58 protein-coding genes and 2 pseudogenes (1 of these 60 only partly in view) are annotated in these 52,984 nt (G+C 74.6%); 32 read left to right on the plus strand and 28 right to left on the minus strand.

Annotated elements, in window-relative coordinates; translation table 11 throughout:
- Positions 1-140: 140 nt before the first annotated feature.
- Both ACZ5NJ_RS28980 and ACZ5NJ_RS28985 read right to left on the minus strand, forming a co-directional pair.
- Positions 141-953 carry a class I SAM-dependent methyltransferase gene (locus ACZ5NJ_RS28980; RefSeq protein ID WP_468768546.1) on the minus strand — a complete coding sequence of 271 codons (813 nt, stop codon included), beginning with the start codon at positions 951-953 and terminating at the stop codon, positions 141-143.
- 190 nt (positions 954-1,143) lie between these two features.
- On the minus strand, positions 1,144-1,962 hold the full coding sequence (locus ACZ5NJ_RS28985; protein WP_468768548.1) for a DUF4190 domain-containing protein: 819 nt from the start codon (positions 1,960-1,962) through the stop codon (positions 1,144-1,146).
- A gap of 169 nt (positions 1,963-2,131) precedes the next feature.
- Between ACZ5NJ_RS28985 and ACZ5NJ_RS28990 the strand changes: the two genes are divergently transcribed.
- Positions 2,132-2,800, plus strand: coding sequence for a hypothetical protein (locus ACZ5NJ_RS28990; RefSeq protein ID WP_468768549.1), 669 nt, complete (start codon positions 2,132-2,134; stop codon positions 2,798-2,800).
- Positions 2,801-2,810: 10 nt separating this feature from the next.
- Here the strand turns inward: ACZ5NJ_RS28990 and ACZ5NJ_RS28995 are convergent, their stop codons facing one another.
- The 3 genes from ACZ5NJ_RS28995 to ACZ5NJ_RS29005 form a co-directional block, all read right to left on the minus strand.
- Positions 2,811-3,587: a polysaccharide deacetylase family protein gene (locus ACZ5NJ_RS28995; protein WP_468768551.1), complete on the minus strand. Its 777-nt coding sequence runs from the start codon at positions 3,585-3,587 to the stop codon at positions 2,811-2,813.
- 161 nt (positions 3,588-3,748) lie between these two features.
- The gene (locus tag ACZ5NJ_RS29000) at positions 3,749-5,017 is read right to left on the minus strand and encodes a sensor histidine kinase (protein ID WP_468768553.1); all 1,269 of its coding nucleotides are present in this window, start codon (positions 5,015-5,017) and stop codon (positions 3,749-3,751) included.
- 5 nt (positions 5,018-5,022) lie between these two features.
- Positions 5,023-5,688: a response regulator transcription factor gene (locus tag ACZ5NJ_RS29005; protein WP_468768555.1), complete on the minus strand. Its 666-nt coding sequence runs from the start codon at positions 5,686-5,688 to the stop codon at positions 5,023-5,025.
- Between the two features lie 89 nt (positions 5,689-5,777).
- On the opposite strand from ACZ5NJ_RS29005, the gene ACZ5NJ_RS29010 reads away from it, so the two are divergent.
- The 4 genes from ACZ5NJ_RS29010 to ACZ5NJ_RS29025 are packed head-to-tail and all read left to right on the plus strand — an operon-like array spanning position 5,778 to position 9,419.
- Positions 5,778-6,305 carry a hypothetical protein gene (locus ACZ5NJ_RS29010; RefSeq protein ID WP_468768556.1) on the plus strand — a complete coding sequence of 176 codons (528 nt, stop codon included), beginning with the start codon at positions 5,778-5,780 and terminating at the stop codon, positions 6,303-6,305.
- Positions 6,290-7,423, plus strand: coding sequence for a peptidoglycan-binding protein (locus ACZ5NJ_RS29015; protein ID WP_468768557.1), 1,134 nt, complete (start codon positions 6,290-6,292; stop codon positions 7,421-7,423). The genes ACZ5NJ_RS29010 and ACZ5NJ_RS29015 overlap by 16 nt, the downstream gene beginning before the upstream one ends.
- Positions 7,420-8,190 carry an ABC transporter ATP-binding protein gene (locus tag ACZ5NJ_RS29020; protein WP_468768559.1) on the plus strand — a complete coding sequence of 257 codons (771 nt, stop codon included), beginning with the start codon at positions 7,420-7,422 and terminating at the stop codon, positions 8,188-8,190. The genes ACZ5NJ_RS29015 and ACZ5NJ_RS29020 overlap by 4 nt, the downstream gene beginning before the upstream one ends.
- On the plus strand, positions 8,187-9,419 hold the full coding sequence (locus ACZ5NJ_RS29025; protein ID WP_468768561.1) for an ABC transporter permease: 1,233 nt from the start codon (positions 8,187-8,189) through the stop codon (positions 9,417-9,419). The genes ACZ5NJ_RS29020 and ACZ5NJ_RS29025 overlap by 4 nt, the downstream gene beginning before the upstream one ends.
- An 85-nt stretch (positions 9,420-9,504) precedes the next feature.
- On the opposite strand, the gene ACZ5NJ_RS29030 is transcribed toward ACZ5NJ_RS29025, so the two are convergent.
- Positions 9,505-10,545, minus strand: coding sequence for a vWA domain-containing protein (locus ACZ5NJ_RS29030; RefSeq protein ID WP_468768562.1), 1,041 nt, complete (start codon positions 10,543-10,545; stop codon positions 9,505-9,507).
- 199 nt (positions 10,546-10,744) lie between these two features.
- Here ACZ5NJ_RS29030 and ACZ5NJ_RS29035 point away from each other — a divergent pair, with 199 nt between their 5' ends.
- Together ACZ5NJ_RS29035 and ACZ5NJ_RS29040 are read left to right on the plus strand one after the other, a co-directional pair.
- Entirely contained in the window at positions 10,745-10,999 is a 255-nt protein-coding gene (locus ACZ5NJ_RS29035; protein WP_468768564.1) for a hypothetical protein, read from the plus strand.
- Positions 11,000-11,183: 184 nt separating this feature from the next.
- Positions 11,184-12,857 (plus strand): DUF4153 domain-containing protein, encoded by a 1,674-nt coding sequence (locus tag ACZ5NJ_RS29040; RefSeq protein WP_468768566.1) that lies wholly within the window; start codon positions 11,184-11,186, stop codon positions 12,855-12,857.
- A gap of 174 nt (positions 12,858-13,031) precedes the next feature.
- On the opposite strand, the gene ACZ5NJ_RS29045 is transcribed toward ACZ5NJ_RS29040, so the two are convergent.
- Together ACZ5NJ_RS29045 and ACZ5NJ_RS29050 are read right to left on the minus strand one after the other, a co-directional pair.
- Positions 13,032-13,715, minus strand: a complete 684-nt coding sequence (locus ACZ5NJ_RS29045) for a maleylpyruvate isomerase family mycothiol-dependent enzyme (protein WP_468768568.1) — start codon at positions 13,713-13,715, stop codon at positions 13,032-13,034.
- Between the two features lie 4 nt (positions 13,716-13,719).
- Positions 13,720-14,985, minus strand: coding sequence for a helix-turn-helix domain-containing protein (locus ACZ5NJ_RS29050; RefSeq protein WP_468768569.1), 1,266 nt, complete (start codon positions 14,983-14,985; stop codon positions 13,720-13,722).
- Positions 14,986-15,254: 269 nt separating this feature from the next.
- On the opposite strand from ACZ5NJ_RS29050, the gene ACZ5NJ_RS29055 reads away from it, so the two are divergent.
- Positions 15,255-15,632, plus strand: coding sequence for a hypothetical protein (locus ACZ5NJ_RS29055; protein ID WP_468768571.1), 378 nt, complete (start codon positions 15,255-15,257; stop codon positions 15,630-15,632).
- A 79-nt stretch (positions 15,633-15,711) separates the two neighbouring features.
- Here ACZ5NJ_RS29055 and ACZ5NJ_RS29060 read toward each other — a convergent pair whose 3' ends face one another.
- Positions 15,712-16,602 carry a DUF4436 family protein gene (locus ACZ5NJ_RS29060; RefSeq protein WP_468768573.1) on the minus strand — a complete coding sequence of 297 codons (891 nt, stop codon included), beginning with the start codon at positions 16,600-16,602 and terminating at the stop codon, positions 15,712-15,714.
- 397 nt (positions 16,603-16,999) lie between these two features.
- Between ACZ5NJ_RS29060 and ACZ5NJ_RS29065 the strand changes: the two genes are divergently transcribed.
- Positions 17,000-17,509, plus strand: a complete 510-nt coding sequence (locus ACZ5NJ_RS29065; RefSeq protein ID WP_468768575.1) for a hypothetical protein — start codon at positions 17,000-17,002, stop codon at positions 17,507-17,509.
- Between the two features lie 82 nt (positions 17,510-17,591).
- On the opposite strand, the gene ACZ5NJ_RS29070 is transcribed toward ACZ5NJ_RS29065, so the two are convergent.
- Positions 17,592-18,530, minus strand: coding sequence for a LysR family transcriptional regulator (locus tag ACZ5NJ_RS29070; RefSeq protein ID WP_468768577.1), 939 nt, complete (start codon positions 18,528-18,530; stop codon positions 17,592-17,594).
- 205 nt (positions 18,531-18,735) lie between these two features.
- Here ACZ5NJ_RS29070 and ACZ5NJ_RS29075 point away from each other — a divergent pair.
- A pseudogene (locus ACZ5NJ_RS29075) lies at positions 18,736-19,914 on the plus strand (MFS transporter); the annotation flags it as partial.
- A gap of 16 nt (positions 19,915-19,930) precedes the next feature.
- Here the strand turns inward: ACZ5NJ_RS29075 and ACZ5NJ_RS29080 are convergent.
- A complete protein-coding gene (locus tag ACZ5NJ_RS29080) occupies positions 19,931-21,499 on the minus strand; it encodes an SDR family oxidoreductase (RefSeq protein ID WP_468768578.1) in 1,569 nt (522 codons plus the stop codon).
- Positions 21,500-21,795: 296 nt separating this feature from the next.
- Between ACZ5NJ_RS29080 and ACZ5NJ_RS29085 the strand changes: the two genes are divergently transcribed.
- On the plus strand, positions 21,796-22,767 hold the full coding sequence (locus ACZ5NJ_RS29085) for an oxidoreductase (protein WP_468768580.1): 972 nt from the start codon (positions 21,796-21,798) through the stop codon (positions 22,765-22,767).
- A 48-nt stretch (positions 22,768-22,815) separates the two neighbouring features.
- Here ACZ5NJ_RS29085 and ACZ5NJ_RS29090 read toward each other — a convergent pair whose 3' ends face one another.
- Complete coding sequence (locus tag ACZ5NJ_RS29090; RefSeq protein ID WP_468768582.1) at positions 22,816-23,283, minus strand: MarR family transcriptional regulator; 468 nt, start codon at positions 23,281-23,283, stop codon at positions 22,816-22,818.
- 248 nt (positions 23,284-23,531) lie between these two features.
- Between ACZ5NJ_RS29090 and ACZ5NJ_RS29095 the strand changes: the two genes are divergently transcribed.
- Complete coding sequence (locus tag ACZ5NJ_RS29095) at positions 23,532-24,215, plus strand: hypothetical protein (RefSeq protein WP_468768584.1); 684 nt, start codon at positions 23,532-23,534, stop codon at positions 24,213-24,215.
- A 61-nt stretch (positions 24,216-24,276) separates the two neighbouring features.
- On the plus strand, positions 24,277-24,702 hold the full coding sequence (locus ACZ5NJ_RS29100) for an ATP-binding protein (protein WP_468768585.1): 426 nt from the start codon (positions 24,277-24,279) through the stop codon (positions 24,700-24,702).
- Positions 24,703-24,739: 37 nt separating this feature from the next.
- Here the strand turns inward: ACZ5NJ_RS29100 and ACZ5NJ_RS29105 are convergent, their stop codons facing one another.
- Positions 24,740-25,657, minus strand: a complete 918-nt coding sequence (locus ACZ5NJ_RS29105) for a SigB/SigF/SigG family RNA polymerase sigma factor (RefSeq protein ID WP_468768587.1) — start codon at positions 25,655-25,657, stop codon at positions 24,740-24,742.
- A gap of 175 nt (positions 25,658-25,832) precedes the next feature.
- On the opposite strand from ACZ5NJ_RS29105, the gene ACZ5NJ_RS29110 reads away from it, so the two are divergent.
- Positions 25,833-26,210 carry a helix-turn-helix transcriptional regulator gene (locus ACZ5NJ_RS29110; RefSeq protein ID WP_468768588.1) on the plus strand — a complete coding sequence of 126 codons (378 nt, stop codon included), beginning with the start codon at positions 25,833-25,835 and terminating at the stop codon, positions 26,208-26,210.
- A gap of 378 nt (positions 26,211-26,588) precedes the next feature.
- Entirely contained in the window at positions 26,589-26,951 is a 363-nt protein-coding gene (locus ACZ5NJ_RS29115) for a PRC-barrel domain-containing protein (protein WP_468768589.1), read from the plus strand.
- Positions 26,952-27,017: 66 nt separating this feature from the next.
- Here the strand turns inward: ACZ5NJ_RS29115 and ACZ5NJ_RS29120 are convergent, their stop codons facing one another.
- Positions 27,018-27,260, minus strand: a complete 243-nt coding sequence (locus tag ACZ5NJ_RS29120) for a protealysin inhibitor emfourin (protein WP_468768590.1) — start codon at positions 27,258-27,260, stop codon at positions 27,018-27,020.
- 329 nt (positions 27,261-27,589) lie between these two features.
- On the opposite strand from ACZ5NJ_RS29120, the gene ACZ5NJ_RS29125 reads away from it, so the two are divergent.
- From ACZ5NJ_RS29125 to ACZ5NJ_RS29135, 3 genes are all read left to right on the plus strand, one after another.
- Positions 27,590-28,699: a mechanosensitive ion channel family protein gene (locus ACZ5NJ_RS29125; RefSeq protein ID WP_468768592.1), complete on the plus strand. Its 1,110-nt coding sequence runs from the start codon at positions 27,590-27,592 to the stop codon at positions 28,697-28,699.
- 74 nt (positions 28,700-28,773) lie between these two features.
- On the plus strand, positions 28,774-29,055 hold the full coding sequence (locus tag ACZ5NJ_RS29130) for a WhiB family transcriptional regulator (protein ID WP_468768594.1): 282 nt from the start codon (positions 28,774-28,776) through the stop codon (positions 29,053-29,055).
- A gap of 90 nt (positions 29,056-29,145) precedes the next feature.
- Entirely contained in the window at positions 29,146-30,366 is a 1,221-nt protein-coding gene (locus ACZ5NJ_RS29135; protein WP_468768596.1) for an FUSC family protein, read from the plus strand.
- Positions 30,367-30,441: 75 nt separating this feature from the next.
- Here the strand turns inward: ACZ5NJ_RS29135 and ACZ5NJ_RS29140 are convergent, their stop codons facing one another.
- The 4 genes from ACZ5NJ_RS29140 to ACZ5NJ_RS29155 all read right to left on the minus strand — a co-directional run bounded on the left by ACZ5NJ_RS29140 (position 30,442) and on the right by ACZ5NJ_RS29155 (position 33,350).
- The gene (locus ACZ5NJ_RS29140; RefSeq protein ID WP_468768597.1) at positions 30,442-30,960 is read right to left on the minus strand and encodes a DUF3887 domain-containing protein; all 519 of its coding nucleotides are present in this window, start codon (positions 30,958-30,960) and stop codon (positions 30,442-30,444) included.
- 107 nt (positions 30,961-31,067) lie between these two features.
- Positions 31,068-32,072, minus strand: a complete 1,005-nt coding sequence (locus ACZ5NJ_RS29145) for a HEAT repeat domain-containing protein (protein WP_468768598.1) — start codon at positions 32,070-32,072, stop codon at positions 31,068-31,070.
- A 33-nt stretch (positions 32,073-32,105) separates the two neighbouring features.
- On the minus strand, positions 32,106-32,792 hold the full coding sequence (locus tag ACZ5NJ_RS29150; protein WP_468768600.1) for a HEAT repeat domain-containing protein: 687 nt from the start codon (positions 32,790-32,792) through the stop codon (positions 32,106-32,108).
- Positions 32,793-32,840: 48 nt separating this feature from the next.
- Positions 32,841-33,350: a hypothetical protein gene (locus tag ACZ5NJ_RS29155; RefSeq protein ID WP_468768602.1), complete on the minus strand. Its 510-nt coding sequence runs from the start codon at positions 33,348-33,350 to the stop codon at positions 32,841-32,843.
- Positions 33,351-33,573: 223 nt separating this feature from the next.
- Between ACZ5NJ_RS29155 and ACZ5NJ_RS29160 the strand changes: the two genes are divergently transcribed.
- Positions 33,574-34,272: a scabin-related ADP-ribosyltransferase gene (locus ACZ5NJ_RS29160; protein WP_468768603.1), complete on the plus strand. Its 699-nt coding sequence runs from the start codon at positions 33,574-33,576 to the stop codon at positions 34,270-34,272.
- Positions 34,273-34,315: 43 nt separating this feature from the next.
- On the opposite strand, the gene ACZ5NJ_RS29165 is transcribed toward ACZ5NJ_RS29160, so the two are convergent.
- Positions 34,316-35,563 carry an SUKH-4 family immunity protein gene (locus tag ACZ5NJ_RS29165; RefSeq protein WP_468768605.1) on the minus strand — a complete coding sequence of 416 codons (1,248 nt, stop codon included), beginning with the start codon at positions 35,561-35,563 and terminating at the stop codon, positions 34,316-34,318.
- Positions 35,564-35,622: 59 nt separating this feature from the next.
- Entirely contained in the window at positions 35,623-36,606 is a 984-nt protein-coding gene (locus ACZ5NJ_RS29170; protein ID WP_468768607.1) for an aldo/keto reductase, read from the minus strand.
- 107 nt (positions 36,607-36,713) lie between these two features.
- Between ACZ5NJ_RS29170 and ACZ5NJ_RS29175 the strand changes: the two are divergent.
- The 4 genes and pseudogenes from ACZ5NJ_RS29175 to ACZ5NJ_RS29190 form a co-directional block, all read left to right on the plus strand.
- A pseudogene (locus ACZ5NJ_RS29175) lies at positions 36,714-37,238 on the plus strand (TetR family transcriptional regulator); the annotation flags it as partial.
- A gap of 105 nt (positions 37,239-37,343) precedes the next feature.
- On the plus strand, positions 37,344-37,820 hold the full coding sequence (locus ACZ5NJ_RS29180; protein ID WP_468768656.1) for a GNAT family N-acetyltransferase: 477 nt from the start codon (positions 37,344-37,346) through the stop codon (positions 37,818-37,820).
- 493 nt (positions 37,821-38,313) lie between these two features.
- Positions 38,314-39,102, plus strand: a complete 789-nt coding sequence (locus ACZ5NJ_RS29185; protein ID WP_468768609.1) for an alpha/beta fold hydrolase — start codon at positions 38,314-38,316, stop codon at positions 39,100-39,102.
- Positions 39,103-39,169: 67 nt separating this feature from the next.
- A complete protein-coding gene (locus ACZ5NJ_RS29190) occupies positions 39,170-39,712 on the plus strand; it encodes a GNAT family N-acetyltransferase (protein ID WP_468768611.1) in 543 nt (180 codons plus the stop codon).
- Here ACZ5NJ_RS29190 and katG read toward each other — a convergent pair.
- A complete protein-coding gene (gene katG / locus ACZ5NJ_RS29195) occupies positions 39,709-41,922 on the minus strand; it encodes a catalase/peroxidase HPI (RefSeq protein ID WP_468768612.1) in 2,214 nt (737 codons plus the stop codon). The two genes, ACZ5NJ_RS29190 and katG, sit on opposite strands and share 4 nt — an antisense overlap.
- A 204-nt stretch (positions 41,923-42,126) precedes the next feature.
- Positions 42,127-42,948, minus strand: coding sequence for a DUF1206 domain-containing protein (locus ACZ5NJ_RS29200; protein ID WP_468768614.1), 822 nt, complete (start codon positions 42,946-42,948; stop codon positions 42,127-42,129).
- Between the two features lie 223 nt (positions 42,949-43,171).
- Between ACZ5NJ_RS29200 and ACZ5NJ_RS29205 the strand changes: the two genes are divergently transcribed.
- From ACZ5NJ_RS29205 to ACZ5NJ_RS29220, 4 genes are all read left to right on the plus strand, one after another.
- Entirely contained in the window at positions 43,172-43,384 is a 213-nt protein-coding gene (locus ACZ5NJ_RS29205) for a hypothetical protein (protein ID WP_468768615.1), read from the plus strand.
- A gap of 99 nt (positions 43,385-43,483) precedes the next feature.
- Positions 43,484-44,170, plus strand: a complete 687-nt coding sequence (locus ACZ5NJ_RS29210) for a HemK2/MTQ2 family protein methyltransferase (protein ID WP_468768616.1) — start codon at positions 43,484-43,486, stop codon at positions 44,168-44,170.
- A gap of 34 nt (positions 44,171-44,204) precedes the next feature.
- The gene (locus tag ACZ5NJ_RS29215) at positions 44,205-44,465 is read left to right on the plus strand and encodes a CDGSH iron-sulfur domain-containing protein (RefSeq protein WP_468768657.1); all 261 of its coding nucleotides are present in this window, start codon (positions 44,205-44,207) and stop codon (positions 44,463-44,465) included.
- The gene (locus ACZ5NJ_RS29220) at positions 44,462-45,511 is read left to right on the plus strand and encodes an iron-containing redox enzyme family protein (RefSeq protein WP_468768618.1); all 1,050 of its coding nucleotides are present in this window, start codon (positions 44,462-44,464) and stop codon (positions 45,509-45,511) included. Before ACZ5NJ_RS29215 ends, ACZ5NJ_RS29220 begins: the two co-directional genes overlap by 4 nt.
- A 9-nt stretch (positions 45,512-45,520) precedes the next feature.
- Here the strand turns inward: ACZ5NJ_RS29220 and ACZ5NJ_RS29225 are convergent, their stop codons facing one another.
- Complete coding sequence (locus tag ACZ5NJ_RS29225; RefSeq protein WP_468768620.1) at positions 45,521-46,174, minus strand: DUF4232 domain-containing protein; 654 nt, start codon at positions 46,172-46,174, stop codon at positions 45,521-45,523.
- 317 nt (positions 46,175-46,491) lie between these two features.
- Here ACZ5NJ_RS29225 and ACZ5NJ_RS29230 point away from each other — a divergent pair, with 317 nt between their 5' ends.
- The 5 genes from ACZ5NJ_RS29230 to ACZ5NJ_RS29250 all read left to right on the plus strand — a co-directional run bounded on the left by ACZ5NJ_RS29230 (position 46,492) and on the right by ACZ5NJ_RS29250 (position 49,377).
- Complete coding sequence (locus tag ACZ5NJ_RS29230) at positions 46,492-47,019, plus strand: DoxX family membrane protein (protein ID WP_468768623.1); 528 nt, start codon at positions 46,492-46,494, stop codon at positions 47,017-47,019.
- 133 nt (positions 47,020-47,152) lie between these two features.
- A complete protein-coding gene (locus ACZ5NJ_RS29235) occupies positions 47,153-47,518 on the plus strand; it encodes a hypothetical protein (protein WP_468768624.1) in 366 nt (121 codons plus the stop codon).
- A gap of 175 nt (positions 47,519-47,693) precedes the next feature.
- Positions 47,694-48,356 carry a lysophospholipid acyltransferase family protein gene (locus tag ACZ5NJ_RS29240; protein WP_468768626.1) on the plus strand — a complete coding sequence of 221 codons (663 nt, stop codon included), beginning with the start codon at positions 47,694-47,696 and terminating at the stop codon, positions 48,354-48,356.
- Between the two features lie 125 nt (positions 48,357-48,481).
- Positions 48,482-48,856 (plus strand): hypothetical protein, encoded by a 375-nt coding sequence (locus tag ACZ5NJ_RS29245; protein ID WP_468768628.1) that lies wholly within the window; start codon positions 48,482-48,484, stop codon positions 48,854-48,856.
- 173 nt (positions 48,857-49,029) lie between these two features.
- The gene (locus tag ACZ5NJ_RS29250; RefSeq protein ID WP_468768629.1) at positions 49,030-49,377 is read left to right on the plus strand and encodes an ArsR/SmtB family transcription factor; all 348 of its coding nucleotides are present in this window, start codon (positions 49,030-49,032) and stop codon (positions 49,375-49,377) included.
- Between the two features lie 97 nt (positions 49,378-49,474).
- On the opposite strand, the gene ACZ5NJ_RS29255 is transcribed toward ACZ5NJ_RS29250, so the two are convergent.
- The 5 genes from ACZ5NJ_RS29255 to ACZ5NJ_RS29275 form a co-directional block, all read right to left on the minus strand.
- Complete coding sequence (locus ACZ5NJ_RS29255; RefSeq protein WP_468768633.1) at positions 49,475-49,987, minus strand: RidA family protein; 513 nt, start codon at positions 49,985-49,987, stop codon at positions 49,475-49,477.
- Positions 49,988-50,114: 127 nt separating this feature from the next.
- Positions 50,115-50,948, minus strand: coding sequence for a peptidoglycan recognition protein family protein (locus ACZ5NJ_RS29260; protein ID WP_468768635.1), 834 nt, complete (start codon positions 50,946-50,948; stop codon positions 50,115-50,117).
- Between the two features lie 171 nt (positions 50,949-51,119).
- Entirely contained in the window at positions 51,120-51,332 is a 213-nt protein-coding gene (locus tag ACZ5NJ_RS29265) for a hypothetical protein (protein ID WP_468768636.1), read from the minus strand.
- The gene (locus ACZ5NJ_RS29270; RefSeq protein ID WP_468768638.1) at positions 51,329-51,736 is read right to left on the minus strand and encodes a hypothetical protein; all 408 of its coding nucleotides are present in this window, start codon (positions 51,734-51,736) and stop codon (positions 51,329-51,331) included. The genes ACZ5NJ_RS29265 and ACZ5NJ_RS29270 overlap by 4 nt, the downstream gene beginning before the upstream one ends.
- 58 nt (positions 51,737-51,794) lie before the next feature.
- Positions 51,795-52,984, minus strand: the 3' portion of a protein-coding gene (locus ACZ5NJ_RS29275; RefSeq protein WP_468768639.1) for a sensor histidine kinase. It continues 298 nt past the right edge of the window; 1,190 of the gene's 1,488 nt are visible here — the last part of the coding sequence; its start codon lies beyond the right edge, outside the window — the gene reads right to left on this strand; it ends in the stop codon at positions 51,795-51,797.

Genomic DNA, 52,984 nt, shown 5'->3' on the forward strand with positions numbered 1-52,984 from the left:
GGCAAAGGGGGGGAGGGGAGGGGGGGGGGAGGAAGCCCAACAACACAACCCGTGAACAGCCTCCGGCTGTGGGGGGCACATGCTGCACGCCTCCTCCTTCCCCCCCCCACGTCTCCGCCGCCCGGAGTGGACGGAGGGGGTCAGCCCGGGGCGGCGGCCTGCGGCTTGCGGCCCCACGCCGTGAGCATGCCGGCCGACAGCGCGGCGCACTCCCCGGAGTCCAGGTAACGGACCGCCGCGTCGACGGCGGCCGCGTCCACCAGCCCGGTGCCGAGCATCGCGGCGCGGCTGCGCTCCCAGGTGTCCGCCCAGAAGCGGCTGATGGGACTGCCCGGCTCCAGCGGCGGCACGTACATCTCGGCGGCGACGGACCCGAGCCCCGCCGCGCGCAGCAGCTGCGGGTAGGACGGCACCCCTGACACGTCCGTCCCGATCGTGGCCCGCAGCCCCTGCCACATCGCCCGCATCGCGTCCGTGTACGGGGTGCGGGGCGCGAGGTCGCTCGTCAGGTCGACCGCGTCGCTGAGCACCAGCACACCGCCGGGCTCGACGTGCTCGGCCAGGGCCGCGACGACCCGCTCCCGCTCGGGCAGGTGCATCAGGACGAACCGCGCGTGCACCAGCCGGAATCGGCGGCCGGGGGCGAAGTCCGGACCGGTGACGTCCGCCCGCAGCACCTCCAGCCCGGGCCGCTCGCGGAGGAACCGCACGTCACGGTCGACGGCGAGTACACCCGCCACCCCGGCGTCCTCCAGCAGCCGCCGCGAGACGGTACCCGTGCCGGCCCCCACGTCCAGGCACCGCCACCCCGGACCCACGCCGAGCGCGCGCAGCCGGGCCATGGTGACGTCGTCGTAGGCGAGGGCGCCGAAGTCGATCCGCTCGCCCTCGCCCGCCTCTCCGGGAGGGAAGACGGCCTCGCCGTAGCGGCCTCCCGGCGGCCCGGCGCTCACGGTGCCGCCGCCCGGGCGCGGCGCGGGGACGGGAACGGCGGGGCGTCGGACGGTCTCATGGCCAGATCCTCCACCCCCGGCCGCCCGCAGCCCCGAGGCGCGCCGCGCGAGGACGGCGGCCGTGGTGCCTCCGGGGGGTCGAAGTCGCCGCTGCGACGGCGACCCGCCTCGGCCGAAGTCCCGCGGAGGGTCAGGAGCCGGCGGCGCGGGCGGAGCCGGTGCTCGTGCCGTTGGCGGTGCCCAGGAAGCAGGTGACCGTACGGTCGCCCAGGGCCCAACTGCTGGGCTGCGGGTAGTAGTAGAAGACCTCCAGGCCCTTCGACAGCTGCGCGGCGTCGCCGACGTAGTCGGTCAGTGCCGTTCCTCCGCACTTCTCCTCGGAGGTCTTGACGACCTTGTCCGCGCCGGGGAACACGGTGCCGTCCAGGGTGACGACGGCGTAGGCCTCGCCCTCGTGGGGCTGGCTGCAGGGCACGGTCCGCACCGACAGGCGGGCCTGGGTGCCGTCGCCCTTCTCCGTCTTCGCCAGGTCGTCATCGGTGTTGAAGCAGTCCCCCTTGCGGAGGTCCTCCACCTTGCTGGAACCCGGCGTCGTGACCTGCCCCTGGGTGTCACGGTGCGGCTTGGGGGCCTCGTCGAGCGCCCCCGACAGGCCGAGGACGACGAAGACCGCGTAGAACGCGAGGGTCAGGCCGTGGATGACGATGGCCGCGATGGCCAGGCCCCGGCCCTTCTCGTTGTTCTTGCGGGTCTGGGAGAGGGCGACGATGCCGAGGATCACCGGAACCGTCGGTATCGCGCAGACCAGCGACATCACGAACGCCACGATCGCCAGCGCGTTGGTCTTCTGCGGCTGCGGCGGGTACCAGCCCTGCGGACCGCCGTACGGCGTCGCCGGCCCGGGCGTTCCCGGCTGCCCCGGCTGGCCGTACGCTCCGGGCTGGCCGTAGGGACCCGGCTGCCCGTACGGCTCCTGCGGGTACGGCGGCGGCTGAGGGGGTGTCGACATGCGCGTGAAACTCCTCGCGGGAGGCTGGGACATGACCGCCGACCGGGCGGTGAGGCCCCGGGCCGGGGACTGTTGAGCGGATGATGTTCGAATCGGCCGCGCCCCAGTATGCCCCGGCCCCGGCGGCCGTCCCCGACGAGGGCGGCCGGCCGGCTGGGATGATGCGGGCATGACACCCATCACAGGCCTGGATCTCACCGGCTTCACCGAACAGGAGCCGGGAGTGTGGACCGACGAGCGGGGCCGCGTCCTGTCGGTCCACTTCTTCGGGCTCGCCCCCGACCTGCCGGCGCCGCTGAGCGAGCCCGACAGGCTGCGCCACGGGCTGGCCCGGTCCGTCGCCTCGGCCGGAGGAGCGCTGATCGAGGCCGGGCTGGGCGAGGTGGACACCGTTCCCGCCGTCCGGCAGCTGGTCAAGGTGCCCCGGCCGGGGGGCCGCGGCCAGGTCTTCCTCGCCTCGTGGACGATCCCGCGCGCCGGATGCAGCGCCGTGGTCAAGGTGCAGGCGGCCGAAGGGGCGGTCACCGGGACGCGCGAGGCGGCGGTCATGGCCCGGACGGGCCCCGAGGGGTACTTCGTCCCGCATCCGTACGGCCCCGGCGCCGAGGGAGGCCTGCCCTGCCACGTCGCCGACCGCGAGGAGTGGGACGCGCATTTCCCCGACCATCCGCTGACCCTCGTACGGGCCGCGCTGCACCGGATCACTCCGACCGTGACCCTTCACGACGGCTTCAGGACGCTGCCGCCGTTCGGCGCCCCCGCACCGACCGCACCGACCGCGCCGCCCGCGCCGACCGCCGGGCCGTCGGGAGTGCGCCGGTGGTTCCGACGGGGCTGACGGGCGTGGGTCAGGGGGCCGTCCGCGTGGGGAAGGCGAACGTGTAGGACCGGGACCTGAGCCAGGGGAGGTACTGCTCCAGGGCGGCCACGGTCTGGCTGCGGTCGCCGCCGCCGTCGTGGAACAGGACCGTGGGCCGCTCGGGCAGCTTGTCCTCCACCGCGGAGAGGATGGCGGGCAAACCCGGACGGCTCCAGTCCCTGGGGTCCACGCTCCAGCCCAGCGGGCGCATCCCGTGCGCCGCGGCGATGGCCCGGCTCTCGGGGGTGAAGGCGCCGCCCGGAGCGCGGTAGTAGGTCACCGCGACGCCCGGAACGGCCGCTTCGATCATGGCCTTGCCGTCCAGGACCTGCTGCCGCTGGTAGGCGACCGGCTTGTGGTCCATCGTCTCGTCGTGGTCGGCGGAGTGGTCGCACAGCTGGTGCCCGTCGGCCGCGATCTCCCGCACCAGCTCCGGGTACTTCCGCGCCCGCGTGCCGACGAGGCAGAAGGTGGCCTTGACGTGGTTCTGCCGGAGCACCCGCAGGACCTGCGGGGTCCAGGTCGGGTCGGGACCGTCGTCGACGGTGATCGCGATGTCCCGTCCCGTGCCCTTGGCCAGCCGGGATATGCCCTGCGGGACGGCGGCGGTGTGGACCGGCCGGGAGGAGGACGCCGCCGGGGACCGGCCGGGGGAGGAGGCGTCCGTCGCGGCGCGGGCCGGGCCGCCGGCCGCCGCCAGCAGGCCGAGGACGGTGGCCGCCACCGCGGCGCCCGTCCGCCGACGGCGCGCGGAACTGCTGCTCATGCCCATGGACGTGCTCTTCCTCTGCGGGTGCGTTCGGTCGCCGGATCTCGCGGTGCCGCTCCGGTCCGCATACGGGACACCGGGGCCGGGGCCGCCGAGGCGGTCGCGCCGGGGGAGTCTGCGGTCGCCCTTTCGACGCTAGGGAGCCCGGCCCGCCCCGGTCAAGGAAGGGTGGGAGGGCTCACACCGGGCGAACGGGACGAAAGGGAGGTTTCGCCCCCCGCGTCGGCCGCCCCGAAGCGGACCCGGACGGTCATGCCCCCGTCCGGCGCCGGATTCGCCTCCGCCCGCAGCCGGGCGCCGTGCGCGCGGGCGATCGAGGCGACGAGGGAGAGGCCGAGGCCGGCGCCCTCACCCGCCGTGTGGCGGCGTTCGGCCCGGCGGCGGAACGGCTCCAGCAGCCGGGGCACGTCCTGCGGATCGATCACCGGCCCGGTGTTGGAGACCTTCAGGACCCCGCCCGTCGGGTCCGGCGCCGTCGTCACCTCGATCCGGCCGCCCGGCCGGTTGTGGCGGACGGCATTGGTCAGCAGGTTGCGGACCAGGTGCTCCAGCAGGGCCCGGTCGCCCCGGACCGTCAGCGGTGCGAGACGGGAGACGACCGCCGGCTCCTCGTGGGCCGCCGTCGCCTCCGCCGCGGCCAGCTCCGCCGCCGCCAGCTCCGCGAGGTCCACCGGCCCGGTGCTCTCCAGGCCCTCCTCCGACACCGCGAGCAGCAGCAGCGACTCGATCATGTGCTCGCTGGATTCCGCGACGCCGATGAGCCGCTCCCGGATCCGGGCCACCTTCTCGGGCGACGGGTTCCCGGCCAGCCCGATCTCCGCCGCCGCCCGCTGCACGGCCAGCGGCGTGCGCAGCTCGTGGGCGGCGTTCGCGGCGAACCGCCGCTGCGCGCCCACCAGGCTCTCCATCCGGTCGAGCATCCCGTCGAAGGTGTCCGCCAGCCGCTTGAGCTCGCCGGGCGGGGCCCGGAGGCCGATCCGCTCGTGCAGGTTCGCCCCCGACAGGCGGCGTGCCGTCTCGGTGATCACCCCCACCGGCCGCAGCACCCGGCCCGCCATCCACCACGCCAGCCAGACCGACAGCACGGCGAAGACGGCCAGGGCGACCAGCGAGACCAGCAGGACCTCGTGCAGGGTGGCCTGCTCGACGGCGGTGGAGAGGTTGCGGGTGACCGCGTACCCCTGGATCCGCTCGGTGCCGAAGACCTGGCCGGCCGGGAGCGACTGGGCGGGGACCGGCGTCCTGCCCGCGTCGGCCAGGGCCTTCTCGAAGTCGCCGCGCGGCACGGCCGTGGTGACGGCGCCGCTGATCCGGGCGTACAGGCCGCCCCGCAGCAGGACGTTCACCAGGGCGATCAGGCCGCCCCCGGCGAGGACCAGCAGCGACCCGTACAGCGCGGTGAGACGGGCGCGCTCGGAACGGAGCACCGCTCTCACAACGGATCGGCGATCCGGTAGCCGGCCCCCGGCACGGTCTCGATCAGCGGCGGTTCGCCCAGCTTCGCCCGCAGCTTGCTGAGCGTGACCCGGACGGCGTTCGTCCGGTACGAGGTGTCCTGCTCCCACACCTGCTCGATCAGGTCGTCGTTGCCCAGCACCGCCCCCTCGGCCCGCAGCAGCGCCTCCAGCACCGCGAACTCCTTGCGCGACAGCGCGAGCCGCCGCCCGTCCCGGGTCGCCGTCCGCCGCGCCGTGTCCACGGCGACCCCGCACCGCTCCAGCACCGGCGGCAGCGCCGGATGCGCCCGCCGCCCCAGGGCCAGCACCCGCGCCAGCAGCTCGTCGTAGGAGAACGGCTTGGTGAGGTAGTCGTCGGCGCCCAGCCCCAGCCCCTCCACCCGGTCGCGCACGGTCCCCGAGGCCGTCAGCATCAGCACCCGCGTCAGCAGGCGTTCCCGCACGACCTGCCGGCAGACCTCGTCGCCGTGCAGCCCGGGCAGGTCGCGGTCCAGGACGAGCACGTCGTACTCGCCCAGCCGCAGCCGCCGCAGGGCCTCCGGCCCGTCGCCGGCCTCGTCGACGGCCAGCGCGTCACGCCGCAGCCCCTCCGCGATCATCTCCCGGAGGAATTCCTCGTCCTCCACCACCAGAACTCGCATGTGCCCTCTCTACTCGAAGGCCGCGTTTCCTCGTCGTAAACAGGACCGGTGAAGGAAGCGAAACCGACCTCCCCGGCAGGCTCCGCCCCATGAACCGATCCTCGACCATGAACATGACCGCGGCCGCCGTCGTGACCGGCCTGGCCCTCCTCGTCACCGCGTGCACGGGCACCGGCGCCAGCCCCTCGGGCGGCGGGAAGGACGGCTCCGCGCAGCAGAACGCCGGAGCCTCCGGCAAGGGCAGCGCCGCGTCCGGCTCCGGCGGCCAGGACGCGGACAAGGCCCTGCGGGTACGCAAGTGCCTGCGCGAACACGGCATGGAGGCCCCCGACCCCCAGCCCGGGCAGGACCCGCGCGGGATGACCCTCGGCACCGGCAGCGAGGACCCCGAGGCGGTCAAGAAGGCCTTCGAGGCCTGCGGAATGCAGGCCCCCGGCACCGGCGAGATGCCGCAGGCGGACAAGGACAAGGCCCTGAAGTGGGCGAAGTGCATGCGCGACAACGGCGTCGACGTCCCGGACCCGGACTTCAAGGGCAACGCGATGGGCGCCACCAAGATCCCCGAAGGACAGGAGCAGGCCTTCGAGGAGGCCCAGAAGAAGTGCCGGGCCGCGTGAACCGGCGCGGCAAGTGGCTGCTGGGCTCGCTCGTCGTCGTCGTCGCCGCCACGGGCGGCGGCTACGCCGTGACCGCCCAGCCCCGGGATGACGCGGCGGCGCGGAAGGACCCGCGGGGCGACGGCCTGCCGCAGCGGACCGAACCGGTCCGGCGCGGCGACCTCGGCTCGGGCCTCACCGTCGAGGGCACCCTCGGCTACGCCCGGGAGCGCCGGCTGAACGCGCCCGGCCCCGGCATCCTCACCTGGGCCGCGGACGCCGGCACGGCCGTCGAGCGGGACGGCAGGCTGTACGAGGTGGCCGGCCGGCCGGTCCGCCTGATGTACGGGACCACGCCCATGTACCGGCAGCTGAAGACGGGCGACAAGGGCGAGGACGTCAAGCAGCTCAAGCGCAACCTCGTCGCCCTCGGGTACGGGACCGGGCTCGACCCGGCCGACGCCGCCTTCACGGCCGGCACCGCCACCGCCGTCAAACGCTGGCAGAAGGCCCACAAGGCGCCCGAGACCGGGGAGGTCGGCAAGGAGGACGTCGCCTTCGCCTCCGGCCCGCAGCGGGTCCAGCGGGGGGACGCGCAGGTCGGCGACGAACCCGGCCCGGGCAAGCCCGTGCTCACCCTGACCGGCACCGAGCGGATGGTCCGCTTCCAGCTGGACGCCGCCAAGGCGGGCACGGTGAAGAGCGGCGACCCGGTGACCGTGACCCTGCCCGGCGGCGGAGCGGCCACCGGGAAGATCGACTCGGTGGGCACCACCGCCGACCCGGACGGCGAGGGCAACGGTTCCGGCGGGTCCGGCGGCGGGGGCGGGGGCGGGGGCGGCGGGAACGGCAAGCCGAAGGTCCAGGTCACCGTGACCCTCGACGACGCCGGCGCGGTCGTGGGCCCCGACCGTTCCCCGGTGTCGGTCCGGCTGACCGGCGAGACCCGCAAGGACGTGCTCTCCGTCCCCGTCAACGCCCTGCTCGCCCTCGCCGGCGGCGGCTTCGGCGTCCAGGTCGTCGAGGACGGCCGGGTCAGGGAGGTGCCGGTGGAGCTCGGCATGTTCGGCCAGGGCCGGGTCGAGGTCAAGGGAGACGCCCTCAAGGAGGGCGTGCGGGTGGGGGTGCCGAGCGCATGACCACCCCACCGCACCCCCGCCGCACCCCTCACGCCCGCCCGGTCGTGGAGCTGACCGGCGTCACCAAGGAGTACCCGGGCGGCGTCAAGGCGCTGCGCGGGGTGGACCTGACCGTCCTGGACGGGGAACTCCTCGCCCTCGTCGGCCCGTCCGGCTCGGGGAAGTCCACCCTCCTGCACATCGTCGGCACCCTGGACCGGCCGACCGCCGGCCGGGTCGCGATCGCCGGACACGACGTGGCGGCCCTGTCGGACCGGGCCCTGTCCGCCCTGCGCTCCCGGCACGTCGGCTTCGTCTTCCAGTCCTTCCACCTCGTCCCGGGCATCAGCGCCCGGGCCAACGTCGCCGAGGGGCTGCTCTACTCCGGCCTCTCCCGCGCCGAGCGCGGCCGCCGCGCGGCGGCCGCGCTGGAACGGGTGGGCCTCGGCGACCGGATGGAACACCGGCCGCACGAGCTGTCGGGCGGGCAGAAGCAGCGGGTGGCCATCGCCCGGGCGGTGGCCGGGGAGCCCGACCTGCTGCTCGCGGACGAGCCGACGGGTGCGCTCGACACGGCGTCCGGCCGGTCGGTGATGGAACTGCTGCACGAATTGAACCGGGACGGGGCCACCATCGCCGTGATCACCCACGACCAGGAGATCGCGGCGAACCTGCCCCGGTCCGTCCGGATCCGGGACGGGGAGATCGTCTCCGACGAGCGGCACGGGGACCCGCCGCCCGAGCCGCACGGGGAGCCGCACGCAGAGCCGCACGGGGAGCCGTCGTGAACCGTCAGGCACCGGCACCGGCACCGGCACCGGCCCCGGCCCGGCTCCGGCCGTCCCGTCTCGGCCCCCGCGACGTCCTGCACGTCGGCTCGGCCGGGCTCCGCTCGCGCCCGATGCGGGTGTTCCTCTCCGCCCTCGGGATCGCGATCGGCATCGCGACGATGATCGCGGTGGTCGGCGTGTCCTCTTCCAGCCAGGCCAAGCTGCTGGCGGAGCTGGAGAAGCTGGGCACGAACATGCTGGTCGTCACGCCCGGCCAGTCCATGTTCGCGGGCCAGGACACGAAACTGCCCAAGGAGGCGCCCGGCATGGTCTCCCGGATCGAGGGGGTGCGCTCGGTGGGGACGACGGGGGACATACCCGAGTCGGTCCGCCGCTCGGAGAAGATCCCCAAGGAGGAGACCGGCGGCATCGCCGTGAAGGCGGTCAAGGACGACCTGCCGGGGGTGCTGCGGGCCCGCATGCGCTCCGGTACGTGGCTCAACGACGCCACCTCCCGCTACCCCTCCGTGGTGTTGGGGCACGTCACGGCGGAGCGGCTCGGCATCGGCGGCCCGGGCGGCCAGGTCTTCATCGGCGGCCGGTACTTCACCGTCATCGGCGTCCTGGACCCGGTCCCGCTCGCGCCCGAGATCGAACGCTCGGCGCTGATCGGCTGGCAGGCGGCCGAGGAGCTGCTCGGCTTCGACGGCCATCCCACGGCCGTGTACGAGCGCTCCTCGGACGACCGCGTCGCACAGGTGCGCGCCCTGATCGCGCGGACCGCCAACCCGCAGAGCCCGACCACGGTGTCGGTGACCGACCCCTCCGCCGCCCTGCAGGCAAAGGCCGCCACCGAGGGCGCGTTCAGCACGCTCCTCCTCGGGCTGGGCGGGATCGCCCTCCTCGTCGGCGGGGTGGGAGTCGCCAACACGATGATCATCTCGGTGCTGGAGCGCCGCCACGAGATCGGCCTGCGTCGCTCGCTGGGAGCGACCAGGGGCCAGGTCCGCATCCAGTTCGTGACGGAATCCCTGCTGCTGTCCGGGCTCGGCGGGCTGGCGGGCATCGCCCTGGGTGCCGCGGCCACCGGGGTGTACGCCCGCACCGGCGACCTCCCCTGGGTGGTCCCCCTGTGGGCGGTCACCGGCGGCTTCGCGGCCACCCTGGCCATCGGCACCCTGGCCGGCCTCTACCCGGCGGTCCGGGCGGCCCGGCTCTCGCCGACCCTGGCCCTCCAGGCGGCGTAGCGGGCAGGGCCGTCACGGCCCACGCCCCGCCGGTCCGGCCGGCGGGGCGCGGCCGGGCCGGGGCCGGGCCCGGGCCCGGGCGGCCTCAGCCCATCAGCAGCAGCCGGGTGTTCGGCACCAGTTTCCGGTTCACGCTGGTGCTCTGCACGAAAATCGTGAATTCGTCGTTGTGGTCCGGCTTGACGCGCACTTCCGCGTCCGGCAGACCGAGCAGGGCGCGCGCCTCGGGCCCCGTGTACACGCGGTCCGTCTTCTTCTCCAGAACCGCGATCCGCTTTCGCGCCTGGACCTTCTCCGACTTGCTCAACTGGTAATAGGCGGCGCCGGTGCGATAAGTGTGCCCGCATTCGACGATCCATTCCCGGATCGCCGCATCGCGGGCCACCGGGATCAGCTCGTACTCCGTCCGGTCCACGGGGGTGAGGCCCGCGGCCTTGATGGTCGCCTCGTTGACCGCGTCGGCGCCGGCGGAGAACACCGCCCGCGACCCCCGGATGCCCTTCGTGCGGCCCACCATGAACTTCTCGGTGGCCTCCTGGATGACCTGTCCGGCCTCCTCCAGGCCCTGCGTGCTGGTGGCGTCCCAGATGGCGATGTTGTCCTTCGGGAAACCGCACCGCATGGCCTCCCGCCTGCCCATCTGGTCGGGCACCAGCACGGCCAGGGTCCAGTTGTCCTGCTGCGTCCGGATCATCGTCGCCAGCGCCTCGACCAGGGCCTTCGGGTCCCGGGACGGGGCGTCCGGGCAGCGGTGGCTGGCGTTCTCCTGGCCGTCCGTCAGCACGAACGTCAGGAAGCTGTGGTCCCCGTACAGCTGGGCCGTCTGCGCCAGCTCCCGCTGCGACTTCAGCGTGGCCGCCAGCAGGGCCGTCATTCCGCCGGCCCGGTACATCTGCTTCAGGGACGGCATGCGCAGCACGTCCTTGTCGTAGATGACGCATTCCACCGAGTTGGCGAAGACGTACACCGTGACGCGGGTTTCCTGGTCGAGTTCCTGCGAACGGCGGGCCAGATAGGCGATCTGCTGGTCGGCGACCTCGACGACCTTGCCGCTGAGGTGCGACATGGACGAACTGGCGTCCAGTACAAGGGCGACGTGATTGATGTAGTTCTGGTTTCCGGACATGTCCGCTCCCCCTTTTTCCGAACCGATGAACAGATCCTCGCACCCGCCACTGACAATCGGCCCCGCGCGACCGGAGGGAGGCGAAACGATACGTCTGTGGCATCGGAGTGAACGGCCGTTCCCCCGCCGGGCGCTGGGCGGTTGGACCGGCCGACGCGCATACCGACCGCGCGTCGTTTCAGCGATCCTTAGGGGAGTCATGCGCATTCGTTCCGCAGTCACCGCTTCCGTCCTGGCCGCCGGCATCCTCCTGGGCGGGGCCGGTGCCGCCCTGGCCAACGAAGGGGTCGACATCGACTACTTCTCCGGCGGTCACAAGGCCTACTCGTCGAACTGCTCCTCGTTCGCCGCGGTGCCGCACAACCTCCCGTCGTTCGCCGGCCCGGTCTACAGCTCCAACTGCACCAAGGAGGGCGACAAGGAGTGGCTCAAGGGCAGCCACCTGGGCGCCTGATCCCGGGACGGCCCCGTGCCACGGGGGCGGGCCGACCCTGTCGTCGGTCCGCCCCCGCGGTGTTTCCCGAGCCCCCTCCGCCCGGTCGCGGTTTGTCACGGTCCTGCCACAAGGCCCAGTTGAATGTGTTCAAAACCTTGTGGCGCAGGCCTAACCTGTCCCCTCCGCAACAGGGGAGGGACCGATGTCCGAGAAGGCCACCGACAACGCCGAGCAGGCGGAACACGCCCAGCAGGCGGACCCGGGAGGGCCCGCCCGGGCTCCGTTCGCGCCACCCGCGCCCGGGCTGCCGGGCCACGACCCGGCCGACTGGCAGGCGTACCAGCACCACCTGAGGCGCCGCCAGGCCCAGGAAGCGGCCGCCGCGCGGGCGGCCGCCACCGACCGGCGCCGGATCCGGCCCGCCGCGGCCGCTCCGATCCGCACCGCCACCCTGGTGGCCGCGCTCGCCGCCGGGCTCACCGCCGCCGTCGTCCTCGGGGACGGCGTGGGCCCCGGGCTGCCGCTCGCCGCGCTTCCCGCCATGGTGGCCGCGTACGTCTCGGCCCGTGCGGCCGGCCGCAGGGCCCGCCCCTGGAGCCTGGTGTGGGCCGCGGGCTGCGTGGCGCTGCTCGTGGTGCCGGCGCTGCGCGACTCCGCCTGGCCGTCCACCCTGGCGGTCCTCGCCGCCGTCCTCCTGGCCGCCCTGGCCCTGCACGGCACGCGCCGCTGGCCCGGGGTGCTGCTCAGCCCGCTCGGCTTCGTCGACAGTGCCGTCAGCGGTGTCGGCTGGGCCTGGGCCGGCGTCCGGGCGCGCGGCGGCGGAGTGGGCCGGGACCGCTGGCTGCCCCTGGTCAAGGGCATCGTGGTGGCGGCGGCCCTGCTCCTGCTGTTCGGGTCGCTGTTCGCCTCCGCCGACGCGGCCTTCGCCGACCTGTTGGGCGGTCTGGTCCCCGACGTCCCCGTGGGGGAGGGGCCGTTGCGGATCCTGCTCTTCCTCTCCGGCACGGTCATGGCGCTCGCGGCCGCCCGCAGCGCGGCGGCCCCGCACCGCTGGGACAGGATCAGGTCGGGGCCGGGCACGGCCCGTTCGCGACTGGAGTGGAGCCTGCCGCTGATCCTGCTGAACCTGCTCTTCGCCGGCTTCAACGCGGTACAGCTGGCCGTGCTCTTCGGCGGCTACGACAAGGTGCTGGAGAGCACGGGGCTCACGCACGCCGAGTACGCGCGCCAGGGCTTCTGGCAGCTGCTGTGGGCCACCGTCTTCGTCCTCGCGGTCATCGCCCTCGCCCTGCGCTGGGCCCCCCGCGACACGGCGGGCGACCGGCGCCTGGTCCGGGCGGTGCTGGGCACGCTGTGCCTGCTGACCCTGGTCGTCGTCGCCTCCGCGGTGCGCCGCATGGACCTCTACGTCCACGCGTACGGGCTGACCAGGCTGCGGCTGTCCGTGGTCACGATGGAACTGTGGCTGGGACTGGTGATCGTGCTGCTGATGGCGGCCGGCGTGGCCGGCGGACGCTGGCTGGCCCGCGCGGTGGTCGCCGCCGCGGCCGCGACCGTCCTCGCCTTCGGACTGGCCTCACCCGACGGGATCGTCGCCGAGAGCAGCGTCCGCCGCCACCAGCAGCACGGCGGCATCGACCTGGCCTACCTGCGCGGCCTGTCGGCGGACGCCGCCCCCGCCCTGGACCGGCTGCCCGAACCCCTGCGCTCCTGCGCCCTGATGGGGATCCGCGACGATCTCGGCCGCGGCGGCGCGCCCTGGTACGCGACCAGCCTCGGCGAGCACCGCGCCCGGGGGATCCTGCGCGAGCGTCCGGTGACGGTGGACCGCGCCACGTGCGTCCGCCTCGGCGCCTACGGCAGCCGCCACGAGTAGGCCACCCCGCGCGCGCGGCGGTCCCCGAGGAAGGAGACCACGGTCAGGAGCCCCGCGGCGCCGGCCGTCAGCCGGGCCCGGCCGCGTACCGCCGCCGCCAGGGCGAGCGAACTCGGCGCCGAGAAACAGCGCCGGCGCCAGGAGGGGGGCGGGTCGGTACGGAGGCCGTCGCGCTCACCGTCCGGTGAAGCGGCCGGCCGGTTCGCCGCGCAGGCGTCCGGGCGGCACCCGCCGGCCGAAGGCGACGAGGACCAGGTCCTGGGCGGCTCCGTACAGGGGCGTCCCGGTTCCGTAGGACCAGTCCACGTCCTCGGCGCACAGCCGCACCCCGCGCAGGTCGACGCCGAAGAACCTCAGCCCGCCGGGCCGCACGTCCTCCAGCAGGACGCGCAGCCGCTCCTCGGGGACGCGCCGGCCGATCCCGAGGGCGGCGGTGATGTCCAGCCCGTGGACCACGTCGTGTCCGAGCGCGGCGCGGAACCCGCCGACCGGCGGCTTCCACGGATGGCCGGCGTTGTCCCGCAGGAACGCGCAGAGCTCGCCCGCCGTATGGGCGGCGGCGTCCCTGCGGGCGAGGCGGTCGGTCATGCGGTGCAGGCTCCCCCGGGCCCTGACCAGCTCGCCGAGGGTGGCGGGGAGCGACAGCCGGAACCCCTGCGACATGTGGGCGACGACCTCGCGGACCCGCCAGCCCGCGCACAGGCTGGGCGCGTCCCACGCGTCGGCCCGCAGGCCCTCGAAGAGATCGGCCAGCTCCCGCCGCTCGGCCGCGATGGCGGCCCTGACGCCGGTACCGATGCCGGTGCCGTCCGCCGCGAAGTCGCCCTGGCCGCCCGTGTGTTCCGTTGTCCGGTGCATGGGATCAAGCCTGCCGGGCGGGCGGCCGCACATCCAATAGACGTTCCTGCTGCCGCCCAGCAGCCCCGGTTATGGGGTGCGGGGAGGGTTGTCTGTCCCGCCCCGGCGGGACGTCTTCCCGGGTGGGCCGGCCGCCCGGCTCCGACGACGCGCGGGTCAGCGCGGTCCTCTTCGGCACGGGCCCGGCCGAGCTGTCCCTCGCCCGGCTGCGGAGGCCCGCCGACGGGGCCGTCCCGCCGGTCTCGCCGTGGGCCTGCGGCGCGGTTCCGACGGCCGCGCTGATGCCGCGGAACTCGTCGACGGCGATGTGGTACTTGCTCGCGTGCGGGAACGTGGCGCGCAGCGAGTCGGCCGTGCCGAGCGGGTGAGCCCCGAAGGCGGCCAGGACCAGGGTCCGGTGCCGGGCGGCGTCGGTCTCGTCGCCCACGACGCGGAACGTGTCCCCCTGCGTGTCGGTGACCGCGACCGGGCCGGGGCAGGAACTCGTCAGCATGATGGCGACCAGCAGCGCGTCCCCCTCGGTCACCGGGTTCAGTACGGGCAGCACCACGTCGGTGCCGGCGAGGACCTCCTGTCCGGAGGTGGCCCGGCCCGCCAGGGAGGGCGGCTCCTTCGCCTTCGCCGTACGGGCCGTTCCCGCCGCCGGCGCCCGCGGTGAGGGGTGCGGGTCCGCGGTGGGGGACGGGCAGGGCCGTTCCTCCACGGGGAACCCGGCCTTGGCGCCGGCGGGGGCGCCCCCGGCCAGTGCCAGCACCGCGCCGGCCCCGAGGCAGGCCCCGAGCGCCAGGATCGCCACGTGCGCGGCGAGCCGCTGCCGCACCGGCCGCCACCCCGCCCCCGCCACGCGACCCGACTCTCCGGCACCGGCCCCCGCCCCGGGCGCCGTCCCGGCCCCCGCCCCGGGCGCCGTCCCGGCCCCCGCCCCGGGCGCCGTCCCGGGCCCTCCCGGCTGTTCCGGGGGCTGTTCCGGGGGCCGTTCCGGGTGGGCGCCCGCCGGGGCCAGGCGGAGGCGGGTCCAGGTCGCCTTCCAGCCCGGCAGCTCCGCCTCCGTCACCCCCAGCGCCCCGAGCAGCCCGGCGACCCGGTCCCAGGGCGGGAGGGCCGGCCGGTCCGTGCGCAGCGCGTGCGCGATCGTGGACCGGGGCAGCCCCGTACGCCGCTGCAACTCCCGCAGGGACAGGCCCTCCACCATCTTGAGCGCCCGTAACTCCCCGATGAACTCCGCGACCGACTCCGGCCGTCGCGGAACCCGCTCTTCCTGCACCGTCATGCCTTCCCCCGTCCCGTCCCCCTGGACCGGCCCGTCCCGAGGTGTCCCGCGCGGCCGGCCCCGCCGGATCCTACGAGGGCCCGGCCCGGCCCCGCAGCGGTGCGACCGGCCAACTCCGGCCCCCTCCGCGGACCGTCCCGTCCGAGGCCGTCCGAACTTGTCCCAGGACGTCGAAGGGCCTTGTCGGACACCGGCGCGGCTGCCGATGGTTGGCCCCGTCGCCGGACCCGCGGAAGGGCCCGGCAGCCGACTTCCGACAGGAGACATCCATGAAGCTCGCTCTCGGGCGCCGCGGCGCCATGGCCGCGACGGTCGCGGCCCTCACGGCCGGTGCGCTGGCCACGGGGATCACCACCGCCTCCGCCACCAGCGGGTGGACCCGCCTGAGCACCTCGCACGGCGTGGGCGTGTACTCCGACCACACCTCGTCGTCAGGGAAGGTCGCCGCGGACCTCGCCCCCGGGGACTACGTCGACATCGTGTGCTGGCAGCGCGGCGAGAACATCTCCAACCAGGGCAACGTCTGGTATTACATCGACAACGAGTACCACACCGGGGGCGGCTGGTACGGGAACGCCTCGGGCTGGGTGTACGCGCCCTACGTGGACAACTCGAACTCCTGGCGCACCGGCCTGAACCTCTGCTGAGCCGGCCCCACCGGGACCGGTGGGACGCCGTCCGCCGCCCCCGGCAGCAGCGGGGCGGCGGACGGGCCGGGCACCCCGTCTACCCGGGGCGTCCGGTGTCGTCCGGGCGGAGGGCGGAGCGGACGCCGGTGACGACCACGGCGATCAGGCAGAGCGCGATGACGGTCTCGGCCCACAGGAAGGCGAACCAGTCCACCACGCAGCCGATCGGCGGCGTGCCGGGAGCGGTGTTGCGGAAGGCCGAGAGGGCGAACAGGGTGGCGGCCATCCAGGCCAGGGCCGGCCAGACCAGCCCCTCGCCCCGCGTCATCAGGTACCAGGTCCCGAGGATCACGGACGCGGCCAGCGCCCACATCACCACCATCATGAACCCCGCGAAGACGAGCAGGCTGCCGGACCGGGCCACCGACAGCCCGAAGACGGCCTCCTGGCGGGAGGAGAGGGGGTCGGCGGTGACCGAGAAGAGCGGGTCGTTGTTGGAGAACAGCATCCGCACCGGCACCTGTCGGCCGCCCAGCACGGCCCGGAACTCCACGTCGGTCTCGTAGGTGTCGAACGGGTAGTCGGCGATCGACCCGCCGCTGAGGGCGACCTGCACGTCCCTGGTCGTGAGCCGTTCGTGCGCCGTGAACGCCAGGTCGCCGAGGGTCGCCGCGGAGGTCTGGAGGCTCAGGTCGGCCACCGGGGCGCTCGCGTCCTCCTCGCCGAGGCCGCCGCGCGGGACGACGCGGACCCGGAGCACCAGTTCCCGGGCGGAGGCGTCGACCCGCTGGACGGTGGCCACCACGTCCACCCGGTCGGCGGCGGTGGACCCGACGGTGTGGACGGTGTCGCCCGCCTGCCGCTCCGCGTACTGCAGCCACGACCCGACGCCCACCGCGGCCACGATCAGGACCGCGAGGGGGATCAGGACGGGCAGGAGCGACGTCCTGGAGCGGCGCGGCCGAGGCGCGTCCCGGGGTGGGGTCATGGTGACTCCGGCGGAGAGGAACGGAACAGGTGCGTGCCGCCAGCGAAACCTTTCCCCCGCGTCGCCGCCACCCGGGCCACCCGCGTGGCGGCGACGCGGCCCGTCCCATCGCGCCACCCGCTCCGGGCCGGCCCGCCGCGCGGGAGGAAACCCGACCCCGCCAGGCGCAATGATGCATGGACCACACATCTGATCGGATACTCCCGTGCCCGCTGGGACGGGGGAGCACCCGAGGTATCCGTACAAGAGCCGCGATCCGGCTGATTCCGCTCTTCAGCCCCCCGCCCCGCTTGGGAAGGATGAGTTCCGCGACTCCCGGGCCACCGCCACGAGCGGTCGGCTTCCCGGCTGCCGAAACAAGAGGGGAACACGCATGTCACCGCGCAGGATCCTGGCGATGATGACCGCTACCGCGGCACTGATCGCGGGGCCGGTACTGACCGCCCAGGCCTCGACCTCACCCCAGAGCACCTTCACCCAGCAGACCCGCGCCGCAGGACTGACCGCCGCCCAGGCGGCCGAGCTCCGGCAGCGGGTCGACGCCGTCCTCGCGGCCGACCCGCAGGCCCGCCTGATCTCCGCGAACAAGCTCTCCATCGCCGGCGGCGACCTGGTCCTCAGGGCCCCCGGCCAGAGCGAGACGCGGGACCTGGCCGCCCCCGGCCGGGCGCTGGACTGCGCCAACGGGCACCTGTGCATCAGGGACGGCCTCGGCAACAACTACGACTACTACTACTGCGGCTACTACGACTTCGGCGGCGTCGGCGACGGCACGTTCAACAACAACCAGAGCTCGGGCACCCGGGCCCGCTTCTACAACCAGAACGGCAGCGAGCGCTGGTCCAACGTGGCCAAGGACAGCGGGACGGCCTCCTGGACCCCGGTCTACCACATCCGCCCCTGCTGACCTCCTCCCCGGGCCGCCCGGCCGCGCCCCCGCGGGGGCGCCGGCCCGGGCGGCCTCCGCGTGGGCCCGGCGCGCGTCCGCGTCAGCGCGGGATCACCCAGTCCGGCGTCCAGGTCCCGTCCGGGTCCGCTCCGCCCGCCGACACCGTGGCGAGATGGGCGCGCAGGGCCGCCAGCCCCGGGTGCGGGTTGTCGCGGCGCCAGAGCAGCGCGTGCGGGTAGACCGGTGTCGGACCGGTCACCGGGATCCGGCGCAGGCCGTGGCCGGCCGGCCAGACGAGCCGGGTTCCCCCGCCCATGAAGGTGGCCAGGGCCGGGGTGTCGGCGATGGTGTCGAGGAGCGCGTCGGAGCCGAAGTTGGGCCCCGTCGCCTCCAGGGTGAGCCCGAACCGGGCGACCAGGTCGTCGTAGTAGGCGGTCCACTCGGTGCCGGGCACGACGCCGGGCATCCAGATCCGGTGCCCGGCCAGTCCGGCGAGGGTGACCGACCGGGCGCCCGCCAGGGCGTGGGCGGGACCGGTCAGGAGCTGGAGCGGCTCGTCGAGCACCCGTACGGCCTCCACGTCCTCGGGGAGCGGACGGCCGGGCGCGGTGACGGCGCGGAAGGTGGCGTCGATCGCGCCGGAGCGGAGGGCGGCCATGGCCGCGTCGATCTCGACCAGCATCACCACGTCGAGCTCGACCTCGGGGTGCGCCCGGTGGAACCCGCGCATCAGGCCCGTCGCCGCGCCGCGCGAGTTGATCACGTCGACGCGCAGCGGACGGCGGTCCGCCCGGACGGCCGTGACCGCCCGCTCGACGGTGCGCAGCAGTTCGCGGGCGTGGGGCAGGAAGGCCTGCCCGTCGATGGTCAGTTCGGCGCCCCGCGGGGTGCGGGTGAACAGCCGCACCCCGAGGGCCCGCTCCAGCGCGGCGACGCGCTTGGAGACGGCCTGCTGGGTGACCGCCAGTTCGGCGGCCGCGTCCTGGAACCGCCCCGCGTCGGCGGCGACGACGAAGGTCCGCACGGTGTCGAGGTCCATACCGCCACCCTTGGGGCACAACCAGGAGTTGTGGTGAGGTGCCCTTCGGTTGTTTGATCCCGGTCCGCGTCTCCCGCTTTGATGCTGTCGCACGCCGATCGGTTGTGCGGACGGGAACGGGGCGGGTGCGGTGACGGACACGGCGGGCGGGCGGCGGCGCGGGTGGGGGCGGTGGCAGTGGCCGGAAGGCCGGAGCCGCCAGCGGCTGGGACGCCCGTTCGGGTGGCTCTGGGGAGCGTACGGGACCAGCGCGCTCGGCACCTGGCTCGCCTTCGGCTCCTTCCCCCTGATCGCCGTCCGGGTGCTGCACGCCGGGCCGGCCGAGGTCGCCGCGCTCTCCTGCGCCGGGGCCGCGGTGGGCGCGGCCGCGGCGGTGCCGCTCGGGCCGTGGGTGGAGTTCCGGCGCAAGCGGCCGGTGCTGATCGCGACGGACCTGGTGCGGTGCGCGGCCCTGCTGACGGTCCCGGCCGCGTACGCGCTCGGCGCGCTCACCTTCCTCCAGCTCCTGCTGGTCTCCGTGGTCGTCGCGGCGGCCGACATCACCTTCCGCACCGCCTCCGGCGCCTACCTGAAGAACCTCCTCCCGGCCGGGGACCTGCTCGTTGCCAACGCCCGGCTGGAATCGACCGCCTGGACGACCACGATCGTCGGCCCGCCGCTCGGCGGCGTCGCGATCGGGCTCCTCGGCCCCGTGGCGACGGTGGTGGCCGACGCGGCGAGCTACCTCCTCTCCGCCCTGGGCCTGCGCGCGATGGGCGCCCACGAACCGCCGCCCCCGTCCCGGCAGGGCGGGCGCCCGAGGGCCACGGACCTCCTCGACGGCTGGCGCCACCTGCTCGCCGACGCCGCCCTGCGCCCGCTGTTCCTCAACGCCGCCCTCTTCAACGGCCTGGTGATGGCCACCTCGCCGCTGCTGGCCGTCCTGATGCTCGGCCGGCTCGGGTTCGAACCCTGGCAGTACGGCCTCGCCTTCGCCGCGCCCTCGCTCGGCGGGCTCCTCGGCTCACGGCTGGCCCGTCCGCTGGTCACCCGGTACGGGGAGCACCGGGTCCTGACCGTATCCGGATCGCTGAGGGCGCTCTGGTCCGTGGGTCTGGCCTTCGTGGGGCCGGGCACCGGCGGGCTGCTGCTGGTCATGGCCGTCGAAAGCGGGCTCATCCTCTGCTGCGGGGTCTTCAACCCCGTCAGCGCCGCCTACCGCCTCCGGCGCACCCCGTCCGAGCGCGTCGCCCGTACGCTCTGCGCGTGGTCGGTGACGACGAAGGCCGCCACCGCGCTCCTCACCGCGGTCTGGGGGGTCCTGGGCACCCTCCTCGGACCCCGTCCGGCGCTCGTCCTCGCCGGCCTGCTCCTGCTGGCCACCCCGCTCCTCCTGCCGCGCCGGGACCCTGCCGACGGCCTCAGGGACGGGGACGCGGGCCGGACGCGGTGGGCCGGGCGGGGGAGCCGGGGGCGGCGGCGAGCTGTTCGGCCGCGTGGGCGATGTTGCGGGCCATGCCGCCGAAGACCGCCGCGTGGAACGGGCTGACGGCCCACCAGTACAGGTGGCCGAGCAGACCGCGCGGGTGGAAGAGGGCGCGCTGCCGGTAGCGCGAGCGGCCCTCGTGCACCGGGTCGGGTTCGGCGTACATCTCCAGCCAGGCCAGCCCCGGCACCCGCATCTCGGCGCGCAGCCGCAGCAGCCGGCCCGGTTCGATCTCCTCGACGCGCCAGAAGTCGAGGGCGTCGCCCACCCGCAGCCGGCTGGCGTCGCGGCGGCCCCGGCGGATGCCGGCGCCGCCCGCCAGCCGGTCCAGCCAGCCCCGTACGGCCCAGGCCAGCGGGAGGGAGTACCAGCCGTTCTCGCCGCCGATGCCCTCCACCACCCGCCACAGCGCCCCCGGCGGAGCCGCCACCCCCGTGCTGCGGTGGTCGGTGTAGAGGCTGCCGCCCGCCCAGTCCGGGTCGGTGGGCAGGGGGTCGCTGGGCGCGCCGGGCAGGGACGCGGAGGACCACCGGGTGCTCACCTGGGCCTCGCGGACCCGTTCCAGGGCCAGGGCCAGCGCCCGGTCGAAGCCCAGCGGGGCGCCCGGCGGATCGGGCACCCAGCGGGTGATGTCGTGCTCGGCGCACACCACCTCGTGCCGCAGCGACTCGGCGAGCGGCCGGGCCAGCGCCCGGGGCACCGGCGTGACCAGGCCGATCCACAGGCTGGACAGGCCCGGGCTGAGCATGGGGACGCGCAGGATCCGCCGGTGCGGAAGCTCGGCCACCTCCGCGTAGCGGTGCATCATCTGCTCGTACGTGAGGACGTCCGGACCGCCGATGTCGAAGGTCCGGTTGACCTCGGGCGGCATCGCGGCGCTCCCGACGAGGTAGCGGAGCACGTCGCGCACCGCGATGGGCTGCACCCGGGTGCCCACCCAGCTCGGCGTGATCATGACGGGCAGCCGTTCCGTCAGGTAGCGCAGCATCTCGAACGAGGCCGAGCCCGAGCCGATGACGACGGCCGCCCGCAGTACCGTGCAGGGGACCCCGGAGGCCAGCAGGATGCGGCCCACCTCGGCCCGGGAGCGCAGGTGCGGGGAGAGCCCCTCCGGGGACCGTCCGGCCGGGGTGAGACCCCCCAGGTAGACGATGCGCCGGACCCCGGCCAGCCGTGCCCGCTCGGCGAACAGGCGGGCGGCGGCCCGGTCGCGCTCCTCGAAGCCGGGACCGCCACCGAGGGCGTGCACCAGGTAGTAGGCGACGTCCACCCCGCGCAGGGCCGCGTCCAGCGAGTCCCCGTCGGTGACGTCGCCGCGCGCCACCTCGACGCGTCCCGCCCAGGGGTGGTCGCGCAGCCGTTCGGGGGAACGGGCGAGCGCCCGGACCCGGTGGCCGGCGTCCAGGAGCTCGGGCACCAGCCGGCCGCCGATGTAGCCGGTGGCGCCGGTGACCAGGCACAGGTCACCCGTCACGGCCGGCACCCCCGGGGCTTCGTCCGTCACCGGTCATGCGCTGGCTCCCGTCCCTCCGGCGGGGCGCGCGGGCCGCTCCGCTCCTTCCGAGCCTGGACCCGCCGCGGTCCGGGCGCAACGCCGCGCGGGCGGGGGCGCCGTCCCGTGGCGCGCGACGCCGGATTACGGTGTCCCTTTTCGAGGGGGACACAGCGATGTCGTACAACTCGGGGTGGGGACAGCCCCATCCGGGACCTCCCGGGCAGCCCGCACCGCCGTGGGGAGGGTGGGCGCCGCCTCCGCCGCAGCCGGGCGTCATCCCGCTCAGGCCGCTGCGGACGGGCGAAGTGCTCGGCGGGGCCTTCACCGCGTTCCGCCGCCACTGGAAGCCCCTGACCGGAGCCGTCCTCCTGGTCCAGGGCATCGGCATCCTGCTGGTGGCCGCGGCGATCGGGCTCGCCGTCATCGGGATGCGGAGCAAGCTCGCCGCGCTCTTCGACCTGCCGGCCGGCGAAAGCCCCGCCGGCGACGACGTGGCGGCCCTGATCCTGTCCCTGGCACCGGTCGTCGTGCTGTTCACGGTCACCATGCTGCTGCTCACCGGGATGATCGGCGCTCTGTGCCCGGCCTTGATCCAACAGGCGGTGCTCGGCCGCCCCGTGACCTTCTCGGCGCTGTGGCGGCGCTCCTGGTCGCGGCTGCCCGCCGTCCTCGGCGTCGTGCTGTGCGTCGGGCTGCTCACGGGCGGACCGCTGCTGCTCCTCTACGCGGCCTGCATCGTGCCGGTCCTCACGGCCGCCGCACAGGACGCCGCCCCGCCGATCGGCCTGTTCCTGCTGCCGCTGGGTATGTTGCTCTGGATGCCCTTCGCGGTGTGGCTCACCATCCGCTTCAGCCTGGCCCCCGCCGTCGCGGTGTGCGAGGGGCTCGGCCCGGTCGCGGCCATGCGGCGCTCCTCGCGGCTGGTCGAGGGCGGCTGGTGGCGCACGTTCGGCATCGGAGCGCTCGCCTACCTCCTGGCGGCGGTGGTCGGCTACGTCGTCCAGCTGCCGTTCACCATCGTCGGCCTCTTCGCGCTGATCCCCGCCATGACGGCGACGGGCGACGGGGCGCGGCCGGACACGCTGGTGTTCGGGTTCCTGGGCTACATGGCCTGCGTCCTGCTCGGCTCGGTCATCGGCTCCGTGCTCCAGCTCGGCTACATCCAGCTGGTCCTGTCCCTGCTCTACGTCGACCAGCGCATGCGCAAGGAGAACCTCGCCGAGGCCCTCATCGCCTCGGCCGCGGACTCCGCCGCCCCGGCTGCCCCGGGTGCATGAGCAGGGAGACGGCCAGTGGCGGGGTGGCCCACCGCCACGGCGACGCCGTCACCCCGTGACCCCGCCGGCGTTGCGGATCAGCTGCCGGAGCACCTTCACCGTGGTGACGTAGTCCGCGTCGTCGATGCCCTCGTGGAGGGCGGCGCGGATCGCGGGTGCGTTGCGCGCGAGGTCGACGCGCGCCCGCTCGCCCTCCGCGGTGAGCCACAGCCGGTCCTCGGCGTCCCGGGTCAGCCATCCGCGCTCCAGGAGCACCTCGGCCTCGGCGGCCAGGTCGTCCTCGGGCCGGATGTAGGAGGCCATCGCCTTGCGCAGCTCGGACAGCGTCATCCCCTCGCCGTCGGGCGAGATGTCGTTCTCCGACAGGTTGCGCAGCAGCCAGAACTGGGGCTGGCTGTAGCCCTTCTCCGCCTGGCGGGCCCGGGTGAAGGCGATGAGCGCCTCGTAGGCGACCCCGGTCCAGTAGGCGGCGGGCTGGCCCGCGAGTTCGGCGTCCGAGAGCTGCTGGTCCGTCATGGTGCGGCCCCTCCTGTCGGTGCGTGTGCGTGTGTGCGGCCCGCGCGAGGTGCGGGAACGGGGCAACCGTAGGACCTCGACCGCGGTTGAGGGCAAGGGCCGGATCCCGTCGGTCGCGACCGCATGTGCTGTAGCACATCCGGCCCGGTCGGGTGGCGGCCTCCGTGATGTCGGCCCGTGCCGGCGACCGCCCCGACTACCGTGTGCGCACGGCCGGGCCACACGGCGGCCGGGGAGGAGCGGGTCCGATGGGGACCATGGTGGTGGGGTTCAGGCTCGGCTGGGACAGGAAGGGCCGGCAGGCGACGGTGGTGCTCACCCAGGCGGGCGTCCTCCACCACAGCAGCGGCCTCCTCGGACTGGCGGTGCGGCCCACCCGGCCGCACGCACCGGTCGGCCCGGACCCGCACCCCGTGCCGCGCCAGGCCGCGACGCTGCGCAAGCTGTACGCCGACCTCCACCACCAGGGCTACACCCGCGAGTTGATCGCGCCGGCCTGCGTCCGCCTCGACACCGACGAGCACCCCCTCCACTCCCGCCCGTGGGGCGAGCACGCCCCGCGGGCCCATCCGGAGCTCATCGCCGAGTTCACCGGCGCGGCCCCTGCGGGCCCCGGATCGCTGGAGGACGCCCTGGCCGGCTTCTACACCTCGATCGGCCTCACCCCCCGCGCCCGGGCCGCCCTCCCGCCCGGCTCGGCCGGTGTGCCCCCGGCGGTCCGCGAGGCCCTGCGCGGCCTCGCCGAGGGGCGCACCCTCGCCTCCCGGCCCCGGCGCGGAGCGGGCTGGACCGTCACGGGTGCGGGCGTACGCCTGAACGTCGGCCGGGTCGGCGAGACCCTCTCCCACCGCGAAGTGGCCGAACTCCAGGCCGCCCTGACGGCCTGGCTGCGCCACCAGCGGGGCTCCGGAGCGGGGTCCGGGACGAGGTGAGTACCGGCGGGAGCGCCGGGTAGGCGCGGACGTGCACGACGTCGGAACTCGGATGGTGAGGGTGTTGGAACTGCGAGCGGTGGGCTGGGCCCATTCCTTTCCGGTGGCCGCGGGGGCCCGCGCGGCCCGGGTGTGGACCGCCGGGCACCTGGAGTCCCTCGACTGGGCCCGGGACGCCCCGGACACGGTGCACTCCGTACTGCTCGCCGTGTCCGAACTGGTGACGAACGCCCATGTGCACGCCGCGAGCACCGCGCACCTCGTCCTTACCTGGGACGGCGCCTGCCTGCACGTCAGCGTGGCGGACGCCGACCCCCATCTGCCGAGGCCCCGGCAGCCCGACGGGCGGGCGACGTCCGGGCGGGGCCTCGCGATCGTCGCGGCGCTCGCCGACACCTGGGACGTGCACCCCGGTGATCACCGCAAGACGATCACCGCCTGCTTCCGGCCGCCAGGCGGCACGGCACGCCGCGACGGCCCGCCGTGAGGCGGGCCGTCCGCGATGCGGGGGAGGAGGGGGGCTCTCAGTCCCGCAGCAGCTCCTCGCGCAGGGCGCCGAGGGTGCGCGTGAGCAGGCGCGAGACGTGCATCTGCGACATGCCGATCTCCTCGCCGATCTGCCGCTGCGTCATCTCCTGGCCGAAGCGCAACTCCAGGATGCGCGTGGTGCGTTCGTCCAGCCCGGACAGCAGGGGCGCGAGGGCGTGCAGGTCCTCGACCGCCTCCAGGGCGTGGTCGGTGCCGCCCAGGGTCTCGGCGAGCGTCTGCGCCGGTCCGGCGCCCCCGGGAGCCGCCTCGCGGCCCTCGGCGGAGCCGACGGGGGCGTCGATGGACTGCGTGGTGTAGCCGTTCGCCGCGACGAGGCCCTGGCGGACCTCCTCCTCGTCGAGGTCCAGGTGTGCGGCGAGCTCGGCGGGGGTGGGCGCGCGGCCCGTCGCCGAGGTCAGGTCCTCCGTGGACCTGGCCAGCAGGGAACGCAGCTCCTGGAGGCGCCGGGGGACGCGTACGGCCCAGGTGGTGTCACGGAAGTGCCGCTTGATCTCGCCCGTGATGTACGGCAGGGCGAGGGTGGAGAACTGGGTGTTGCGGTCCAGTTCGTAGCGGTCGATCGCCTTGATCAGGCCGATGATGCCGACCTGCACGATGTCCTCGTTCTCCGGCCCGCCGGGACGGTCCCGGAACGGGCGGGCGGCGAAGTTCACCAGCGAGATGTTCATCTCGATCAGCGTGTTGCGGACGTACTGGTACTCGGGGGTGCCCTCTTCCAGGCTCCTCAGCCGCTCGAAGAACACCCGCGTCAGCTGACGGGCGTCTCCCGGGTCCACCTCCCGCGGGCAGGGGACGTCCGGAAGGCCGTCGAGCGCGGGGGTGGCCGCGGCGGGGGTGGCCGCCGTGGCCGGGGTCGTGGGGGCCGTTACCTCGGCAGTTGCCGAAAAGGTCATGGTCTCCGCTCCTTGGGCACGGGTGCTTGCGGTGCGTGGCTCGATCGTTCCGATCAAACGGAAGTCCGATTCCGCTCACCATGCACCCTGCCCGGCGAACGGACACACGTCAAGCGATACAGGAAAAGTATTTCTGGATTTGCCTTTCGCGGGTGAGCTCCGGAAAAATAGCGGCGTGGAGAGCGAGCACCTGGGGTCCCGCCGGAACCGCTGGACCTTCCTGACCAACCACGCACGGGTCCTGATCGCCATCGCACGGGACCCGGGAGTCCGCCTGCGCGACATCGCCGCGGTCTGCGGGCTCACCGAACGCACCGTGCAGGCGATCGTCACCGACCTCCAGGCGGACGGGTACCTCACCCGCACCCGCGACGGCCGGCGCAACCGCTACGTCATCGCCCCCGGCGCGCGCTTCCGCCACCCGGCGGAGGCCGACCACGAGATCGCCGGCCTGCTGGCGTACCTCGCCGGCCCGCTGACGGTGCCCCTGTCGCACGAGGACGGACCGCCGGCCGCCGGCCCCGCCGACCGCGAGCCCCAGGCCACCGCGTAGCGGCAGGGCGGCACACCGCCCGCCGCGCGGGAACCGGTGCAGGCGGGGGCCGCGGGAAACCGGTGTGCGTCGATCCGCCGATCGTGGGCAGGCGAGCCGCATGGCGACCCTCCCTCCCGGCGCGAACCGCCGACGGTACCCGTCCGCATCCGGCACGATTCCGAGCCAACTGCGCCGACTCCTGCCCGAGTTGCCCCGGCCGACCGGCCCGGACCGCCGGGGGGCCACCGCGGTCGCCCACGACGCGGCACGCCCGAAACCTGGCCCCCGCGCCCGTACGGCGGCGCCCCGACGGTCCGCCCTGCCGGCCGCCGCGGCCGGCCTGCTCGGTCTGGGCGCCCGCGTGCTGACCCGCCACCGAGAAGGGAACCCGCACCCGTGAACGAGAACATCTGGGCCTACCACCTGACCGTCGCCCACTTCGAGGACCGGGACCTCACCGGCTACAAGGTGGAGGCCCTGGACGGCACCATCGGCAAGGTCGACAAGCACTCCTACGACACCGACGCCTCCTGGATCGTCGTCGACACCGGCCCCTGGATCTTCGGCAGGGAGGTGCTCCTGCCCGCCGGCACGATCACCCGGGTGGACACCACCGAGGAGAAGGTCTACGTCGACCGGACCAGGGAACAGGTCAAGGACTCACCGGACTTCGTCCGGGACAGGCACCTCGGCGACGCCGACTACCACCGGGAGGTCGGCGGCTACTGGGGCGACACCGTGCGCCGACAGCAGAGCTGACCGCCCCGCACGAGCGGAGGGCCGGGTCGTCCACGGGGACGGCCCGGCCCTCCGCGCGCCGTGCGGTCAGGCGCCCTCGCCGAGCACGCCGCGGATCAACTCCCGCTGCTCCTCGGACAGATAGGGGTCCTGGACGTCGACCGCCCGGCCGTCGACGGTGATGCGGTAGTGGTAGCCGTCCGCCGTGGACGTGACGGCCCGGTGCGCCAGTTCCTCCCACCGGGGGGCGTCCCGGCGGCCCGTGGTGTCGAGCTCGCGCTCCTTCTCGCCTCCGGCGAAGCCGCCGGAACGGGTGACGGTGATCAGCACGGTCCTCTCCTTCCTGGTCGGGTCTCCCGCCGCGCCACCCCCGCCGGGGGCCGGCCGCGGCGACGGCGGCACGCCGGCCGCCACCGCCGCTGCTGCCCCGCATCCCGGCCCCCTCCCGGCGTCGGGCCCCGGAGCGCCCCGAAACGGCCGGAAACCGCCACCCCGTGGCCGACGGACGACCGCCCCCCCCGTGAAGACCGCCGCCCCGGCCGCCCGGCCGGACCCCCGGGGCCCCGGCCCGCCCCGACCGCCGCCGGTTCGCCGTTTGCCGGGGGAACGGGAGGGCACGTGCGGACCCGTTACCTTCCCCCGACACCTCCCGAGGAGCCATGAACGGCGTACTGAGACTGCTGGCCGTCCTGGGCGGCTCCGTCCTGCTCACCTCCGCGGTCGGCTGGCTCGCCGACCTGCTGCTCAGGCGTGTGGACGCCCGCCACCCCGAGACCCCCCTGTGGAGCCTGCTGCGCCGCTGCGGGCTCCCCCTGCGCCTGCTCATGCTGGCCGCCCTGCTGCGCGGCTCGTACCGGCAGATCACCTGGCGGCCCCTGCTGGAACACGAGGCGGGAGTGGGCAGGGCCCTCTCCCTGGTGACGATCGGCGCGGGCGCCTGGTGCGTCGTCCACATCACCTCGGCCGTGGTGGAGTCCTCGTACGCCCGCTACGCCGCCGGCACCCGCGACCCGTCCCGGCTCCGCCGCGTCCGCACCCAGGTGACCCTCATCATGAGGATCGTCACCGCCCTCGTCGCACTGCTCGCCGCGGCGGCGATGCTGCTCACCTTCCCCGACTTCCGCGCCGTCGGCACCTCGGTGCTGGCCTCCGCCGGGATCATCGGCATCGTCGCCGGCGTGGCCGCCCAGTCCACGCTGGGCAACCTCTTCGCCGGCTTCCAGATCGCCTTCGGCGACCTCGTGCGCATCGGCGACACCGTCGTCGTCGACGGCGAGTGGGGCGTCGTCGAGGAGGTCACGCTGACCTTCCTCGCCGTGCGCACCTGGGACGAGCGCCGCATCACCATGCCCGTCTCCTACTTCACCGGCAAACCCTTCGAGAACTGGTCCCGCGGCGGGATCCAGATGACCGGCACCGTCTTCCTGCACTGCGACCACAGCGCGCCCGTCTCCCTGATCCGCGAACGCCTCAAGGAGATCCTCGACCGCTGCCCGGCGTGGGACGGCCGAGGCTGGAACCTCGCGGTCACCGACACCACCCCCACCACCGTCGTCCTGCGGGCCATCGTCACCGCCAAGGACCCCGACGACCTGTGGACCGCCCGCTGCACCGTGCGCGAGGAACTCGTCGCCTGGCTCGCCGAGAAGCACCCCTACGCCCTCCCGCGCGTCTCCACCTCCCCGGCCGCCCCCGCCCCCCACCTGCCCGTGGAGCCCGGCGGGACGGACAGGTTTCGCGGCGCCCGACGGGGCCAGACGCGGGACTGACGCACTCAGCGACCCGATCCACCGCCACCACGCGATGACGCGACCACGCGACCACGCGGGAAAGGAACCGACCCATGTCCAACGTGTCACGGCTGCCGGGCCGAGCGGAACACCACTGGGAGTGGCAGGAACGCGCCGCCTGCCGCAACCTCGGCCCGGACAGGTTCTTCCACCCGGCGGGCGAGCGCGGCGAGGACCGCGCCGAACGCGACGAGGCGGCCCGCGAGATATGCGCGCTCTGCCCCGTCCAGTCCGAGTGCCTGCGCCACGCCCTGCGCGTCCAGGAGCCCTACGGCGTCTGGGGCGGCCTGACCGAGGAGGAACGCCGCCCCCTCTACGCGAGCGCAGCGAGCTGACCGGCGTTCACGGCATCCGTTCGTACCCGCTCGGGGCCGAAATGCCGCCCGTCGCGTGATCATCGTGGCCGACGGGGAAGAGGCGAAGGTATGTACGACCTCGCACGTCCCTTCCGTCCCCTCCGTCACATCCCGCGCCGCCTGGCGGCCAGGCGGCGTGACCCCGTGGTGGTGCAGAGCGCACGGTCCACCGGCGCCGCGGTGATCTCGTACGTCGTCGCCCTGCGCCTCAGCAACGAGCCCGCGCCGCTGACGGCCCCGCTGACCGCCCTGCTCGTCGTCCAGGTCACCCTGTACTCCACGCTCACCACCGGGGTGCGCCGCGTGAACTCCGTCGTGGCCGGGGTGCTGGTCGCGATCGGGTTCAGCGTGCTCGTGGGCCTGACCTGGTGGAGCCTCGGGCTGGTTATTCTGGCCTCGCTGGTGGTCGGGCACCTGGTGCGGGTGGACGAGTTCATCCCCGAGGTGGCCATCAGCGCGATGCTGGTCCTCGGCGTCACCCGGGTGGCCGACACGGCCTGGGACAGGGTGCTGGAGACCCTGATCGGCGCCGTCGTCGGGCTGGCCTTCAACCTCCTGTTCGCCCCGCCCGTCTGGGTGGAGCCCGCCAGCCGGGCCATCGACGACCTCGCTGCCCGGATGGCCGCGCTGATGACCGGCATGGCCGACGAGCTCACCGGACGCACCACGGTCGCCGAGGCCGCCACCCGGCTGCACGAGGCACGCCGGCTCGACAACGACATCGCCGGGGTCGACGCCGCCCTGCGCCAGGCGGAGGACAGCCTGCGCATGAACCCCCGCGTCCGTGAGGGGCTGATGTTCCGGCTGGTCCTGCGCACGGGCCTGGACACCCTGGAGATCTGCGCGGTCGTGCTGCGCGTCTCGGCGCGGGCGCTCACCGACCTGGCGAAGGCCCGCAGCGACGAGCCGCTGTTCACCCCGGCGGTGACCCGTGCCCTGCAGGACCTGTTCGGGCACATGGCGCTCGCCGTCCACAGCTTCTCCCGGCTGATCACCGCCCAGGTCACCACCAACGCCGAGGAGCAGGAGGACCGGCTCACCCGGGAGCTGGGCATGGCACGGGACTCCCGCGACCTGCTGGCCCGCCTGCTGCTGGAGCAGCTGCACACCTCACCCGCGCACTGGCAGCTGCACGGCGCCCTGCTCGCCGACGTCGACCGGGTGCTGGACGAACTCGACGTGGACAAGCGCTCCCAGCGCCTCATGGAGGAACTGGACCGCCACTCCCGCCTCCGCCACGAGACCGGCACCCGCTTCCACCGCGCCCTGCGCCGCGCGGCCCGCCGCTGAGACGGTACGGCCGTTCAGCGGTTCCGCCGCGCCGGGTCCGGACCGCCGTGGACGGCGGTCCCCGTGCGGGGCGGCCTACGGGACCGGCACGCCCGCGCGCAGGAAGTAGAGCCCGACCAGCAGGCCGTTCCCGTCGAACGTGACGCGGAACTCCCCGGGCCCCTTCTCCATCCGGAGCGGCACCCCCACCACCGTGCCCGCCGCGGAACCGGTCTGGCGGGGTTCCCCGTGCGACAGATAGCGCCCGAACTCCGCCACGTACGCCTTCCAGGACTCCTCCAGTACCTGCGGGGACGCCTGGCTCCGCAGGGCCGGGGCGAACCGCGCCGAGACGGCGGCGAAGTCCCCGCGCACCACCTCGCCGAGCGCGTCGAGAGCCGGCTGCCCGTACGAGGCCTCGCCGGGCGCGACCACGAAGCCGGGCATCGCCGCCCCACCGGGTGTCGCGGTCGCGCCGGCCACCGCGTCCGCCTGCGGGGCCGGGGCCCGGGCCGTCGCCACCACGCCGGGGGCGGCGGTGAGGAGCACCGCAGCGGCGGCCGCCGCGACGGTCGTGTGCCGGGCGAAGCCCGTCGCGCGCGGGATCGAAGGCATGGCCTGCTCCTTCCTCCGGGCGAGGAGAGGCGGACGGAGCACGGGTCCGCCACCGGTTTCAGGCTAGGGCGCCCGCGCATCCCCCGCACGCCGCCCGGTGGCCGGCGTCAGCGGGCGGCGCGCCGGCCGGTCAGGTAGGCCGCGGTACGGGCGACGGCCGGATCCTCGTCCCGCGAGAGGCGGGCGAGGGCCCGTGCCGCCGTGTCCCCCGGGATGTCGGCCAGCGCCTGCACCAGCCGCAGCCGGGCGGGCGCCCCGAGGCCGCCCCGGTCCAGGCGGTCCAGGAACCCGGCGGCGATGCGCTCCGCCAGCGGCGGATCCGCGGCCAGCGCACTGAGCGCGTCGGCCGCGTCCACGTCGTTGGCCCCCGCGACGACCACCTCGGTGAGCGCCGGGACCGCCGCCGCCACCCCCCGCGCCCCGAGCGCCAGCGCCGCGCACCCGCGGACCCCCGCGTCCCCGTCCCCGAGTACGTCCTCCAGCAGCGCGGTCGCCCCGGGCAGCGGGATTTCCGCCAGGGCGAGCACGGCGCGCCTCCTGACCTCGGCCACGGGCGAACGCAGCCCCCGCGCGAGCGGACCGATCCCGGCGTCGCCGGCCCGGGCCAGCGCCCACCGCAGGGCTCCGGCGACGTTCGGGTCGCTCTCACCCAGCACCGCCTCGGCCAGGGCCTCCACCGGCGCGGCGCCCCCCTCGGCCGCCGACAGGGCGGCGCGCTGGCGCTCCCCGGCGCTCGGCGACCTGAGCGCCTGCAGGAGGGCGACGGTCCGCAGCACCTCCTCCCAGTCGGCCGGCTCCGCGGCACCGATCCGTTCCAGCCGCGTCAGCAGCCGCGTCTCGGCGGCGACGCGCTCCCGTACCTGCCGCACCAGGTCCTCGATCAGCCCGGACGGCGTGAACCCGGGATCGTCGAGCGCCCGCGCCACGTCACGCAGCCCGAGCCCCAGCGACCGCAGGCTCTCGATGTGGAAGATCCGCCGGATGTCCTCCGCGGAATACTCCCGGTACCCCGTCCCGCTCCGCCCGGCCGGCCGCAGCAGGCCGAGGGACTCGTAGTGCCGGAGCATGCGGGCGCTGACCCCGGACCTCCGCGCCACCTCACCGATCAACACGGCCCGCTCCACTCCTCACACACCCGACCCGGCCTACCCCCCGGCCATGATCCGCTTCGCTTCCCCCAGGGCGAACTCGAAGCCCGTGTCGGGGTCGAGAACCAGCCGTTCCGTGGCGATCGCGTGCTCCCGTACCGCCGGGGCCGGCGCCGTCATCGCCGTGCGCACGGCCGGCAGGGCCTCCTCGCCCAGCGCGACGAACGCCCGGCTCAGGCTCAGCCGCGTCTCGTGCCCGCCGCGCCCGAACTGCCCGGCCAGCAGCCGGGCAAGCTCCCGCCGCCCGTCCTGCGGTACCAGGACCACGGCCGCCCGCCAGGCGCTGCGCGCCACCGTGTCGTCGGCGTCGGCGAGCAGCTCCGGGGTGATCGCCGGCCAGGCCCCGCGGTCCCCGATCTTGGACAGGGTGTGCAGGGCCTGGCTCCGGGCCTGAGCGCGTTCCGAGCCCAGTGCCTCCACCAGCCTCGGTACCGTCACCGCGGCCGGGTGACGGACCAGCGCCCACGTCAGCATGTCCCGTACGAAGAACTCGGGTTCGACCGCGCACCGCTCGACCAGCACGTCCACGCTGCCGTCCCGCGCGGCCGTCCCGACCTCCAGCGCGGCCCGCAGCCGTACCGACGCGCTGGGGTGCCCCAGCGCCTCCAGCGCCCGCGCCGGCTCCGCTTCCTCTTCCGTGATCACCGCGACCACCTCCTCGGCGACCACTGAAGACCTTGTCACCGTGTCAAGGTCAAGCGCGGTGCCCGGAGGGCGGGCCGGCCGGCCGGCTCAGCAGCCCCCGCAGTTGTAGTAGAGGACGTCCCAGTGGTTGCCCTCGTCCGCGTAGACGTTGCCGGAGCCCGACTGCCACATGGGGGCGCCGTCGCCGCGCACGCCGATGTAGGAGAACGTGTTCTTGACGTAGGCGGTCAGGCAGGTGGCCTTCGCGAAGTCGAGCTTGTAGCCGTTCCAGTGGGAGTACGTCCCGCTCGCGTGCCCGGTCTCGGTGCCGCCGGTGATGGTGAGGGCGCAGCCGCTGGCGCCGCGGAGGGTCTGGGCGCCCTGGGCCGTGGCGAGGTTGAGCTGCTCGAACGACGTGCACGTCGGGTTGTTGCGGTCCGAGCAGTTGCCCGACGAGGACCACGAGATGCCGGCCTGACGGAACATCGAGGTCGCCGTCGCGTGCGTGATCTTGGTCGCGGCCTGGGCCTGCGCCGCGCCGGTCAGTACGCCGAAGCCCGGTGCGAACAGGGCGCCGAGGACGAGGAAGAGAGCGGTGAGGACGGATCGGGTCTTCACGTCGGATGCCTCCTGCTGGGATGACCGTGTGGGGTGCGGGCCGTGCCGTGCGGGTGGGGCACCGGCGATCGTGCCCGACCGGGCGGCCGGTGAATCCTTTTCCCGGTACGACTGATCCACCCGCACGGGTGGACCGCCCCCCGACCGCGGCCCCGGCACCCGACGGCCCCTCTATAAACGGGATGTTCCCCACCCCCCGCCTCCTCCGATGGGTCGTCCCACCATGCTGAACGCCGCTCTGCGGGTGCTCGCCGCCACCTTCGTGCTGTCCTGCGCCGCCCTGTCCCCGTCCGCCGCGGCCGCCCCGGCGGCGGCCGACGACTCCAGCGCGCCCTGCGGTCCGGTCGTCGAGTACCGCGCCTGGGACTGGTGGCGCACCACGACGGACCCGGGGATCGCCCCGACGGTCGCGTCCACGGCGGCGAGCGAGCGCTGGCAGTGGCGCGACGACGTCAACACGCTGTGGCGCGGCGACACCAGGGAGAACGTCGAGGACATCTTCCGGACGGGCTTCACCCCGCGCGGGGACCAGCTCATCCCGCTCGCCGAGTACATCGTCAAGGGCGGCGGCCAGCTCAGCGCGCACCTCAGCACCAGCTGCGACCCCTCGGTGGCCAAGCGGTTCGCGACGTACGGGACGGAGAAGACCGGCTGGGTCTACGAGATCTACGCGCCCGGCGGCATCGACGTGAACGCGACGGCGCGCGTGAACGGCTACCAGTCGCCGTACCTGTGGAACAAGGAGATCGACTTCCCGGGCGGCGTGCGGGGCAACTTCATCAAGGGCGCCTGCAAGTACCGGCTGACGGGCACGGATCCGGTCACCAACGACAAGACCTGGGAGCGGCTCGGCTGCAAGGACAACGCCGGCTTCGCCCCCTACAAGAGCGAGCGGGCCGCCGCCGCCGTCCTCACGCGCTGACCCGGCCGCGTCCCGTACGGCCCGCCGGGTGGCCGGCGGGCCGTCAGTAGCCCCAGGGGCTGAGCTCGGTGATGGCCGCGAACAGGTGCTCCCACACGTCCGACGCGGGAGAGCACCCGTCCACCGCGAGCGGTTCGAGGGCGGCCACCTCGCGCAGGAAGTCGCGCCGGCCGTCCTCGCCGGGGTAACCGTTCCAGCAGGCGCCCATGAACCGGTAGACGGCCTCCAGCAGCCGGACGAACGTGTCGGTGTCCGCGGCGAACGGGAAGGGCCCCTCGCCGCCCCGCACCATCGACACCGCACCCGTCGTGGGGTGGACGAGGACCCGGCCGGTGTCGGCGTACCCGAGGTCGAAGGTGCCCAGGTGCAGCAGGCCGTTCCCGTCGGGCCGCGCACCCTGCGCCTCCTCCCGGGCCCAGGCCAGCCTGAAGGAGGCGGCCCCGGCGGCGAACCACGTCGGCAGGCCCGCGGTCAGCGCCAGCTCCCGCGTGGGCGCGTGCGTCAGCGCGGCCGGGAGCCGGTCCGGCGTCAGCACCACCGTCCCGTCCGGGCCGAAGGCCTCCCGCATGCGGGAGGCGTCCAGGGGCGCCTCCGCGGCGGTCGGCCCGGCGAACCACGGGTCGGCCTCGCCCCAGGCGGCGGCTCCGGCGGCGGCCGCGGGTCCGTCCGCCGCCCCGTTGTGCTCCAGTACCACCACCCCGCGCGGCTCGGAGAACAGGACGCGGCCGCCGCCGAGGGATACGGGCTCCTCCCAGGCGTAGGGCTGGTGGAGGCCGTGGTCCCCGCCGTCGGGGTCGAAGAGGACGGGCCCGTCGGCGGGCGCGTCGTAGGGCCGCTCGGTGAACTCGCCCTCGGCGGGGGCGGGGACCCGCTCGCCCGTGGCGGGGTCACGCCAGTGCTCGGGGGTCCACTGCGACCACACCTTCAGCAGGAGCCGGCCGTCCGGCGCCTCGTGGACCTCGACGCCGCCGTCCCCGCTCAGGTTGGGCGTGGCGCGGTAGGCGCCGACCGGCCGCCACCAGGCCCAGACGGTCCGCCACGGCATGTCCGGCTCGGCCGCGGCGACCAGGTCGGCGTAGGCGTCGTGGCCCAGCACCTTCGCACCGAAGTGCAGCCACGAGGCGAACTCGGCGCGCGGGACCTCGGCCCCGTCGAGGACCGCGACGGCCTGGGCGCAGGACTCGCGGCCCGCTCCGCCGCCCGTGGCCGGCAGGTCCCGCAGGGCGGCGGGGCCGGCGGCCAGCAGACCGGCGGGGGAGGAGAACAGCTTGTCAAGATCATCGGGCGTCATGCGGACATGCTGCCATCCGCCGCCGACAGGGCCGTCCGCGGGACGGCCCGGACCGCGGGTCAGCCGTTCAGGTTGCTCATGTACTCCGGCGCGTAGCGGTCGCCCGAGGCGACGCCGCGCGGGGCCACGGCCTCGATGGCGGCGATGTCCTCGTTGGTGACGGTGACGTCGGTGGCGGCGATGTTCTCCTCCAGGTAGCGGCGCCGCTTGGTGCCCGGGATCGGTACCGCGCCCTGGCGCAGCACCCAGGCGAGGGCCAGCTGGGAGGGGGTGACCCCCTTGGCCTGCGCGAGGCGCCGCACGGCGTCGACGACGGCGAGGTTGCGGGCGAAGTTCTCGCCCTGGAAACGGGGGTCGGTGCGGCGGAAGTCGTCCGCCGCGAAGTCGTCCGGGCTGGTGATGGCGCCGGACAGGAAGCCGCGGCCCAGCGGGGAGTAGGCGACCAGGCCGATGCCGAGTTCGTCGAGCGCCGCCCGTACCCCGTTGTCCTCCAGGCCCCGCTCGAAGAGCGAGTACTCGGCCTGTACGGCCGTCAGGGGGTGGACGGCGTGCGCGCGGCGGATGGTGGCCGCGGCGGCCTCGCTGATGCCGAGGTGGCGGACCTTGCCGGCGGTGACCAGTTCCGCCATGGCGCCGATGCTCTCCTCGACCGGGACGTCCGGGTCGACGCGGTGCAGGTAGTACAGGTCGATGTGGTCGGTGCCCAGGTGGCGCAGCGAGCGGTCGGCGGCGCGGTGGATGTACTCGCGGCGGCCGTTGTGGCCGCGCACGGTGCCGTCGTCGTCGATCTCGATGCCGGTCTTGGTGGCGATGACCACCTCGTCGCGGCGGCCGGCGACGGCCTTGCCGACGAGCTGCTCGTTGACGAAGGGGCCGTAGCCCTCGGCGGTGTCGAGCAGGGTGACGCCCAGCTCCAGGGCCCGGTGGATGGTGGCCAGGGATTCGGTCTCGTCGGTGGCGCCGTAGAAGGCGCTCATGCCCATGCAGCCGAGGCCTTCGGCGCCGACGTGCAGGCCCTGGGAGCCGAGTGCGCGCAGTTTCATCGTGTTCTCCTGGGGGGTAAGAGAAATAACTAACTGGTTACCTACATCCTGCCCGAGCGCCTTCCGAGATGTCAATAACCGGATAGTTACTTGCTAGCCTCGGGGCCATGGCACGTGATTCCAGCGCAACGAAGGCCCGCATCCTCGCGGCCGCCTTCGACGAGTTCGCCGCGTACGGTATCGCCGGCGCCCGGGTCGACCGCATCGCCGACACGGCCGGGGCGAACAAACGGATGATCTACGTCTACTACGGCAACAAGGAACAGCTCTTCGACCAGGTGATCCTCCAGGCCGTGGAGCAGGGCGCGGAATCCGTCCCCTTCGACGCCGAGGACCTGCCCCGCTACGCCGGGGCCATCTTCGACCACCTGACGGCCGACCCGCGGCTCATGCGGCTGGTGATGTGGAAGCGGCTGGAGCGCCCCGAGGCCACCGCCCTGGAAGCGGAGTCCTACGCACGCAAGACCGCCTCCCTGGCCGCGGCCCAGAACGCCGGGCACGTCGACCCCGCGCACGCCCCGGCCGACCTGCTCACCCTGGTCCTCGCCCTGGCCCAGGCCTGGTACACGGCGGCCGGCGGCGCCCCGGACGCCGGCGGGCACCGGGCCGCCCACCGCGCGGCGGTCGTCGACGCGGTCGCCCGGCTCGTCGAGGTCCGCGAACCCGCCCCGGCGCCCCCGTCGCCCGACGCCCGGTCCGCCCGCACCCCTTCCCCCGCCTCACCCCCGGAGGCCCGCATGGACGTCACCCTGCGAGCGGTACGGGACGTGGACCTGACGGCCCTGTACGCGCAGACGAACGACCCCGAGGCGGTCCGGATGGCGGCCTTCACCCCCGAGGACCCGTCCGACCGCGCGCGGTTCGCGGCGCACTGGGCTCGCCTGCGCAGCGATCCGACGGTCATCGCCCGCACCGTCGTCGGCCCGGACGGGGAGGTCGTCGGCAACGTCGGCGTCTTCGGCCCGCCGGGGGAGCGCGAGGTCACCTACTGGATCGGCCGCGCGTACTGGGGCCGGGGCGCGGCCACCGCCGCCCTGCGCGCCCTCCTCGCCGCCGTCCCGGACCGCCCCCTGCACGCCCGCGCGGCCGCGGACAACACCGGCTCGCTGCGCGTCCTGGAGAAGTGCGGGTTCGTGGTGACCGGCCACGACCGGGGCTTCGCGCATGCCCGGGGCGAGGAGATCGACGAACTCCTCCTCACCCTCCGCGACTGACCCGCGGCCGCCGGCGCCCGGGGCCGCCAAGCGCGGGGCCGCCAAGCGCGGGGCCGCGGACGCGCGGGGCCGACGATGCGCGCGGCCGTCGATGCGCGCGGCCGCCGATGCGTGCGGGGGCGTCGGCGCGCCGGGCCGACGCGCGTGCCGTCCCATGGCGTGTCGGCGGCGCCGCGCAGAGGCGGCCCGAGCCGTGTCGTTCGGCGCGCTCGCGGCCGCGCACCTGCTCGGCTCAGCGGCATGACCGGCCGCCTCGCCTGTGGCGCGTTCCCGGTGCCGGCCCGCCCGCCCGCCGCACACGGGCACCCCGGCCGGACGGCGGCCACCGCGGCCCCTCCCGCTCAGCGGCTGCCGCCGCCGCGCGCCCGCCGGCGCGGCCGTCCTGGGCGAGGACGTGACGGAGGCGATCCGCGCCGCGCTGCCCGCCGGCTTCGCGGTTCCGCCGCACCCGCCCCACCTCCGGGGATGCCATGTGCATGGCAGAGTGGTGCGCGTGTCGACGACCCTCCCGCGCGAGCCCGTCCGGGCGGCCCTGTCGGTCTCGGGCCGCCGCCTGTCCTACCTGGACTTCGGCGGCCCCGGCCCGCTCCTGCTCGCCCTGCACGGGCACTTCGGCGAGGCCCGCACCTTCACGGACCTGGCCCGGCGCCTGGCCCCCGACTGGCGCGTCGTCGCCCTCGACCAGCGCGGCCACGGCCACTCCGACCAGCCCCCGGACTTCTCTCCCGACGGCTACGTCCGGGACGCGGCAGCCGCGCTGCGCCACCTCGGCCCCGGGCCGGCGGTCGTCCTCGGCCACTCCCTGGGCGGAGTCACCGCCTACCGGCTCGCCCACCGCCACCCGGGGCTGGTGCGGGCCGTGGTCGTCGAGGACATCGGCGCGGAAGTGGACGACGACCTCTCGTTCTGCCTCGCCTGGCCCCACCGCGCCCCCACGCGCTCCGCGCTGCTGGAGGCGCTCGGGCGCTCGGCCCCCCACCTGACGGACGCGGTGCGCGAGTACGCGGACGGCTGGGGCCTCGCCTTCCGGCCGACCGGCATGGCGGCCTCCCAGCGCGCCCTCAACGGCGACCACTGGCACGCATGGCTCGGCAGCCGCTGCCCCGCCCTTCTGGTGCGCGGCGGGCGCAGCGGCGTCCTGACCGCCGGGCACGCGCGGGCCATGGCGGCCGGGCGCCCCGGCACACGTCTCGTCGAAATCCCCGCCGGGCACACCGTCCACGCGAGCGAACCCGAGCGGTTCGCCGAGGTCGTCCGGGAGTTCCTGCGGGGACTGCGGTGACCCACGTCCCGTAGGGGGCCCGCATATTGGCTTGCCGCCGCCGCCCCGCGCCGGATAGGAAGCTCGCATGCTGAGAGGCGACAAGGTCGGGCTGCGGGCCCGCCACGAGGACGACATCCCGGTCCTGCGGGCCGAACTCTACGACGACGTGGTCAACTCCTCCCGCTCCGAGGCCGGGCCGTGGCGGCCGGTCACCCCCGGCTCGCAGGACCCGAGGCTCGTCGTGGACGAGAAGCAGGAGCGCAGCGTCCAGTTCTCCGTCGTGGAGCTGGACGGCGGGACGCTGATCGGCACCGCGACCCTGTGGGGCATCGACAACCACAACCGGCTCGCGCACATCGGTCTGGGGCTGCTGCCGTCCGCGCGCGGCAAGGGCTACGGCACCGACGTGGTCGCCGTGCTCTGCCACTACGGCTTCACCGTGCGGGGCTTCCGGCGGCTCCAGATCGAGACGCTCGCCGACAACGACGCGATGCTGCGCGCCGCCGAGCGCAACGGATTCGTCCGCGAGGGCGTGCTGCGCTCCTCGGCCTGGGTGATGGGCCGGTTCCTGGACGAGGTGCTGCTCGGACTCCTCGTCCAGGAGTGGCGGCCCGCCGCCGAGGCCTAGACCTTGTCCGCCCGGCCGGCTCGGGCCAGGTCGAACCGGTCGAGGTTCATGACCTTGTTCCAGGCGGCCACGAAGTCCCGTACGAACTTCTCCCGCGCATCATCGCAGGCGTAGACCTCCGCCAGCGCCCGGAGCTGGGAGTTCGAGCCGAAGACCAGGTCGACGGCCGTCGCGGTCCACTTGACCGCGCCCGTCGTCCGGTCCCGCCCCTCGAACTCGCCCTCGGCCGTGGCCGACGCCTTCCACTCCGTGCCCATGTCGAGCAGGTTGACGAAGAAGTCGGGGGTCAGCGTCCCCGGCCGGTCGGTGAACACGCCGTGCGGGGACTGCCCGACGTTGGCGTTCAGGGCGCGCATGCCGCCGACCAGGACGGTCATCTCCGGAGCCGTCAGCGTCAGCAGGTTCGCCCGGTCCAGCAGCAGCGTCTCGGCCGCCGGCTTCTCCCCGGCCCGCAGGTAATTGCGGAACCCGTCCGCCCGCGGCTCCAGCACCGCGAACGACTCCACGTCCGTCTGCTCCTGGGAGGCGTCCGTGCGCCCGGGGGCGAACGGAACGGTGATCGTGTGCCCGGCGTCGGCCGCCGCCCGCTCGACGGCCGCGCACCCGCCCAGCACGATCAGGTCGGCGAGCGAGATCCGCTTGCCGCCCGACTGCGCGCCGTCGAACTCCTGCCGGATCCGCTCCAGCGTCTCCAGCACCTCGGACACCTCGGGCGTGTTGTTCACCTCCCAGCCGCGCTGCGGTGCGAGCCGGATCCGCGCCCCGTTGGCCCCGCCGCGCTTGTCGGTGCCGCGGAACGTCGCCGCCGACGCCCACGCCGTGGCGACCAGCTGGGGGACGGACAGGCCCGAGGCGAGGACCTGCGCCTTGAGGGCGGTGACGTCCTCGTCCGTGACCAGCTCGTGGTCGACCTCGGGGACGGGGTCCTGCCACAGCTGCGGCGCGGGCACCCAGGGGCCGAGATAGCGGGTGACGGGCCCCATGTCGCGGTGCAGGAGCTTGTACCAGGCCCGGGCGAAGGCGTCGGCCAGCTCGTCCGGGTTCTCGTGGAAGCGGCGTGCGATCGGACCGTAGACCGGGTCCAGCTTCAGCGCGAGGTCCGTCGTCAGCATCATGGGGGCGTGACGCCTCGACGGATCGTGGGCGTCGGGGACGGTGTCCCGCGCCGCGGGATCCTTCGGCGTCCACTGCTGCGCGCCGGCCGGGCTCGTCGTCAGCTCCCAGTCGTACCGGAACAGGTTGTCCAGGTAGCCGTTGTCCCACTTCGTCGGCTGGGTGGTCCACGCGCCCTCCAGCCCGCTGGTGAGCGTGTGCACGCCCGCTCCGGTGCCGAAGGTGTTCCGCCAGCCGAGGCCCTGCTGCTCCAGCGGGGCGGCCTCGGGCTCGGGGCCGATGTACTCGGAACTCACCGCCCCGTGGCATTTGCCGAACGTGTGGCCACCGATGATCAGCGCGGCCGTCTCGGTGTCGTCCATCGCCATCCGGGCGAACGTCTCACGGATGTCACGGGCCGCGGCCAGCGGGTCCGGGTTTCCGTTGGGCCCTTCCGGATTCACGTAGATGAGGCCCATCTGGACGGCGCCGAAAGGCCCGGCGAGTTGTCTGTCGCCGCTGTACCGCTCGTCCCCGAGCCAGGTGTCCTCCGGCCCCCAGAAAATCTCCTCGGGCTCCCATACGTCCTCCCGGCCGAAGCCGAATCCGAACGTCTTGAAGCCCATGGATTCCAGCGCGCAGTTACCCGTGAAGACGAGCAGATCCGCCCACGAGATCTTCCGCCCGTACTTCCGCTTGACCGGCCAGAGAAGCCGCCGCGCCTTGTCGAGGCTCGCATTGTCCGGCCAGCTGTTCAAAGGCGCGAACCGCTGCGCGCCCTCCCCGCCGCCGCCGCGGCCGTCGGCGATCCGGTACGTACCCGCGGCGTGCCAGCTCATCCGGATGAAGAGCGGCCCGTAGTGGCCGTAGTCGGCGGGCCACCAGTCCTGCGAGGTGGTCATCACCTCGAAGACGTCCCGTTTCAGCGCGTCGACGTCGAGGCCCGCGAACTCCTCGGCGTAGTCGAAGTCCTCGTCCATCGGGTCGGCGAGGGGAGAATTCTGGTGGAGAACCTGAAGGTCCAGCTGATTCGGCCACCAGTCCCGGTTCGTCCTCGGCGGAGTCGCCGCGGGAGCCGGGGAGGGGATTACCGGGTTCTCGCTTTCGCTACCGGACACGTCCGTCCTTCTTCCTGTCTCGGTCTAGCCGTCTCGGCGTCGGTAATGGTCGCGCACCGCGGGCTTCAGAGCCACGGGAACACGCATGGCAATGCCGCGTACGACGGCCGGACCCGTGAATTCCACCCCATTCCACCGAATGCGTGCCCGTGATCTTTCACGTCCGGACCAAGGGAAGGCATTCCCATTCCCGGCGGACGCCCCTCAGAGCCGGCGCCAGGTGGCCATGGCGCACGAGAAGACACCGAACAGCAGCAGCCCCGTCGCCACGGCGACCAGCAGCCACGGCCCGGCGGGGGTCTGCGCGAACGCCCGGAGGGTGTCGTCGACCCCCTTGGCCTTCCCGGGGTCGTAGGAGACGGCCGCGTGGACGAGGAACGCCCCGGCGGCGGTGAACACGGCCCCGCGCGCCAGCCCGCCCACCACGCCGAGCGCGTCCACGGCGCGGCGGCCGGCCCGGGGCAGGCGGCCGGTGTCCAGCTCCTTGCGGAACGTGAGCCGCGCCGCCCCCACGGCGATGACGAGCCCGCCGACGGCCACGGCGACGCCGGCGGCCGCCACCAGCCACTGGCCGGCCGGGGCCGCCGCCAGCACCCGGGCCGTGACGTCCCGCGACTGCTCGTCCCCGGAGCGCCCCCCGCCCCGGCCCGCGGCGAACGACAGCGCCGAGAAGGCGGCCACCGCGTAGAAGCCGGTCCGGGCGACGGCCGCGACACGCTTGGTGAGCTTGCGCCCGTCGGGTCCGGCCGCACCGAAGACGGCCTCCGAGAGCCGCCACAGCGCCATCGCCACCAGGCCGACGCCGACCGCCCACACGAGCACGCGCCCGAACGGGTGGCCGGCGAGCTCGGCCAGCGCGCCCGTACGGTCGGCCGCCCGCTGCGGACGCCCGAACGCGATCCGCAGCGCGAGCACGCCCACCACCACGTACAGCACGCCGCGCGTGGCCAGCCCGCACCGGGCGGCCGCGGCCACCGCCGCGTGCGTCCGGCCCGCCACGGTGCCGCCGGGGGAGGGTGCCGTCATCGTCCACCCCTTCCGTGAGGTTCGAGGGACCAAGGGTTCGAGGGATCGAGGTTCCGTGAAGGTCGCGCACGCCGCCTCTGCCCGCTGTGGTCCGCTGACATGCGCCCGCCCAGGCCTCAGACGGCCTCCGCCCGGATTCCCCGGACCGCCGTTTCGCCTCCGGAAGGGCGGGTAACCGCGCGGTCACGGACAGACCATGACGCCCGACGAGGAGGCAACATCCATGGCCGGCATAGGCGGTTGCATCACTTTGATCGTGGTGGGGGCCATCCTCACCTTCGCGAGCGACTGGCACATGAACGGCGTCAACCTCGACGTCGTGGGCGTGATCATGATGATCGGAGGGCTCCTGGGGCTCGGCGTCTACAGCAGCGTCCTGCGCCGCCGCCGTGCCGCCGCCCTTCCCGTGGTGGACGAGACGCGTGACCGGATCTGAGGCCGGAGGTGCACGGCGCGGGATCGCGGGTAGGCGTCCACCAGATCGCCCCCGCCGTCCCGCGCGGAACCGTGACACCCGTCCGACCAGGAGATCCACGTGCCCAGCACCGCCTTGACGTACACCGACCCCCTGCCGCGCCTGATCGCCCTGCCCGGGGTCTACCGCCCTCAGGCGGACACCCTGCTCCTCGCCGACGCCCTCGCCCGGGAGCCCCTGCGCCCCGGCGCCCAGGTCGTCGAGATCGGGACGGGCACCGGGGCGCTCGCCCTGCGCGCGGCGGCCCGCGGCGCCGACGTCACCGCCGTCGACGTGGCGTGGCCGGCGGTGCTGGCCGCCCGCCTCAACGGATGGCGCCAGCGCCTGCGGCTGCGCGTCCTGCACGGTGACTTCGCCGACCGGACCCGCGGCCGGCGCTTCGACCTCGTCCTCGCCAACCCGCCCTATGTGCCCGGCCCCGACACCCGGCTCCCCACGGCCGGAGCCCGGCGCGCCTGGGAGGCAGGCCGCGAGGGCCGCGCCGTCATCGACAGGATCTGCGCGGCCGCCCCGGGCCTGCTGCGCCCCGGCGGAGTCCTCCTGATGGTCCACTCGGGCATGTGCGGGGCGCAGAAGACCCTCACCCTCCTGGACCGGCAGGGCCTGTCCGCCCGCGTCACCGAACGCACCCTGATCCCCTGGGGGCCGGTGCTGCGGTCCCGTGCGGCGTGGCTGCGCGAGCAGGGCCTGGCCGGGGACGGCGAGGACCAGGAGGAACTGGTGGTGGTCCGTGCCCAGCACCCCTGAACCCGCAGCCGGCCGGCCCACGGCCCCGCCGACCGTGCAGGGGCCCCCGCCCCGGCGGGTGAGCGTGGAGCGCCGCGGCCCGGTCCTGGTCGAGGGACCGGTGGAGATCACCCTGGACGACGGGACCACCGTCCGGTCGGACCGGTTCATGGTCGCCGTCTGCACCTGCCGCCGCAGTCGTACGTATCCCTGGTGCGACACCAGCCACCGTGCACGCGAGCGCGCCGCGCCGCCGCCCCCCGACGCCCGCGAGGCTGACGGAGCAGGGGAAGCCGACGACGGGAGTGAACGATGACCACAGCCACCACAGCCAGCACCACAGACACAGCAGCCGCCACCGGCCCCGCACTGGTCGAGGGGCGCGGCCCGCTGTCCCGTGCCGTGGTGGCCGCCCTGCGCGGCGGCGGGCTCCCGCACCCGGACCCCGCCGGGGCCGCGCAGGCCGACCCGTGGGGCGAGGACCTGCACCTCGCCCTCTACCTGCTCTACGAGCTCCACTACCGCGGCTTCGCCGGTGTGGACGAGGACCTCGAATGGGACCCGTCCCTGCTGCGGCTGCGCGCGGCCCTGGAGGACCGGTTCCTGCGGGCCCTGCGCGAAGCGACGGCCGGCGCCCCGCGCACGGTGCGGGAGGCCTTCGACCCCCTCCTCGTCGAACCGGCGGACCCGAGCGGAAGCATCGGCCACCACCTGGAGACGGCGGGCGAGCCCTGGCAGCTGCGCGAGTACGCGGCTCTGCGCTCCCTGTACCACCTGAAGGAGGCCGACCCGCACGCCTGGGTGATCCCGCGGCTGCGCGGCCGGGCCAAGGCCGCCATGGTCGCCATCGAGTACGACGAGTTCGGCGCCGGCCACCCCGACCGGATCCACGCCCGCCTCTTCGCCGACCTGATGGCCGACCTCGGCCTGGACACCTCCTACGGCCACTACCTGGACCGGGCTCCCGCACCCCTGCTCGCCACGGTCAACCTGATGTCCCTGCTCGGCCTCCACCGCTCCCTGCGCGGTGCCCTGGTCGGGCACTTCGCCTGCGTGGAGGTCACCTCCTCGCCCGGCTCCCGGCGCCTCGCCCGGGCCATGCGCCGGTGCGGCGCGGGACCCGCGGCCGAGCGCTTCTACACCGAGCACGTCGAGGCCGACGCCGTCCACGAGCAGGTCGTGCGCCACGAGGTCATCGGAGGCCTGCTCGCCGACGAGCCGGACCTGGAGCCCGACATCGCCTTCGGCTGCGCGGCGACCCTCCTGCTGGAGGACCGCCTCGCCGCGCACATCCGTACGGCGTGGGGCGAGCACCGCTCGGCCCTGCGCACCCCGCCCGGCGCGACGCCGCCCGCCGGGTGAGGGGGGCCGTCAGGGCAGGGGGACGGCGTCCTTCGGGGAGGTGTGCCAGTTGGTGACGACCGGGTGGGCGACCGTGAAGGTGCCGACCGGAAGGGAGACCGGGTTCGGGTCGCCGTTGCCGACGGCGACGATGAGGCTGTCCAGCTCCTTGCCGCCGTCGGCGTTCTTGGTCTTCGGGTTCACCCCGGCGTAGGCGGCGGTGCTCCCGCCCAGCTGGATCCGCTGCACCGCGGAGTGCTCCGCGGGGCCGGCCTGGGTGCCGTCCGAGCCGAACGCCACGGTGGGCAGCGCCGCGGGCAGCCAGCAGGTGATCCCGGGCTTGGCCTTCGCGGTGATCAGGAAGTATCCGCCCGCCTGGGTCTCGGACTTGGCGCTCCAGGCGATGTCGTTGGCGCCGCAGGTCTGCTCGACGGGCTTGCGTCCGCCGCTGCCGGTGTCGGCGCCGGAGCCGGCCTTGCCCGGGGACGGCTTGGCCGCACCGGCTCCGTTCCCGTCGGCCGGCCGGCCGCCCGACGTCGCGGAGGCGGACGGTGCGGCGGAGGAGGCGCCGCCCTGCGCGCCGGTGTCCTTGGCCGCGTCGGAGTCCTGGCACGCCGTCAACAGCACGGCGCCGCCGACGAGGACTGCGGAGACGAGGAAGGCCTTGCGGCGGTTGCCGGACATGAACGGAGCCCCTTGGAGGTCGGTGGTGCGTCGGTCGGTGATGCGTGGCCGCGGCCGGAGCGGTGGGCCCCTCGCCGTCCACATGATCACTATGAGGGAGCCGTGGGTCCGTGGCCCGCGGCGTCTCCGTTCCAGGACGACGCCGTCACCGATCGGTGACATGACCACGCAATTTCGGCCACCCGACCCCCCGGGGCCGTCCCGATCCGCCACCGGGGCTCGTCCGTTCGGCGGACGAATCCCCGGGCGCGGGGCTTCGCCGCCCCGACGGGATACGGATGTCCCCGGTACCCGCCCCCGTCCCCAGGGAGACCCCGATGAGCTGCATCAACCGCCGCGACCTCGCGCTGCTGGCCCTCCGTGCCGGAACCGGGGCCGTGCTCATGGCCCACGGCACGCAGAAGCTGTTCGGCTGGTTCGGCGGCGGGGGCCTGGACAAGACCGCCGCCGCGATGGAGCACATGGGCTTCACCCCCGGCCGGCACAGCGCCCTGGCCGCGGGGCTCGGCGAGACCGGCGGCGGGGCCCTGCTGCTCCTGGGCCTGGCCACCCCGGCCGCGGGCGCCGCGGCCGCGGGCGCCATGGCGGGCGCGGTGTCCGTCCACGCCCCGGCCGGGTTCTTCGCCCAGGCCGGGGGCTACGAGTACCCGGCGTTCCTGGGGTTCACCGCGGCCGCCATCGGCCTCGCGGGCGCGGGCCGCTACTCGCTCGACCACGCCACCGGCCACACCTTCGACCAGCCGTGGATGCTGGCGCTGGCCTTCGGTGCGACGGCCGTCGCCGCGGCCGCCGTCGTCGCCAAACGGGCCCAGGGACAGCAGGCCGCCGACGGCGAACCCGCCTGACGCACGGCGGCGCGTCGCCGCGGCGGTGTGGCGTGATCATTCAGGCCGGAAACCGGCTGTCACGGTGCGCGGCCAGGCCGTAGGAATGGGCTGCCCTATCCCGTTCGCCTCTTTCGCGTCCAAGGAGCCCGCCATGACCCGTTTGCGCACCGCCATGACCCTCGCCGGTGCCGCCGCGGCGTTCGCCCTCGCCGCCGCGCCCGCCCAGGCCGCCCCCGGCGACGTGACGACCACCTGCGCCAGCACCGCCACCCCGGCCGGCTACGTCGACGTCAGCTGGGGCTACAGCAACAGCTGCGGCACCCAGAGCTTCTCGCCGAACATCAAGCAGATCAAGCAGCTCACCGGTCTGCCCATAGGCACCGTGGTCCAGGCCTGCGGCTCCACGTACTACCCCGCCGGCTGGGTCCAGACCAGCTCGTACTACTCCGGCTCCTGCGTCGCGTTCCCGAACTCCGGGTTCAGCAACAACGCCTGGACCCTCAAGCGCGTCTCCTGACACCGCGTCCGGTCGCGCCCACGCCCGTCCCGCGCACCGCGGGGCGGGCGTCGCCGTGACCGGTCTGGGTAGCGCGGCCGGCGGGTCTGAGTAGGACGACTCAGGCGGGCCGGGCGGGGGGCGTCCACGCTGGGGGCAGTCGTCGCCGCAGTCGCCGTGAACGGGGAAGAACACCATGCTCAGCCGCCTCGCCCACCTCCTGGTCCCCGTCCTCGGACGGGTCCGCGTCACCACCGCGCCCGACGCGCGCCTCGCACCCGGCAGCGTCATCGTCGCCAACCACACCTCCCTCGCCGACCCCGCCGTGGTCCTCGCGGCCCTGCGCCGCTGTGGTGTCGAGCCCGTCGTCATGGCCGCCGCCGGCCTCTGGCGCACCCCGGTCCTGGGCCGTCTGCTCGTCCGCGAGGGCCACATCCCCGTCCACCGCGGCGACCGGCGGGCCGCCGAGGCCCTCGACCACGCGGCGTCCGCGCTCGCGGCCGGCCGTTCGGTGCTCCTGTACGCCGAGGGCGGCATCCCCTCGCGCCGCGACGCCGCCGAAGCGGCGCCCCTGCCCTTCCGCAGCGGGCTCGCCCGGCTCGTCGCGCGCACCGGTGCGCCCGTGGTCCCCGTCGGCCAGGCCGGGGCCCGGCGGGTGAGCTCCGGCGGTCCCGCCAAGCAGGCGGCCGGCGTCCTCACCGCCCCACTGCGGCGCCCCCGGCTGCACGTCCACGTCGGACGCCCGCTGGACCTGACCGGCGACACCGCCACCCGCACGCTCCAGGCGCACACCGCCGTGACCGACGCCTGGCGCACGGCGGCCGCACATCTGCGGGAGCCCGCCGCGCACGGCGCGTGACAGGTCGTAATCAGGCCAATTCCCCGGATCCGGCCGTACGGAGCCGTGTGATCGGTAGCGTCCCGTCACGGGAACCACGGAAGATCCGTGCCGCTCCCGGCACACGACACCGACGGAGGACAGCCATGGCGAATGTGGAAGTCTCGCTGAAGGAAGCGATGACCTCGATCGAGGGGGCCCTGGGAGTGGCGCTGGTGGACTACGCCAGCGGGATGGCCCTCGGCACCCTCGGCGGCGGCAAGGACCTGGACCTGATGGTGGCGGCCGCCGGGAACACCGACGTCATCCGGGCCAAGCTGCGGACCATGGAGATGCTCGGCATCCAGGACGAGATCGAGGACCTGCTGATCACCCTCGGCAGCCAGTACCACCTGATCCGGATCCGGCGCGGCCGTTCCGGCGGCGGTCTCTTCCTCTACCTCGTCCTGGACCGCGGCAGGTCCAACCTGGCGATGGCCCGCCACCAGCTCAACCGGATCGAAGGCGATCTGGAGGTCTGACGGTGGCGTCCGACGGGCCCACGCACGCCCACGAGTTGAAGAAGTCTTCAACTCGGAACATGTGAAACAGGTCAACATCGGTTCCGCGTGGGCCGACGGGACGCGACGATGGGTGAGGTGGAGGTCCCGCCCCGACCGGAGCCGGTCCGAGGAGGAACAGGAGCGTCGTGGGAATGCAGGTCCCGCTGTACCAGGCCAAGGCCGAGTTCTTCCGGATGCTCGGCCACCCGGTGCGCATCCGCGTGCTGGAGCTCCTCCAGGACGGCCCGATGCCCGTGCGGGACCTGCTGGCCGAGATCGACGTCGAGGCCTCCAACCTGTCGCAGCAGCTGGGCGTCCTGCGCCGGTCGGGCATCGTCGTCTCCACCCGCGAGGGCTCGACCGTCACCTACGCCCTCGCCGGCGGCGACGTCGCCGAACTCCTGCGCGCGGCGCGCAGGATCCTCACGGAGATGCTGGTCGGCCGCAACGCCCTGATCGCCGAGCTGAACGAGACCGACCCCGCCCCGGCCCGCACGTAGGGCGTCCGCCCACGCGCGGCGGCCGGGCCCCGCACGCACGACCGGCCGGGACCCCGTGGAACGGGTCCCGGCCGAAGCGTCCGCGCGGCCGGCTCGGTCAGGAGCGCGGCTTGACCAGCGCGACGGCCTCGATCTCCACCAGCTGGTCGGGGAAGGCCAGGTCGCTGACGCCCAGGATGGTGTCCGTCGTGCGGTGGTTGCCGACGTACTCCTTGTGCAGGCGCGCGGCCGTGTCGAAGTTCTTGCGCAGGTCCTTCGTGTAGATCTTCATGCTGACGATCTGGCTGCGCGGGATCTTGTAGTGCGCGAGGACCTTGTCCATGTTGTCGAACGAGGTGCGCACCTGCTTCTCGAAGTCGCCGACGCCCACCAGGTTCCCGGCCGCGTCGTGCGACAGCTGACCCGAGATGTAGACCGTGTCACCGGCCCTGATCGCCTGCGAGTACCCGTAGGAGTTCTCCCACGGCACCCCGAAACCGAAGTGGTCCCAGCCGCCGCGGCGCGCCTGGTCCTGCGCACTGGCCCCCTGCGGCCCCACGACGGTGATCATCACTGCCACCAGCGCGGCCACCACAGCGGCGATGCCGAACCTGCGCCCTGACTTGGTCATTCCCGTTTCCTTTCGTCCCCAGCGGAGCCTGGTGCCACGACGTTCCCACCGGGCGAGCGAGAACCCCTCGAACGGGAATCGAATCGGCGTGGACGACGGACGCGGGAGGGCGCGGCCGGCCGCCGTGTCAGCGGGTCCGCACCGGGTCGAGCAGGCCCCGCGGCAGGTACTCCGCGAGGGAGCCGGTGAGGGCGGCCGGGTCCGAGGACCAGTCGGCGGACGCGTGCACCGGCCAGCGCGGCAGCGGCACCGCCTCGGTGCCGCCCAGCCGCCGGGCCACCTCCTGGCGCAGCTTCGGCAGCATCGCGTAGAGCCGGTCGCCGGGGCAGGCGGTGCTGTTGAAGTCCCGGTGCCCGTAGATCTCGGAGGGCGGCACGTCGTACTGGCGGCAGACGTGGGCGCACAGGTCGGCGAGGGCGGAGAACTGCGCGGCGGGAGGCTCCGCCGTCGTGTAGGTGCCCTCGTTCTCGATGCCGATGGCCACGCTGTTCTGCCCCACGCAGTGGGCGCCCCGCACCAGCCGGTCCCCGGAGTCCAGCGCCGCCAGGCTGTGGTGGCGACCCTCCAGGACGAACGCCCCCCGGCTGACGGTGAAGTGCTGGCCCGTGTCGATCCAGCCCTGCGCGTCCATGTGGTACGTCTGGATCGCCCGGGCCAGCGCGTGGGCCCGCTCCCGCGAGTAGTCGGTCACATTGGCCGACGCCGTGTGGTGGACGATGATCCGCTCGGGGCGCGAGTCGAGGACCACCACGTCCTCGGACGCCTCGCGGGCGCCCCAGCCCGCGCAGTCGGTGATGGCGGGCGCCGTGGCGCCGTCCCGGCCTCCGGTGCCGGTGGCCCCGGTGGCGGCCGCACGGGCCGCGGTGGCCGTGGCGGCGGGCAGGAGGACGGCGGAGCCGAGGGCGAGCGCGGCGGAGAACACGCCGCGGCGGGAGAGCCGGGCGAAGGGGTCGGACGTCATGGAACCGCCTGTTCCTTGGGGGACGGGCGTCCCATGCAAGGGGACGGGGCGGCGCGAGGCACGCAGGCGCTCCGTGGGCCCCCTCGTTGGGTCCCTTTCGGGGGACGGCGACGGCGGGGGCCCGCCCGGGAATCGCGGGTGGGCCCCCGCCGTCGCGGCAGCGGTGACCGGTCAGTTGTTCTGGGCGGCGTCCGTGTCCGCCTGGGCGGTCGCACCGTCGGCGGCGTCCAGCTTCGCCCGCATGTCCGCGGCCCGGCCGTCGGCGCCCGCCGACTGCTCCGCCTTCGGGTGGGACTGCGCCCCGCCGCCGCAACCGGTCAGCAGCAGGACCCCCGCGGCGGCCAGGGCGGTGAGCGCGGCGGCGCCGCGGCGGGCGGAGCTCACTTGGACCCCTGCGCGGAGCACCAGGTGGAGACGGACTTCAGGTCCGCCTGGCGCTTCTGCAGGGTGGGCACCAGGCTCTTGCGGAACGCCAGTCGGTCGGAGAGGTAGGTCTGGATCTCGGTGTGGCCCGCGTTCTTGGCCTCGGTGACGCGCTGCTCCAGCCGGGCGATGGAGCCCGCGACGGTGGCGTCCCCGTTCAGCCGGGTGAGGGCGGCGCCGATCCGGGCCTCGGTCTTCGGCAGGCGCTTGCAGATCGCCTTCGCGCCGTCGCCCTTCGGCGCGGACTTCGCCGACGCGGCGGGGGCCGGTGCGGTGCTGTCGGCCTGCGCGGGGCCGGCGGACAGCAGCGCACCGGCCAGGGCGACGGCGCCGATCGCGGCGGCGGTCCTACGGTTCGCGAGCATGGTGGTATCCCCTTCGGTGCGACGGGCCGGCGCGTGGGCGCGCCTGCCGGACAGGACGCTAGGGAGCCTTTTTGTGGATTCCTTGTGACCCCTCGTCGCCCCGGGAGATCCAGTCGCGCCGTGCGGGCAGCAGGCGCAGCGTCGGCTCCCCGTCCGAGACCAGCGGGAGCCGCACCTCGAAGCGCGCGCCCGTCCCGCCGGGCACGTCCCCGAGGGTGACCGTGCCCCGGTGCAGCGCGGCCTGTTGGGCCACCAGGGTCAGCCCGAGGCCCGAGCCCGGACTGCCGGGACGGTGGTGGAACCGGCGGAAGACGGCCTCGCGCTCGGCCGGCGGCACCCCCGGCCCCTTGTCGTCCACGGTCAGCACGGCGAACGCGCCCCGCGCGCGCAGCCGGACCGTGACCCGGGGCGGTTCGCCCGGCCGCCGGCCGTGCACCACCGCGTTGCGCAGCAGGTTCGCCAGCATGATCTTCAGACCGGGGTCCCAGCCGAACACCCGCAGCTCCGCCGGCAGTTCCACGTCCAGCTCCAGCCCCTCCTCGCGGTGCCGGCGCGTCGCCTCGCCGGCGGCCGCGTCCACCAGCTCGCACAGGTCGAGCGGGCAGAAGGCGGAGACCTCCACCAGGTCGCCGAGCGCGAGCATCCGCAGCGCGCCGAGCAGTTCGAGCAGCCGGGCGTGGTCACCGCGCAGGTCGCGCACCACCTCGGCCCGTTCGTCGGGGGAGAGACCGGGGTGGGCGGCGAGCACGTCCAGGTCCGTCTGCATGCTCATCAGCGGTGTGCGCAGCTCGTGCGAGGCGGCGGAGGAGAAGGAACGGGCGGTCTCCAGCGCCTGCGCGGTCCGCGCCGCCTGCTCGTCGTAGCGGGTGAGGAGCTGGCCGATGGCCGCGGACAGCTCGTCCACCTCGGCGATCCCCGCCGGCGGCCCGGCGAAGGCCGCGGCCCCGGCCGCCGGGTCGAGCGTGGCGGCCCGCCGGCTCAGCCGCCGTACCGAGGCGGTCGCCCGGCCGGCCAGCCCGTACGCGAGGAGCCCGGAGACCGGGGCGGCCAGCAGGGCCACCAGCAGCACCCGCCGCCGTACCGCGGCGACCTGCGGGTCGGCGGCCGAAGCCGGTGTGTAGACCCACAGGTTCCCGGGAGCGGCACCCGCCACGGGCACGCTCAGCACCCGCCAGGCGTGGCCCTTGGCGCGGACCGTGACCGGGCCGTCCGGGGTCCGCTCGGGCAGCCGCACCGCCGCCTCGGGCT

It is taken from the genome of Streptomyces sp. NPDC032091 (assembly GCF_055580265.1).

What these genes read in the sequence shown, in the direction of transcription:
- ACZ5NJ_RS28985 (WP_468768548.1), bottom strand. Translation starts at nt 1,962, where the DNA reads ATGTCGACACCCCCTCAGCCGCCGCCGTACCCGCAGGAGCCGTACGGG.
- ACZ5NJ_RS28990 (WP_468768549.1), top strand. Translation starts at nt 2,132, where the DNA reads ATGACACCCATCACAGGCCTGGATCTCACCGGCTTCACCGAACAGGAG.
- ACZ5NJ_RS28995 (WP_468768551.1), bottom strand. Translation starts at nt 3,587, where the DNA reads ATGAGCAGCAGTTCCGCGCGCCGTCGGCGGACGGGCGCCGCGGTGGCG.
- ACZ5NJ_RS29005 (WP_468768555.1), bottom strand. Translation starts at nt 5,688, where the DNA reads ATGCGAGTTCTGGTGGTGGAGGACGAGGAATTCCTCCGGGAGATGATC.
- ACZ5NJ_RS29010 (WP_468768556.1), top strand. Translation starts at nt 5,778, where the DNA reads ATGAACCGATCCTCGACCATGAACATGACCGCGGCCGCCGTCGTGACC.
- ACZ5NJ_RS29020 (WP_468768559.1), top strand. Translation starts at nt 7,420, where the DNA reads ATGACCACCCCACCGCACCCCCGCCGCACCCCTCACGCCCGCCCGGTC.
- ACZ5NJ_RS29030 (WP_468768562.1), bottom strand. Translation starts at nt 10,545, where the DNA reads ATGTCCGGAAACCAGAACTACATCAATCACGTCGCCCTTGTACTGGAC.
- ACZ5NJ_RS29035 (WP_468768564.1), top strand. Translation starts at nt 10,745, where the DNA reads ATGCGCATTCGTTCCGCAGTCACCGCTTCCGTCCTGGCCGCCGGCATC.
- ACZ5NJ_RS29040 (WP_468768566.1), top strand. Translation starts at nt 11,184, where the DNA reads ATGTCCGAGAAGGCCACCGACAACGCCGAGCAGGCGGAACACGCCCAG.
- ACZ5NJ_RS29045 (WP_468768568.1), bottom strand. Translation starts at nt 13,715, where the DNA reads ATGCACCGGACAACGGAACACACGGGCGGCCAGGGCGACTTCGCGGCG.
- ACZ5NJ_RS29050 (WP_468768569.1), bottom strand. Translation starts at nt 14,985, where the DNA reads ATGACGGTGCAGGAAGAGCGGGTTCCGCGACGGCCGGAGTCGGTCGCG.
- ACZ5NJ_RS29055 (WP_468768571.1), top strand. Translation starts at nt 15,255, where the DNA reads ATGAAGCTCGCTCTCGGGCGCCGCGGCGCCATGGCCGCGACGGTCGCG.
- ACZ5NJ_RS29060 (WP_468768573.1), bottom strand. Translation starts at nt 16,602, where the DNA reads ATGACCCCACCCCGGGACGCGCCTCGGCCGCGCCGCTCCAGGACGTCG.
- ACZ5NJ_RS29065 (WP_468768575.1), top strand. Translation starts at nt 17,000, where the DNA reads ATGATGACCGCTACCGCGGCACTGATCGCGGGGCCGGTACTGACCGCC.
- ACZ5NJ_RS29070 (WP_468768577.1), bottom strand. Translation starts at nt 18,530, where the DNA reads ATGGACCTCGACACCGTGCGGACCTTCGTCGTCGCCGCCGACGCGGGG.
- ACZ5NJ_RS29090 (WP_468768582.1), bottom strand. Translation starts at nt 23,283, where the DNA reads ATGACGGACCAGCAGCTCTCGGACGCCGAACTCGCGGGCCAGCCCGCC.
- ACZ5NJ_RS29095 (WP_468768584.1), top strand. Translation starts at nt 23,532, where the DNA reads ATGGGGACCATGGTGGTGGGGTTCAGGCTCGGCTGGGACAGGAAGGGC.
- ACZ5NJ_RS29105 (WP_468768587.1), bottom strand. Translation starts at nt 25,657, where the DNA reads ATGACCTTTTCGGCAACTGCCGAGGTAACGGCCCCCACGACCCCGGCC.
- ACZ5NJ_RS29125 (WP_468768592.1), top strand. Translation starts at nt 27,590, where the DNA reads ATGAACGGCGTACTGAGACTGCTGGCCGTCCTGGGCGGCTCCGTCCTG.
- ACZ5NJ_RS29130 (WP_468768594.1), top strand. Translation starts at nt 28,774, where the DNA reads ATGTCCAACGTGTCACGGCTGCCGGGCCGAGCGGAACACCACTGGGAG.
- ACZ5NJ_RS29135 (WP_468768596.1), top strand. Translation starts at nt 29,146, where the DNA reads ATGTACGACCTCGCACGTCCCTTCCGTCCCCTCCGTCACATCCCGCGC.
- ACZ5NJ_RS29140 (WP_468768597.1), bottom strand. Translation starts at nt 30,960, where the DNA reads ATGCCTTCGATCCCGCGCGCGACGGGCTTCGCCCGGCACACGACCGTC.
- ACZ5NJ_RS29160 (WP_468768603.1), top strand. Translation starts at nt 33,574, where the DNA reads ATGCTGAACGCCGCTCTGCGGGTGCTCGCCGCCACCTTCGTGCTGTCC.
- ACZ5NJ_RS29165 (WP_468768605.1), bottom strand. Translation starts at nt 35,563, where the DNA reads ATGACGCCCGATGATCTTGACAAGCTGTTCTCCTCCCCCGCCGGTCTG.
- ACZ5NJ_RS29170 (WP_468768607.1), bottom strand. Translation starts at nt 36,606, where the DNA reads ATGAAACTGCGCGCACTCGGCTCCCAGGGCCTGCACGTCGGCGCCGAA.
- ACZ5NJ_RS29180 (WP_468768656.1), top strand. Translation starts at nt 37,344, where the DNA reads ATGGACGTCACCCTGCGAGCGGTACGGGACGTGGACCTGACGGCCCTG.
- ACZ5NJ_RS29190 (WP_468768611.1), top strand. Translation starts at nt 39,170, where the DNA reads ATGCTGAGAGGCGACAAGGTCGGGCTGCGGGCCCGCCACGAGGACGAC.
- ACZ5NJ_RS29200 (WP_468768614.1), bottom strand. Translation starts at nt 42,948, where the DNA reads ATGACGGCACCCTCCCCCGGCGGCACCGTGGCGGGCCGGACGCACGCG.
- ACZ5NJ_RS29205 (WP_468768615.1), top strand. Translation starts at nt 43,172, where the DNA reads ATGGCCGGCATAGGCGGTTGCATCACTTTGATCGTGGTGGGGGCCATC.
- ACZ5NJ_RS29220 (WP_468768618.1), top strand. Translation starts at nt 44,462, where the DNA reads ATGACCACAGCCACCACAGCCAGCACCACAGACACAGCAGCCGCCACC.
- ACZ5NJ_RS29225 (WP_468768620.1), bottom strand. Translation starts at nt 46,174, where the DNA reads ATGTCCGGCAACCGCCGCAAGGCCTTCCTCGTCTCCGCAGTCCTCGTC.
- ACZ5NJ_RS29230 (WP_468768623.1), top strand. Translation starts at nt 46,492, where the DNA reads ATGAGCTGCATCAACCGCCGCGACCTCGCGCTGCTGGCCCTCCGTGCC.
- ACZ5NJ_RS29235 (WP_468768624.1), top strand. Translation starts at nt 47,153, where the DNA reads ATGACCCGTTTGCGCACCGCCATGACCCTCGCCGGTGCCGCCGCGGCG.
- ACZ5NJ_RS29240 (WP_468768626.1), top strand. Translation starts at nt 47,694, where the DNA reads ATGCTCAGCCGCCTCGCCCACCTCCTGGTCCCCGTCCTCGGACGGGTC.
- ACZ5NJ_RS29245 (WP_468768628.1), top strand. Translation starts at nt 48,482, where the DNA reads ATGGCGAATGTGGAAGTCTCGCTGAAGGAAGCGATGACCTCGATCGAG.
- ACZ5NJ_RS29250 (WP_468768629.1), top strand. Translation starts at nt 49,030, where the DNA reads ATGCAGGTCCCGCTGTACCAGGCCAAGGCCGAGTTCTTCCGGATGCTC.
- ACZ5NJ_RS29255 (WP_468768633.1), bottom strand. Translation starts at nt 49,987, where the DNA reads ATGACCAAGTCAGGGCGCAGGTTCGGCATCGCCGCTGTGGTGGCCGCG.
- ACZ5NJ_RS29260 (WP_468768635.1), bottom strand. Translation starts at nt 50,948, where the DNA reads ATGACGTCCGACCCCTTCGCCCGGCTCTCCCGCCGCGGCGTGTTCTCC.
- ACZ5NJ_RS29270 (WP_468768638.1), bottom strand. Translation starts at nt 51,736, where the DNA reads ATGCTCGCGAACCGTAGGACCGCCGCCGCGATCGGCGCCGTCGCCCTG.